Origin of the sequence: Wolbachia endosymbiont (group A) of Colletes cunicularius (assembly GCF_964264715.1) — a bacterium.
Lineage (GTDB): Bacteria > Pseudomonadota > Alphaproteobacteria > Rickettsiales > Anaplasmataceae > Wolbachia.
Map to the genome: position 1 here is coordinate 346,030 of NZ_OZ183471.1, position 56,556 is coordinate 402,585.

The window sequence follows — 56,556 nt, forward strand, 5'->3', positions numbered from 1 at the left end:
ATATAAGGTTGCTCAAAAGCCAGTAAAAATTCTGCACGCAAAGAATAAAAAAGAGCGTGATTTATTGAAATTTGTTTATAATAACTCTCAGCATAGCTTAGAGCAGAAGCTTATCGATTATAGAAATAACCTAGAAAAGCTTGAGGAGCTTAGCAAATTTTTCTTGTTACCAAGTATTCCAAAGCGTATCGAGGTTTATGATAATAGCCATATTTCTGGAAGCCAGCAAATTGGTGTGATGATTGTTGCAGGGCAGGAGGGTTTTTTAAAGAGTGAGTACAGAAAATTTACTATAAAGGAAAAATTTTCAGGCGATGACTATAAAATGATGAGGGAAGTGCTAACCAGACGTTTCTCCGGCAATATAAAAGGCATAATACCTGATTTTTTACTGATTGATGGTGGACCAGGACATGTTTCCATAGTACAGAATGTACTGGAAGTATTGAATATAAACGTTCCTTTTGCTTGTATGGCAAAAGGTCCTGATCGTAACGCAGGAAATGAAACATTTTATATGCTGGGCAGGGAAGAATTCAGTCTGGCAAATGACAGCAAAGTCATGCTTTACTTACAATTGCTGCGTAATGAAGCCCACCGTTTTGCGATAACTTCACATAGAAAAAAACGCGATAAACAGTTTATAGTTTCACAATTAAGCAAAATACCCGGCATTGGCAACAAAAGGAAAAAGGCGTTGATGTCTTATTTTGGTTCAGTGAAAAATATAAGCAAAGCTTCTCTGGCTGAAATTCAAAACGTACACGGAATTAGTAAAGGTTTAGCAGAAGTCATTCTTAAATACGTGAATTATAAGAGAGGAGTGCTCTTAACCTGACACATATGGCTTTTTGAATACTCCCAATGAACATATTTATAATAAATATTTACTCTTCTTTTTTATTGTTTTTGGGTTTTTCTTGATCAACCATTTCTCCACCGATCTCTTTTATTTTTAGTATCAACGACTCTGGTACATACATGTCAATTACTTCTTCTGCTGTCACAAATAAAGCCTGATAAGAGTGTGAATTTATTATCCAATTAGGCAATATGTCTTCTGCTTTTATTTCAGAATGTTCCTCTTTTTTGCCATATTCTTTTTTGTCATATACTGTGTAGCAATATAAGTGCACAGCAAAAAATAATACATAAGAGAGCAATATTCCTTTAAGCACTCCGAGAAAGATTCCAGTAACTCTATCGATAAACCCCAACCTTATGGGTGATAATATGTACATTAGCCAGTTGTTTATTATCATGAATATAAGATTAAGTATAATAAATACAGAGATTGTAGAAAGTATGTTTAGTATAACTTTAGAATCAAAATATTTACTATAATTTGGAGTGAAAAAATCATAGTGATTAGCTGTCAGAAAAATTGATAAAAATAGAAACATTAGTGCGCATAGCTCTTTTATAAAACCTCTAGTTACCGAGATTATTACGCATAGAACAACAATGAAGATAATTAGGCTATCGAAAAGCATATTTTATATCTATATGGTTTTCAAGATATAATAGTTGTAAATAACAAGGTTGTAAAATTAATTGTATTTATGCTGCATCAATTGATCTAAATACCTAGCGATCATGTCAATTTCTAAATTCAGATAATCATTTATTTTGTTGTACTGAAAAGTTGTATTTTCCCATGTATAGGGAATTATATTTACTATAAATTCCTGATTAATAACTGAATTCACTGTGAGGGAAACCCCATTTAGTATAACGGAGCCTTTTTTTGCAACAAATTTAATTAATTCTTGTGGGCACGATAGTTTGATTTTATGAGAATCTAAATTTCGTTCGATTGTTAAAATTTTTACTATCCCATCAACATGACCCTGAACTAGGTGGCCATCGATCTTATCACTTAATCTCATTGCTTGTTCGAGATTTATTTTTTTGCCTATCTTCCACGTATTTAAGTTAGAAACCTTCATAGTTTCTTGAGACGTTTGGACTGTAAATATATCGCTCATTATATCAACAACAGTTAAACACACACCAGAGCAAGCTATTGAATCTCCTTTGTTTATAGAGGGTAAATTTTGTGTTTTGATATGGAAAATTTGATCAGAGTTGGAGTGAGTGGTAGTATCAGTTATAGTCCCGATATCCGTGATAATTCCTTTAAACATATGGTGAAAATAAATAATTTTACCATGAAAAATTTTTTACAACAACTTACTTCTATTTTGTCATAGCTAAAGTAATTCTGGTTTACCGACGATTTAAAAAACGACAAATTCGTCATTCCGCTGCTTATTAGTGGGATCTATGTGAGATACCGTGACGGTATGACGTAGGACTGCTGTCATCCAGCTGCTTGTTAGCGCTTACTATTACCCACAAGTATAGAATGAATGAGCAAGTCTCCATCCTTCTGCTAAATCAAAGAGACGTTTCCATCCCTTCCACAAAGCTATAGGGCCTGGTTCTAAGTCATTTTTGCGAGCTAAAAACCCTCCTAACTTGGCCACCCACCTCACAATTTCTCTTAGAGCCTGTCTTCAAACTAAGTAGAAAGGAGTTAAGAAGTGTGTTATAAGATATATTTTAAATGTACCCAAGCGATATAAGTGACAAAGAATGGAAGATAATAGAGCTATATTTTGAACCTAAAAAGACCGGCAGACCAAGAAAACATAGTATTAGAACAATTATTAACGCAATCCGCTATATGATGAGAACAGGATGTCAATGGAGACAACTGCCTAAAGATTTTCCACCATGGAAAACAGTGTATAGTTGTAATTAGCGATTGAAAAAAAGTGGAATATGGCAAGAGATTCATGATTTTCTAGTTAAAAAAGTAAGAGAGATAATTGGTAAGAATGAAACTCCATCAGTGGGAATAATAGATAGCCAATCAGTAAAAACTACTCAAAAAGGGGATCCAGAGGATATGATGCTGGCAAGAAAGTAAAGGGTAGAAAGCGCCACATCGTTGTAGATACTGTAGGTCTTGTAATTGCTGCTGAAGTACAAAGTGCAAGCATTCAGGATCGTGATGGTGCACTAAATCTTTTTGTTCAAGCCAAATGCAAAGCTCCAACATTACATAAGTTTTTTGCTGATCAAGGATACACAGGTAAATTGCAAAACCGCTGCTTATTGGAAACTGGATGTTTATTGACGATTACCAAGAAAATAGTTGATACAGGATTTCAGGTTATTCCCAAACGTTGGATTGTTGAGAGAACCTTTGCTTGGCTCTCCAATTTTAGACGTATGAGTAAGGATTATGAGCATTCTCCTCTCACTTCAAAAAACAACATCTTCTTTAATATGATCACTATTATGCTTCACAAATTAGCTCATTCTTGAGTTTGAAGACAGGCTCTTAGAAAATCAAGTAACAACTTTAACGACGGAGAAAGATGAGAAAATTGCAGAGTTAGAAAATCAACTAGAAAGTTTAAAAGATGAACAGAAGAAAGTTAGCGAAGCAATTGATGGTTTATTTACTGAAGAATTAAACGAAGAAATAAAAGGTCTAATTGGATCCACAGATCAAGATTTAAAAGACAAAGTTAAGGGCTTATATGATGGAAAATTAAAGAGCACAATAGAAGATATAATAGGCAGTAATTTATCAGAAATGAAAGATGAAGATAAGGGGAAATTGCATGAAGGGTTACAAATCAAAATAGAATCTTATAATAGGGACTGATCAAAGTAAAAATGTAGATGAAATTGTGGAGTCGATTAAGGAAGAGTTAAAGAACAGTATAATAAATGCAAGTAAGTTCAGTAAGGAAGTTGCGGACTTAAAGGTAGAATTAGAAGCTAAAGAGAAGCAAATAAAAACATTAGAAGCTGAAAAGAATAAAGCTGAAGCTCAAATAACCACATTAAATACTGAAGTTGAAAACCTAAAGAAAGACTTACAAGCTCAAAATTCTCAAGTTCAGCAGTTAACGCAGAAAAATAAAGAATTAGAAGCTAAAAACAAAACAACTGAGCAACCAAAACAAAGCAATGCAGCACGGTGCACCGCTACTGTTGGTATGGGTCTTGCTGCTGGACTGATAGCATTTACTGTACTTGAACGTACAGTTAGGTTAGAGATGTTAGTAATGATTGGTATAGCAGTAACATCTGCAGCCTTAGTTGGTGGTGTTACATATACAATATTACCTAGTACTCAAGTAGGTGGAGCGAAAGCACAAGAAGTAAATGGGGATGGGAAAAGCAAGTAACAAAGGGAAATAACAAAGAGAAGTAACAAAGGCACTGGGATGACACCTTCATAAAGGAACCAGTGTCAGTTACTCGGATGACAAGAAGAGGGTGCTGGGATGACATCATTATAGAGTGAACCAGTGTCACACTACTAGGATGACACCTCACCATGTCATTTGAGTAGCGGACACTGGAATGGCTTTGTTGCATCGCTAGCTATAAAGATGGAGAATATCAGTAGCTTATTATTCTGGTGTTTATAACAAGAACGGTCAGTGAATACCTAAATTTTAACAATCTCAATTATCACACACCATAATAAAAAAGTCAACTCCATATGTTTAGGTTGTAAAATCCCAAGAAGCAGCTAGAATAGAATAAGCAAACATTTACGAATTGAATTTAGTGCAAACAAGGGTGTTGATATCAACCATACTCTGCAGAATCGCAATATGGTATGACTACATGCTCTTCACTGATTTGATTAACATAATTAGCAGAGAGTTTTGTTTTGCAAAAGATGTCTACAGTAACATACTGCAATTATTTGGAATTGTAGGGCTAGGCGCAATTGTAAGGCCACTTGGTGCATTCATATTTGGTCACATTGGTGACAGGTATGGAAGAAGGATAGCATTAATAATTACTATCTTGCTAATATCGATACCATCAAGTCTTATTGCATTTATTCCAAGTCACAATCAAGTAGGTATAATTTCTACTATATTGCTTCTTGCAATCCATATAACACAAGGAATTGCACTTGGTGGTGAACAAGGAAGTTCTGTTTATCTTATAGAGCATTTATCCAGTAGGAAAGAAAACTTAGGGATGTATTTTGGAATAATGGGCTTTGGTCGCTCCATTGGTGTCTTGCTTTCTGCGGTGATAGTAATTATCTGCAAAAAAACTACTGATTTTTGCATCTGGGGTTGGAGATTGCCATTTATTTTCTCAGCTATTTTAGGATTAATTAGCGCGTATAGCATATACACATTGGGAGAAACTCCAGCATATGAAAAAAATCGAAAACAAAGAAATTTACCTGGTTTGCCAATAATAGAGCTTATAAAGCGCCACAAGAGAGCTCTTATACTTGCTATTTTAATATCTGTACCTGTTAATGTTGCTGTCGGATTTACCATATTTCTTCGAACACTCGCAAAGGAAATAGCATCAGTGGATGTGTATGTAACGACATATATCAACGAAATTGTGCTCATTATAACCAGTGTATTAATGCCGATATCTTCAATAGCGTTTGGAATGTTGGCTGATAAAGTTGGAAAAGAGCGCACTGCAATCTTATTTATAGCAATTACAATGGCACTATGTTGTCCTGCGTTATCTATTGCATATTACTACAAAAATTACCTTATAATTATGCTTAGTGTAATGGCTCTTTCTATAATAGAAAGAGGTATAGTTCCCATAGGAATAGTCGCATCTGAACTCTTTCCTACCAATGTTAGATTTAGTGGTGTGAGCTTATCACGCAATATCTCTTATGCGTTACATGGAGGATTTACTCCTATGGTTTGTATTTGGTTGACTGTAACATTTCCTCAAACAAACCTTGCTGCTGGGCTTTATATAGTCTTCTGCTTGTTGGTCAGTGTGGTAGCAATATTGCAAATAAAACCGCAAGATAAGAAATTTGATTGGTCTTAGAGCCTGTCTTCAAACTCAAGAATGAGCTAATTTGTGAAGCATAATAGTGATCATATTAAAGAAGATGTTATTTTTTGAAGTGAGAGGAGAATGCTCATAATCCTTACTCATACGTCTAAAATTGGAGAGCCAAGCAAAGGTTCTCTCAACAATCCAACGTTTGGGAATAACCTGAAATCCTGTATCAACTATTTTCTTGGTAATCGTCAATAAACATCCAGTTTCCAATAAGCAGAGGTTTTGCAATTTACCTGTGTATCCTTGATCAGCAAAAAACTTATGTAATGTTGGAGCTTTGCATTTGGCTTGAACAAAAAGATTTAGTGCACCATCAAGATCCTGAATGCTTGCACTTTGTACTTCAGCAGCAATTACAAGACCTACAGTATCTACAACGATGTGGCGCTTTCTACCCTTTACTTTCTTGCCAGCATCATATCCTCTGGATCCCCTTTTTGAGTAGTTTTTACTGATTGGCTATCTATTATTCCCACTGATGGAGTTTCATTCTTACCAATTATCTCTCTTACTTTTTTAACTAGAAAATCATGAATCTCTTGCCATATTCCACTTTTTTTCAATCGCGAATTACAACTATACACTGTTTTCCATGGTGGAAAATCTTTAGGCAGTTGTCTCCATTGACATCCTGTTCTCATCATATAGCGGATTGCGTTAATAATTGTTCTAATACTATGTTTTCTTGGTCTACCGGTCTTTTTAGGTTCAAAATATAGCTCTATTATCTTCCATTCTTTGTCACTTATATCGCTTGGGTACATTTAAAATATATCTTATAACACACTTCTTAACTCCTTTCTACTTAGTTTGAAGACAGGCTCTTAGTTTTCTCTTAAATTTATACCGTAGCCTAAATTAGGTTCTCAGTTTCTCAAAAAAATCCTTTAACAAAAAAGAGCATTCTGTTTCTAATATCCCACCATAAACTTCAGGTATATGGCTGCAAAATTGAAATATCTTAGCACCATTTTCAATTCCTCCACCTTTTGGATTATAAGCCCCAAAGTACAATCGTTTAATTCTGGCAAAGGAAATAGCTTGAGCACACATCGGACATGGTTCTAATGTTACGTACATCTCAGCATCACAAAGCGTGGAAGTTGAAAATGCTTGTCTGATCGCTAACATCTCTGCATGTGCAGTTGGATCATTGGATATATTGTGTGCAGAAGAAACAACATTGCTTCCACTAACTATTACAGCACCTATGGGAACCTCATCATCTTTCTGAGCAAGTTTGGCTTGCTCTATGGCAAGCTCCATATATTGATACTTGAACACTTTCCTTTGCTAATCTTCTTCTTTTAAATTTTATTAACTGCTGCCTTAATAAATGATACAAAAAGAGGATGAGGAGAAAACGGCTTTGATTGAAACTCTGGATGAAACTGCACACCAATAAACCACGGATGACTCTCTAACTCCACTGCCTCTATGCACGTTCCATCTTCTGATATGCCACTGCATAGCAGTCCATTTTTTTCCAAATCATCTTTATAATCTGAATTGATTATGTATCTATGCCTGTGTCTCTCTGAAATAGTAGTGTTACTATATGCATCCATCATTTTAGAGCTTGCATTTATATTACATTTGTATGCCCCAAGTCTCATGGTTCCACCAAGATCGTCATCTTGATCGCCAGCTAACTTAACGATTGGATGTTTACAGTTATGAAATTCTTCAGAGTGTGCATCTTCAAGCTTAACAACATTACGAGCAAACTCAATAATTGCAAGCTGCATACCAAGGCAAATTCCGAAAAATGGGATATTATTTGTACGGGCATAATTTATTGCTAATATTTTACCCTCTACTCCGTCATCACCAAACCCCCCTGGGACAAGAATTGCATGAGAATTCTGTAACTTCTCCCCTATAAGCTTTTCATTTATAGGTTTTTCTTCCTTCTCTCTTGAGTTAACCCAATTTATCCTTACTTTGACTTTATTACTAACCGCACCATGATTTAATGCTTCAACTAGTGATTTATACGCATCAGGGCATTCGGTGTATTTTCCCACTATAGACACAGTAACTTCCTGTGTTGGGTGCCTTATGAAATGCACTATTTGATCCCATTCAATCAAGCTTGGTTTTGGCTCACTTAAATGAAAGTGCTCCAAAATTTGCGTATCAAGCCCACATTGGCTATACAACACCGGTAACTCATATATATGACTCACATCAGGAGCAGGTATCACATTGGACAAAGAAACATTGCAAAGCTTAGCTATTTTCTCTCTCTGATTATCGAAAATTTCTTTCTCACTGCGGCATAATATAATATCTGGTTGTAACCCCGCGGAATTTAACTCTCGAACTGAATGCTGCGTTGGTTTTGTCTTTAATTCTTGCGCTGCGGTAAGATATGGTATTAAAGTTAAGTGAATAAGGATAACTCTTTGTTTTCCTAATGTGTAGTTAACTTGGCGTATAGCCTCCAAAAATGGTTGGCTTTCAATGTCACCTACAGTTCCGCCTATTTCACATATTACAAAATCTAAACCTTCCGTACCATTAAAAATGAACGATTTGATTAAATCTGTCACATGAGGAATGACTTGCACAGTTTTGCCCAGATAATCACCACGCCTCTCTTTCTTCAACAACTCATGATATATCTTACCAGTTGTTATATTGTCATCTTTTGTTGCTTTAATTCCAGTAAAACGCTCATAATGCCCAAGATCCAAATCAGTTTCAGCACCATCCTCGGTAACAAACACCTCTCCATGCTGAGTTGGGTTCATTGTCCCAGGATCAATGTTGAGATACGGGTCAAGTTTTCTGATACGGATCTTAAAACCATAAGCTTGAAGAAGCGCACCAACGCTTGAAGCAACTAAGCCTTTACCAAGCGATGACACAACTCCACCTGTGACAAAGATAAATTTAGCTTCCTTCATTAATTTTCAAATGGAACAGAAGTAGGTGCACTTTCTTGCTTTTTTTCTAATATAATTTTCTCTGCAATCGATTTTTTATGTACGTCTTTTGAATATAATCCTGACAATAGCAATGTGTTTATAATAAACAATCCAGCAACAATAGCCGTTATTCTGCTGAGCGGGTTTTCAGAAGATTTCACCGGAATCATCGAATTGACTCCCTGTTGTACATTACTAAAACCACTTAACGAACTACTCCCAGGCGGCTGCAAGAGCACTAAAATTACTAACATAACAACCAATATTATTTGAAATATACTTAATACCACTACTGACATTATAGATAGGGCTGAAAATAAAAATCTTAGCAGTACAAAGCACCTAAGTCAAGAACATCTGTCACCCAAGTAGCTTGAAATCTAAGTATGTATTTACTGCCTACCTTATTTTGATTAACATATGCATAAGACTTTGGGCTTAATATGTATCACATTTTAAAATACAAAGATTATGAACCAAAAATAGACGAAAGTGCTTTCATCGCAGGTGGTTCGCATATCATAGGCAAGGTTGAAATAGGAAGAGATGCAAGCATCTGGTTTAATTGTGTGGTCAGAGGGGACGTTGGATCAATAAAAATAGGTAATGGAACAAATATTCAAGATGGAACGGTAATTCATGTGGATAGAAACCCAGGTGGTGACACAATTATTGGCAGCATGGTAACAGTGGGACACTTTTGTATGTTGCATGCATGCACGGTGCATGATAAAGCGTTTATTGGTATGGGCTCTACCGTGATGGACCATACAGTTGTGGAGTCTGAAGCTATGATAGCTGCTGGCTCACTAGTGACACATGGAAAAGTAATAAAAAGTGGGGAAATATGGGCTGGTAGGCCAGCAAAATTCTTCAAAAAAATGTCAAATGAAGAAATTAAACATATTACACAATCAGCACAAAATTATATTATGCTAATGAAAGAATATAAAAATTAAAGTTCGCGTGAGGCTAATTTATACTACCAACCCTATTGAGGGACTGCATAGACAGATTAGAAAATTCACTAAAACTAAGAACCTGTCTTGAAAAGAAAAAAAGGGTATGATGAGGTAAGTTAAAAATAGGAGGTAAGAATTGTATCCAAGCGATATAAGTGATAAGGAATGGGAAATTTTGGAGCCAAATGTTGCACAAGGAGCAATAGGGAGGCCAAGGAAGCACAACATCAGAGCAATTATTAATGCAATAAGGTATATAATGAGAGGTGGCTGCCAATGGCGAATGCTGCCAAAAGACTTTCCGCCGTGGAAGACTGTGTATGATCATTATTTTAGATGGCGTAATAACGGAAAATTGCAGGAAATACATGACACTTTGGTGAAAAAGGGAAGAGAAATGGTTGGTAAAAATGATACACCATCGGTTGGGATAATAGACAGCCAGTCAGTAAAAACGACTCAAAAAGGGGATCCAGAGGTTACGATGCTGGCAAGAAAATAAAAGGCCGTAAACGCCATATTATTGTAGATACATTAGGCCTAATCAATGTAGCTGACGTTCATAACGCGAATTCTGGATTAAGGAAGGAAGAAAGTATAGGAAATAGAAGGTTTTGTGGATTTGATGGAATAGGAAATGAGAGTAGAAAAGATATGAACCAAAAAATTAACAGGGGATCTATGGCGAGTGTGTTCAATTTCTAGTCTATTTTTTAGGTAACCAAAAACAGTCTCAATGATAGACCTTTTTCTCAGTAAAATCTTCTCATTTAACGAAATCAATGTATTTTTCATACCTTTTTTCACCTTGGTAACAAGTTTCAAACCTCGGTCAAACAGCTTCTGAAAAAGCTCTTTTGCAATATAACCTTTGTCACCAAACAAAAGACCGATTAATTTTTCCGTCAGATTTGGCACAGGTATCCTATCATCAACATTGCCTTTTGTTAGCGTAAGTGCATGAATTTCAACATTTTCATTGATTACCATATGTAATTTGAAACCAAAAAACCAGCCGTAAGTGCTCTTGCTTAATTTTGCAATTCCAGCAAAAACTTTGTTTTTGGATATTCTTTTTGCATGACAAACTGCAATGGGAGTTGTGTCTATATATGAAATTCCAGTGTTTTCTGACTGTCCACAAAGCCAATGCAACAACATTGCTAAATGCCACAAAACCCTAGGCTTTAGAGCAACAAACCTGGTATATGAAGGTAACTTTGGAAACTCTGATTTGTAGAGCAACGTTAGGTAATGTAGATAGAAAGTTTTACACGGAGATTGTTGATATAGCAGGATTATTGTCATGATTTCGGAGTGCTCAATTTCCGTTGTTCTTGTGGGGTTTTTACCATTTGGCAGTAGTTTATCTGCAAAATTTTTCTCTATATCTCTGCAAAAATCATCGACCAAACAAAACAGTTTTGTTATATCTTCCATGGGTAACCTCATCTATTTTTTTATCACTGCTGAGTTTACCCTGTTTTCTTGCCTTTTCTATTCTCCTTTAATCCAGAATTCACGTTCATAGTGCAAGCATTCAAGATCGTGACGGCGCTCTGAATCTTTTTTCTCAAGCTAAACAGAAAACTCCAACATTACAGAAGTTTTTTGCTGATCAAGGATATACAGGTGAGCTTCAAAATCGCTGTTTTCTGAAGACAGGATGTCTACTCACAATTGCCAAAAAAGCTAGTGATTCTGTAGGGTTTCAGGTCATTCCTAAACGATGGATTGTTGAACGCTTGGCTTTCGAATTTTAGGTGCATGAGTAAGGACTATGAACACTCGCCACTTACTTCAAAAACTAATATCTTCTTTGATATGATTACTATTATGCTTGCTAAATTACCCGTTTAAATCTTTTCAAGACATGCTCTAAACGTGAATTCTGGATTAAAGGAGAATAGAAGAGGCAAGAAAACAGGGTAAACTCAGCAGTGATAAAAAAATAGATGAGGTTACCCATGGAAGATATAACAAAACTGTTTTGTTTGGTCGATGATTTTTGCAGAGATATAGAGAAAAATTTTGCAGATAAACTACTGCCAAATGGTAAAAACCCCACAAGAACAACGGAAATTGAGCACTCCGAAATCATGACAATAATCCTGCTATATCAACAATCTCCGTGTAAAACTTTCTATCTACATTACCTAACGTTGCTCTACAAATCAGAGTTTCCAAAGTTACCTTCATATACCAGGTTTGTTGCTCTAAAGCCTAGGGTTTTGTGGCATTTAGCAATGTTGTTGCATTGGCTTTGTGGACAGTCAGAAAACACTGGAATTTCATATATAGACACAACTCCCATTGCAGTTTGTCATGCAAAAAGAATATCCAAAAACAAAGTTTTTGCTGGAATTGCAAAATTAAGCAAGAGCACTTACGGCTGGTTTTTTGGTTTCAAATTACATATGGTAATCAATGAAAATGTTGAAATTCATGCACTTACGCTAACAAAAGGCAATGTTGATGATAGGATACCTGTGCCAAATCTGACGGAAAAATTAATCGGTCTTTTGTTTGGTGACAAAGGTTATATTGCAAAAGAGCTTTTTCAGAAGCTGTTTGACCGAGGTTTGAAACTTGTTACCAAGGTGAAAAAAGGTATGAAAAATACATTGATTTCGCTAAATGAGAAGATTTTACTGAGAAAAAGGTCTATCATTGAGACTGTTTTTGGTTACCTAAAAAATAGACTAGAAATTGAACACACTCGCCATAGATCCCCTGTTAATTTTTTGGTTCATATCTTTTCTACTCTCATTTCCTATTCCATCAAATCCACAAAGCCTTCTATTTCCTATACTTTCTTCCTTCCTTAATCCAGAATTCGCGTTCTAAGGGCTCATTTACTAACTTGTACAAACAGGTATATTGTGCTATAAAAAGGGCAGAGCAAAATTGGACTATCCTAATTGGGCTTTAACTATATCTCAACTTGATATTTTCTTTCCTGGTAGATTGAAAATTGAGTTGAGTTAAAAATGCGGTTTGACACACTTTTTTGAACATTCCCTTATTGCCTGTTTTTACAATTTTGAATTGATTCCTTAGGTTATGCAAGAGGTCTATTGAGCAAATCCAACAATATCCTTGATTTCTTTTATATTATGGGTTGCAATTTCTGCTGCTTTCTTTGTACCTTTTTTTAATATTTCATGTAAATGGAATTGGTCTTTTAAAAGATCATTCATCCCCTCACGTATGGGTGACATAACACTGATAATTAAATCAGCTAACTCTTTTTTGAAGTGTTTCATGTCATGTTTGTTCACTTCTTCACACACTTTTTCCACATTTAAATTACTAAGCACTGAATAAATGTTTATCAAATTGCTTATTTCTGGTCGGCACTCTAAAGTAGCAAAATCAAAGCCTAGAATTGAATCTGTTTTTGCTTTTTCTATTTTTTTAACAATTAAGTCATCTGTATCATCAAGGTTAATGCACGAATGTTCTGAAGGGTCAGATTTACTCATCTTGCTTGTACCATCTCTTAAGCTCATTATTCTTGATGTGCAATCCAAAGTTAAGATTTCAGGTACGATGAAATAATCCAGTTTATAATGATTGTTAAAAGCTGATGCAATATCACGTGCAAGCTCCAAATGCTGTTTTTGATCATCACCAACAGGAACGTATTTAGTTTGATACAACAATATATCTGCAGCCATAAGTACTGGATAACTATATAATCCAAGAGAGGCTTTTTGTTTATCGCCGCCAGCTTTATCTTTAAATTGAGTCATGCGATTAAGCCAACCAATTGGTGTATAGCACTCAAGCAGCCAGCCCAGTTCTGCATGACCACTAACCGTGGACTGATTAAAAATAATGGACTTTTCTGGATCTATTCCACATGCAATATAAGCTGCTGCTGTTTTGAAAATATTACTTTTTAATTCACTTGCGGGAAGCTTATTTGCTGTGATTGCATGTAGGTCGACAATACAAAAAAGAGATTTGTATTTATCCTGTAAGTCTATCCACTGTTTGATTGCACCAAGATAATTACCTAAATGTAGTACGCCACTTGGCTGGATACCTGAAAAGACAATACTTGTCATTATGCATTTACCTCATGCTAATCGCTTCCACAATCAGCAGATTTCTTAGAAAGAATAACCATTGCAGGACGGAGCAACCTATTTTTGATAGTATAACCAGTTTGTAGTACTTCTACAATGGTGCCAGGCTCTTTTTCATTGTCTTCTCTTTCCACAACAGCTTGGTGTAAATTACTATCAAAAAGCTCACCAAGTGGATCTACTTCCTCTATTCCATGTTTTTTTAGATCATTTATAATTTTTTGATAAGCTACTTTAATCCCCTCATGAACAGGATCACCGTCTTTCAAAATTTCCATTACTTTTTTTAAATTGTCGCACGAGTCGATCATATCACGTGCAAATTTTGTGACTGCATAGTCACTTGCATCGCTAATTTGCTTTTGCATTATACGTTTGACGTTTTCATTATCTGCAACAGCATGGCGTAAATGATCTTCAAGCTGAGCTGCACGTTCTTTTAATGTATTGAGATCTTCATTTAAATCATCAGTTTGCTTATGGTTATCACTTTGTTGGTCGTCACCTTTCTTCCTATTTACCATATCGGCAAATTTCCTCTTCTTTTCTTTACTGCTGTCTGACATATTATTACCCTTAAGAATCTAATAAATATATAGCAATTAATTCGAAAATATCAAGCGCCAGCTACATTCGTCTTTCTATGCTCGCATTTAAAAAGTCAATTAAAGTAGTTTTATAAAAAGAATCAGAAAAAGTACTAATATCATTTTGTGCCATATTAATGTAGTGTCTAGCTTTTTCCATAGAAAGCTGAATGGCATTATGGTGATTAATATAGTGTAATGCTTGGTCAAAATTGTGTCTAGCTGAAGAAAAGCATTTTTCCCAGAATTTTTGCTCTGCTGGACTGCCCTTTTCGTATGCTATAATAGCAGGTAAGGTGACTTTACCTTCGAAAAAGTCTTTTCCGACTTGTTTTCCAGAAGTGCCTTGATTAGCAGTATAATCGAGCATATCATCAACTATTTGAAATGCCATACCAAAATTAAAACCAAAATTCTTTAGCCTCTCTGTTTCGTCATTTGTTGCACCAGATACTGTAGATGCAGCTTCACAGCATGCAGAAAATAAAGATGCTGTCTTTTCTCCAATGATATCAAAATAATTTCCCCTGACTGTGTGGGGGTCAAAACGTGTTGTCATCTGCTTTATTTCACCCTTCACAAGTAAATGCGATGCTTTAGATAAAATAGAGAGAATATTTAAATTTCCACACTCTATAAGCCATCTAAATGCTAGAGTCAACAATAGATCACCAACTAAAATGCTTGATTTATTTCCCCAAATCTTATTCGCTGCTTTAACTCCATGTCGTGCCTCACTTTCATCGAGCACATCATCATGAAGTAAAGTAGCATTGTGTATAAACTCTACCGATGCAGCAACGTTGATCCTATCCTCCCCAGAATAGTTTAGCATTTTACATATAATAAAAACTAGTTTAGGCCTTATTTTTTTTCCACCTGAACTAACAAGATGAGATATAATATCAGTAGCAAGCTTAGCACCTTCATCATTGACATTTTTGAAGATAAAGTCCTTCATAGCTGATAAATCAGAAGATACGACATCGTCTAATTTACCATTATTTGTTAAATCAGTATTTAGCATTTTAAAGAGACTTATGCTTCTTGTCCCTGTGCTTTCTCGTTCTCTACTTTCTTCTTTTCTGTTTTCTTTGGTTCTGTTTCTAAAGTTACTATGCCTTTTTTAATGAACCATAGTACTCTTTCAGTTGCTTGCGCGCCTACGCTTAGCCAATGTTTTAATCTATCAGCCTTCACCACAACACGATTTTTATTGTCTTTTGGTAACATTGGATCATATTGTCCTATTTTCTCAATAAAACGCCCATCTCTTGGTGCTCGTGAATCAGCTACAACTATCCTATAAAAAGGGCGTTTCTTTGCGCCAAACCTTGCCAACCTTATTTTAACTGCCATGTTAACCTTTATTCATATATTAGTCACAATTTTATACAATGAGCCGTTTTAAGTCAAATGAATTATACAACTTTTGCACCTTATAATGTAATTACCAATAATGTAGGGTGTCATTCCAGCACCGGGCACTGGAATCTAGTTTGCATCATGCAGCCACTTAGTAAGTTTCTGGGTCCAAGTTCGGAGCACTGGATGCGTTTGAGGTAAAACAGGTTCTTATAAGGATTTAATTCTTATCTGGCTATATATCATCAAGTATAGCGTGATTAACTTCGACTTTATACTTTGATTCCAGATAGCTAATTAATTGCTCTTTTAGCGATATCATCACACGTTTTCCGGTGTCAAGCGTGTTTAATTTACCATTTGATGAATGCATTTCTTTTAGAACACCTATTATAATTTCATTATTGTATTGAATAGGGTCTGTCACTGAACCAGTTGTCTTCATATTGAAAATCTCTTCTACAAAAGAAAAGGGGTAGTTTTGTTGATCCACTTCATTGCGGTGCATCTGCTGACCTTTAACTAATTCCACACCTTGAATTTCTTCCAAATCTGTTTTTTCTCTTAGTTGAACTGCAACCTCTTGCCCAATTTTAAACATTCTTTCTTTTATAAACTCACTACACCAAAGCTCTACCGCTAATGCCCTGCCTTCTTCAAAACTTTGCAATTTGGGTGGAACGATATCAATGATTTTTACACTAACAACAGCGTCCCCAACGCCCTTGAAATAACCTTTCTGATCCTTTTCTCGCGAAAAAATGAAAGAAATCAAATCACTAGAATCTCCTACGTTATTACCGCTTTGATCTTTTCCACTCGCATCTACTGGACCAATAGTTTGTATAGGTAAATTATATTCACTCAATATTTCTTCAATTTCTGAACCATTGTATATCTTATAGTTCACTTGGTTTATGAAATCATTGACTCTTTCAAAAGACTTTTGGTTAGTTAGAGCTGACTTTATGTCTTTTTTTAAATCAACTAAGTCTTCATCAGAGATTTGATGCGCACTTTCCACTTTTATTATATGCCAACCAAAACTGCTTGCTAAAACTTCACTTACTTCACCTGCTTTGAGAGCAAATACCTTTTCCCTTACGTCTTCTGGTAAAAAATCCTTAGTTATATTATTTACTCTAGTCTCCTCAAGTTTTGCTTTGCCAAACTCTCCTACTATCTGTTCAAAGCTTGTTTTACCCTCCTCAAATGCTCTTCTTGCTGTCTCAGCTTCTTCTTTGGTAGAAAATATTACATTGAATACATCTCTTTGATCTTTTAGTTCCTGTTGTTCTATTATACCATCAACTTCTTCATCTGAGATCTTGATTTGATCTTCAAAATACTTTTGGCCTAGGGAAATATATTGCGCAGTTCGATACTCAGGATAATAAAAATGGGATTTATTTCTTTCGTACAAATCAAGTAAGGCTTGATCATCTGGTTCAGGAATGTTTGTAACTGCATCTTCAGTTATTTTAACAATATCAACCACTCTAGTTTGGTAGCGACTTTTGTATATCTGCTCATCAACTCTCTCGCCAAAAGTTACCGGATAATTATCTTTAAATAACGAAGTCATGAACATCATTGCAGGCAGAACTTTCTCTAGCTTTGCTATATACTCTTTCTCTGTCATATGCAGGTCATTTAGCGTTTCATGGAATTTATTTTTGTCAAATTCGCCTTTATCATTTTGAAAGTATTTGGTGTTTTTAATATGGTTTTTTATAGACTCTTCTCCAACTGTCAACCCCAGCTCACTAATTAGGTTAAACAATAGTTTTTGCTTTATAAGTGCGTTAAGCAAATCATATTTCAGCTTTTTTACTTGTTCTCTACTCGCATCAGATCCAGAAATTTGCTTTTCATAATTTTGATATAGTGATTTATACTCATCTGACGTTATAACTTCTTTTCCAACCCTAGCTACCTCTTCTTTTTCATCATCACCTGATAAAAGGTTGCCAATTCCCATGAAGACTAATAAGCAAGCTAAAAGGACAACAGTTACTTTAGTGAAAAAATTTTTAACATTCATTTTAAACTCAGTTAATTAATGGTTAATTATAGAATAGTGATAATTTAATCCTTGTAAACCTGTTGCTTTATTAGTCAATATATATAATATTACAATATATTAACTTAAAATTTAACTCTTTTCTTAAATAGAAAAATATGTTTGACTGAGTTATACTATACCTTAAGAAGGGAAAATATTTTTTTGAATCGTTTGAAATATGCTTAAACGTAAGCGCATTTAATTAACTTAAGAGGTGGAAAGTGACAAACAAAAAGTCATTGAATGACAAAATTAATGCTTTTTTAGTTTTAATAGCTTATATTTTAGCTCTGTATAACAGTAAGGGATACTTTAAATGGGAGATGCTTTTTTGATGTCAATGGAATCTTCTAAGGGCAATAACGATAGAAATAAACAGTTTCTAATGCAAATAGCTGCTTGGTTAGTAGACAACACTGGTTTAACTTTTAATCAAATAGCACAATGCTGTAGGTTGGCCCTTGAAGAAGTACAAGACATAGCTGATGAGGAAATAGAAGTTGAAAAATATAACCCTATTATTTCTGGGATAATTACTGAAAAAGAAATCGATGATTGCAAAAAAAATTCAAACCGTGTACCAAATTTGATTATAAAAAATATAAAAAAAAGGAGTAAAGCGATTGGTAGCATTCTTGGCTTTGCCTCTACGGCAAGGCGTAGAGATAAACCTGATGCGATTTATTATTTAGTAAAAAAATTTCCTATCTTGGATAATAACGTTATAGCTAAATTAATTAGTACAACAAATTACACAGTTGAGCAGGTAAGAGATGGATCTCATCATAACATGCAAAATATAAAACCCCAAGATCCTGTACTACTTGGCTTATGTAGTCAAGAAAATTTAGAAGCAGAAGTGGAAAAAGCAAAAGTAGAAGAAGAGAAGCAAGAAAGGTTAAAAAATATAAAGAATAGCTATTGAAAATCCTCAAATTTTTGTGCTTTGTTAACATTAAATTAACTTGACTTGCTAGTGTTTATTAGTACAATGTAAGTAAAGTACGGGGTTTAATAATAATTAAGCTTAATACGCACTAAAACTAGCTCAGCCTAATTTATTATCTTATAGTCACATTTTAGGTTAGTAAGCATCAATTAAAATTTTTGGAGGATTATGACAACAATCAATGAAGATGTTTTGGCAAAAGGAAAGGTTACAGCTCAACCTGAAAAAAGTGAGCAAATTCACAATAACGATACAGTAAAACAGATGGTCAATGAAGGTACTGAGAAAAACAGAAAAACATTAGATCTGAGCGAATTAAAAGAGAAAACAGCAGAAGAATTGTTAGAGTTAGCTGAAGAAAGAAAAGTTTCAACTAACGGTAAAAGCAATGGTAGAATGCTAAAGCAGGAAATGATATTCAACTTAATGAAGAAAATGAGCGAAGAAGGAGGCATAACCACAGGGAGTGGAATAGTGGAAATATTGCCTGATGGTTTTGGTTTCTTACGTTCAGCAAGTGCAAATTATGCTCCAAGTACCGATGATGTTTATATTTCTAACGGGCAAATAAAGAAGTTTAATTTACGTACAGGAGATATGGCATGTGGAGAAATAAGGCCACCTGGTGATAAAGAAAGATATTTTACTTTAACTAAGGTTCAAAGTATAAACTCTACTGAAGTCAGTGAATTAAGAAAGTACGTCCATTTTGATAATTTGCTTCCTCTTTATCCTGAGGAAAGCATAGTACTTGAGTGTAATAGTGGTGATGATAAAAAAGGCTTAAGCATGCGTGCTATAGATATAGTAGCTCCTCTTGGAAAAGGGCAAAGAGCGTTAGTAGTTGCTCCACCTCGCACAGGAAAAACTGTATTGCTTCAGCAAATGGCTAACTCTATAGCTATAAATCACCCTGAAATAGAATTAATAGTGTTACTTATAGATGAAAGGCCTGAAGAAGTAACAGATATGATACGTTCTGTAAAAGGTGAGGTAGTAAGTTCTACGTTTGATGAACCTGCTTACCGTCACGTACAGCTTGCTGAAATAGTAATAGAGAAAGCTAAAAGAATGGTTGAGCATAAAAAAGATGTGGTAATTCTACTTGACAATATTACTAGACTTGCACGTGCTTATAATGCTGTTATTCCTTCGTCTGGAAAAGTTCTAACTGGTGGTGTAGATTCAAACGCACTGCAGAGACCAAAACGTTTTTTTGGAGCAGCTCGTAATATTGAGAATGGGGGTTCTTTAACTATAATCGCCACAGCTCTTATAGAGACTGGCTCAAAAATGGATGAAGTTATTTTTGAAGAGTTTAAAGGTACAGGAAATGCTGAGATCATACTTGATAGAAAACTTTCTGATAAACGTATATTTCCAGCTATTGATATTACAAAATCCGGAACAAGGAAGGAAGAGCTATTAGTTGATAAGGCTATACTAAATAAAATATGGGTGTTGCGTAGAATACTCAATCCTATGGGACCTGTTGAAGCAATGGAATTTTTACGTGACAAGCTACTTTTAACAAAGAGCAATGCTGACTTTTTTAACTCCATGAATCACTAAAAGTAAGCCATTTATGATGGATATGCTGAGCAAAAAGTAAAAGATTTTATCGCTTTTATAGTTAAAATAATTGTATCCGTTCAGGTAATGGCGAACTTAGGGAGCGTTAAATAAACTATACGCGTCAAGTTAAGAAGCAAAGGTAAGAAAATTCAATGAACTTAAGGTGGATACTCTAGTCTTTCTATATCTGTCTTTCACAGAAAATTGTGACCAGTTTGTGGTAAGTTTTTTCAGGAAAATTCTCAAATTATTAATTTTGCTGCTTAACGCTAAAAACAAGTAACCGTCCACGGATTGTGAGAATGAATAAAGAACTAAGCAGTCGTAACTTTTGGAAGGGATTTTGGCCATCAAGACGTGATGTCAAAAATATCGACAACATTCTTCCACGAACCTTTCCCCACGTTCCAACCAGGTGAAAAAGCTGTTTTTACGATAGCCGTCTAATTTGCCGTTCTGCAAGGTTGTTGATTGACTTCAGGCTTTCGTAAAAACTTCCATACCATATCCTCGGCCTTAACATCTTAATGGCCATTCTCAAACCATTTACAAGCCTCGTCATTTCATGAAAAAACCCTTCTTTCGCATTAGTTGTGTAGCATCTTTTAATATTAACAAGGCCTATAATAGTGCAGCACTGCCTTACGTATTGCCAATCCAAATTCTACTTGCTGTAAAATAACACAATCTGCTACATCGCTGCTAATCTCAATCCCTCTATTTATTGGCCCTGGGTGCATAACAATCGCATCTGGTTTTGCGTATGATAGCTTTTGTGAATCAAGTCCATACAAATGAAAATATTCTTTCTCTGAAGGAACAAAACAACTATTATTCATGCGCTCTTTCTGCAGTCTTAAAAGCATGATTACATCAGCATCCTTTATACCTTTAATTAATGAATAATGGACTGAATCTACTTCAGGAAAATGCTTACAAATCAAAGTTGGTGGTGCGACCAAGCTTATCTCTGCTCCAAACATTTTTAGCAACCTTATATTTGACCTTGCAACTCTGCTGTGCAGAATATCTCCACATATCACAACTTTGAGATCCTTTATTTGCTTTTTATGACTGCTGATTACAAGATAATCTGTAAGAGCTTGAGTTGGGTGTTCACTGCTTCCATCGCCTGCGTTGATTAGCGAGCAGCTAACATTCTTAGCCAGCATATTAACAATACCGCTATTTTTTTGCCTGATTATTATATAGTCAAGATTCATTGCATTTAATGTTTTGATCATGTCTTTTAGATCTTCTCCCTTGTTAATAGAAGAAGATCTTATTGGCAAAGTTACAACATTTGCTCCAAGGCTTTTTGCTGCTATTTCAAAAGACGCAAGTGTACGCGTTGAATCTTCAAAGAATAAATTTATTACTGTCTTATTTTCCAAGATATGACTATTTGCAGCTTCTTTTTTAAGGTACTGGTTAGCCAACTTAGTTATATTTTCTACATCATCGACTGTAAAGTCTGAGATGTTTAACAAATTCCTTCTCTTGTGCATAGTTTCCTTTTCAACTACTTGAACCTATTCTACTTTCTTATTATTGTTTTTCAATAGACCTCTTGTGCAGCAATTGTTTTGGTGAAAGAACAGAAAAAGATAGTAAAGTCAAAATTCAGTTAGAAGGAAGAAAAAGTTCAGCGAGTCAAGAGTAAGGTACATTAGCATAAATCTTTCATCCCAGTGTTCAGTGGCACTGGGGATTACTTCCACTTACACTCATCCGCTATCATAACAGCCTCAAAAAGATGCTTCTCAAGTTCACTTAGAGGTAAATCACTTTGTGGATAATTTCCCCAAGACTTTAGTATATCGGAAGTTTCAACGCCTTCAATAATAGGGTATTCTTGGTTTTTTTTAGCGTATAGCTCTTGAGCCTGTTTGCTTACTAAAAATTCCAGCAAAGCTATAGCATTTTCTCTGTTTTTTGTGTTTTTTGTTACTGCTGCACCACTGATGTTTACCATTACGCCGTGATCATTGCGATTAGGAAAAAAAGCCCCTAGCTTGTCTATAAAATTCTTTTTATTTTCTGATGAAAGAATTCTTGCAAAGTAATAACTATTTACTATTGCAACATCTCCTTCACCAGCAGCTACAGCATAAATTTGGTCAGTATCACCACCACTTGGTTTTCTTGCCATATTGCCCACAATTCCGCTTACCCATTCTTTCGTCTTTTCAAAACCATTATTTGCAATCATAAAAGCAATTAACGATCGGTTATATGGACTTGTGGAAGAACGCACTAATATTTTTCCTTTCCATTTTTCATTTGCTAAATCTTCATAAGTACTTAAGTTTTTAGGATTTACTGACTCTTTATTATAAACCAATATTCTGGTTCTTTTTGTAAGGCCAAACCAATAATCTTCACTATCTCTAAATTTTGCAGGTATAACACTTTTTAAAATCTCTGAATCCACTTGAGATAAAAGCCCTCTTTTTTTTGCCAAAATCAGGTTCACTGCATCTGCAGTTAAAAGTAAGTCAGCTTCACCGCCATTTTCCATGCGTGAAAGTAGCTGAGAATAATCATCAATGATGTAACGTACTTTAATTCCTGTATTTTTTGTAAATTCATCAAATAAAGTACGTACTAATTCTTCTTTGCGCGATGAATAGACATTCACTACTTGTGAATTGTCAGTTCCGCTGTTTTTATACAAAAAAGTAATGACTATTAATACAACTGCTATTAAGGATGTGAATATAAAGGCTTTTTTCATATTGGATAAAAAATAACTTCTTTCAGTTAAAGATACTCAAATAGCGCAATCTTAGCAAGTGTAAAATTCGTTAGATGTAGCTAATATAATTTGGATTTACCGAAGTCAATGTATGAAATAATCGAAATTGTCATTCCAGCGCGTGACGCTAGGCCATAAAACCTACTTGACAAACTTCGCCAGCCCCCTTATCACGAAACTGAAGGTATTCAGTTATCTTCATCTGTGCAGATTAAACAGCAAAAAAACAACGTAGTTGGCGTCTTATTTTTTTGCACTATGTGCACCTTATGTCTTCACAACATTTCTGGGTTTTTACCTATATAAGCTGAAGCGCGCTTATAAGTCGTTTGACAGTATAGTACGCCAATTTGCAGGATTAGAGAGTGACAACTAGCTAACACGGGTTTCTTTTGCCTTTTTTTCTGCTTAGTAGGAGAGTAGACCAGCGGACCTTCCCCGCCAGCCTCTCGCAGAACCTTACTATTACCCATAAATCTAAAAGGAGAAAAAGCTGCTATCTTACTAATTCAACTTTCTATTATAAATAGATCTATGGTCTAAAAATGGAATATATGATGAAAAGAACTATAAACGTGAATTCTGAATTAAAGGAGAATAGAAAAGGCAAGAAAACAGGGTAAACTCAGCAGTGATAAAAAAATAGATGAGGTTACCCATGGAAGATATAACAAAACTGTTTTGTTTGGTCGATGATTTTTGCAGAGATATAGAGAAAAATTTTGCAGATAAACTACTGCCAAATGGTAAAAACCCCACAAGAACAACGGAAATTGAGCACTCCGAAATCATGACAATAATCCTGCTATATCAACAATCTCCGTGTAAAACTTTCTATCTACATTACCTAACGTTGCTCTACAAATCAGAGTTTCCAAAGTTACCTTCATATACCAGGTTTGTTGCTCTAAAGCCTAGGGTTTTGTGGCATTTAGCAATGTTGTTGCATTGGCTTTGTGGACAGTCAGAAAACACTGGAATTTCATATATAGACACAACTCCCATTGCAGTTTGTCATGCAAAAAGAATATCCAAAAACAAAGTTTTTGCTGGAATTGCAAAATTAAGCAAGAGCACTTACGGCTGGTTTTTTGGTTTCAAATTACATATGGTAATCAATGAAAATGTTGAAATTCATGCACTTACGCTAACAAAAGGCAATGTTGATGATAGGATACCTGTGCCAAATCTGACGGAAAAATTAATCGGTCTTTTGTTTGGTGACAAAGGTTATATTGCAAAAGAGCTTTTTCAGAAGCTGTTTGACCGAGGTTTGAAACTTGTTACCAAGGTGAAAAAAGGTATGAAAAATACATTGATTTCGCTAAATGAGAAGATTTTACTGAGAAAAAGGTCTATCATTGAGACTGTTTTTGGTTACCTAAAAAATAGACTAGAAATTGAACACACTCGCCATAGATCCCCTGTTAATTTTTTGGTTCATATCTTTTCTACTCTCATTTCCTATTCCATCAAATCCACAAAGCCTTCTATTTCCTATACTTTCTTCCTTCCTTAATCCAGAATTCGCGTCAGTAGGGCCATTGCTAAAAGATCCTCCTTGATAAAAAAGGTCATCAAACTTTACGCTTTTTGCAAAGGATAAGTTATTTAAAATTCCAATGATTGCGCCATTATCGGATAAACTATCACCCAGAACATAAAAATTTCTATACTTTGAATTAGAATTGTCATTTTTATTTGTCATAATATTTACCGTAGATTAGCATGTTGTTTCATTAGATTCATAAAAAAAATAGCGGTGCAACTTTTTTACAACCCCCATTTTAAACTTTATTGTGCATTTCCTTCATATCATACCTTTTTGAAAAAACGTTTTATTTTAAAAACGCTCTGACTTTTTTTCCACTTTTTCTGGGAATGTTCAAAAAAGCATACGCGTCAAGTTAAGGCCCAATATAGCACCATTTAAAGTGGGTATCTTGTTTGTTACATTTATTTTTTGGGAAATTTTGATCTAAAATAAGATAATTCTTTTAGAAGAGTCTATAAATTACTAGCTTTATTACTTAATATCTAAAATAATCTTTACCACTTTTCTTTTTCCTTATGCTACTTTCCCTTAACTTGACGCGTATGGTTCAAAAAAGTGTGTCAAACCGAAAAAAAAGTAATAAATTGATATAAAAAAATGGAGGTTTGACAATGAGTCAGAAAGTAGTAAACAGAACTAACGGATTGGTAGATTATAAAGAGTTGGAAACAAATATCCTGTCGTCTATACGAGAAGGAAGACCGTTGACAGGAAGGGAGGGAGCATTAACACCATTTATAAAAAAGCTGCTGGAGGCAAGTTTGGAAGGTGAAATAGAAAACCACTTATTAGCTGAAAGTGAAGAGAATAATCGAAGAAATGGGAGAAATGGAAAGACTTTACGGACAAGTGCCGGTTCATTTGAACTTTTGACGCCAAGGGATAGAGAAGGAAGTTTTGAGCCGCAAATAGTCAAAAAAAGGCAAACAAGCTTACATCCAGAGCTTGAAACGAAGATTTTGAGCACATTTGCCAGTGGTATGAGCTATAGAGATATAGCGTCACACGTTGAGGAAATTTATGATCACAAAATATCGGCGGCAGAGATATAAAGTATTACCGACAAATTACTGCCTATAATCAATGAATGGCGTAGTCGTCCACTGCAATCAGTATACCCGATAGTATTTATGGATGGGATGTTCTTTAAGGTCAAAGAGAATGGACATTGCGTAAGTAAATGTATGTACAATATATTGGGCATAGACCAAAATGGCAGAAAAGAAGTCCTGGGCTTTTATTTGGCTGAAAGTGAAGGAGCTAACTTTTGGTTGGGAGTGCTAAATGACCTCAAAGAAAGAGGAGTAGAAGATATTCTGATTGCATGTGTAGATGGGCTAAAAAGCTTTCCTGCAGCTATAAATAGTGCGTTTCCTAAAGCAGAAGTACAGCTATGTATAGTGCATCAGATAAGAAATTCACTAAAATATGTATCCAGCAAAGATGTGAAAGTTTTCATGAATGATTTGAAAAAAATATATCGTGCTACAAGTAAAGAAATTGCTGAAAATTACTTACTTGAGCTGGAAGAAAAATGGGGAGAAAAGTATCCTTTAGTTATAAAATCGTGGCAGAACAATTGGGAAAATTTATCTGGTTATTTCAAGTATTCTAGCCCAGTTAGAAGGCTAATTTACACCACAAATCCAATTGAGGGGCTGCACAGACAGATCAGAAAATTCACTAAAACCAAGGGCTCATTTACCAGCACAAATGCCTTGTATAAACAGGTATATTGTGCTATAAAGAAGGTAGAGCAAAAATGGACTATGGCTCTGCCTAATTGGGCTTTAACTATGTCTCAACTTGATATTTTCTTTCCAGATAGATTGAAAATTGAGTTGAACTAAAAATGCGGTTTGACACACTTTTTTGAACATTCCCCTTTTTCTGGGCAAAATCAGCTTCTTCTTAACTTGACACGTATACTTAAAAAAACCCTCTAAGTTTTCTAGCGCGGCTTGGATGTTTCAACTTGCGCAGTGCTTTTGCCTCTATTTGCCTAATTCTCTCACGTGTTACATTAAAAATTTTTCCTACTTCTTCTAAGGTATGCTCCTTCCCATCTTTACCAAGGCCAAAACGCATTCTTAGAATTCTTTCTTCCTTTGGTGTTAAAGTTGCAAGAACATTGGTTGTAATGCCACGCAAGTCAGCAAGTATTGCAGCATCCTCTGGTCTGGAGACTCGCTTATCTTCTATACAATCACCGAAGGTACTACTATCATCCTTTCCTGTTGGAGCTTCAAGACTTACTGGGTCCCTTGCTATTTTCATAACTTTGCGTATTCTTTCCAGTGGCATTGTCAGTTCTACACTTAATTCCTCTAACGTCGGCTCTCTTCCCATCTCATGAGTCATTTTTCTTAATGCTCTGTTGATTTTACTGATAATTTCTACCATATGAACTGGTATTCTAACTACTTTAGACTGCTCAGGTATTGCCCTAGTGATTGATTGTCTTACCCACCAAGTGCCATAAGTTGAAAATTTATATCCACGTTTGTAATCAAACTTATCCACGGCCTTCATAAGACCAATATTGCCTTCTTGTATCAAATCAAGCAGATCAAGGCCTCTTTTTGAATACTTCTTAGCAATGGAAACTACTAGCCTTAAGTTAGCCTTAATCATCTCTTGCTTTGCTTCAGAGACTTCTCGTTCGTGTTTTTGTATTCTCCTGATTAGCTCCTTAAATTCTTGTACGTTATCTTCCTGTATATGCTGCTTAATACCGTTCAAAGTACTAGCTATATTTTCAGAGTTACCGTCTATAAACCTTAAAAATTTGTTTTTTAATTCACCCGTAAAAGAGGACTGATTTTCATTGATCTTTAAAAGACTTATCTTTTTCAATTCGTGCTTTAAAAGCACGTCATCATAAACTTTATAGAAACTTTCTCTATCGATATCGTATTTTCTAGCCTCAGCAATAAGATTAGCCTCTTCAAGCGTGATGGATCTATTTATCTTATAAAGTTCTTGTGTAATTCTGGCAACAGCAGCATCACTTAACTTAATTTGTAATGCTATAGACCATATTTGACTATATAAATTCTCTAGTTCATCGGAGGAATCTTTAGAATTTTTTCTTAATACCAATGCTTCATTTGTTAAAGTAATTATCTCATCCAATGCAACTATGACCTTTGGCAATAAGTCACTTTCCATTTCAAGAATAGAAACATTTAAATTCGCTGAATTTATATCTTCATTATCACCGTCTTTCTCATCATCACTTTTTTTACTATCTTTCTCATCATCACTACAGTACTCAGCATCTTCAGAAACATCCTCAGAATCCTCAACATCTTCAGCACTTTCTTCACTCTCTTCTTTGGGTACCACATTAAAGTCAGAGTTATAAATTGCATCCAGATCTATAATTTCTCTCAGTAAGAGAGCTCCACTACTTAAATCATCACGCCATACTTTTATCACCTTTAATGTTACTGATGTTTCAATTATTGCACGTAACATGTTATGCTTTTCAGATTCAATTTTTTTTGCTATCTCGATTTCATCTGCCCTTGACAAAAGCTTTACAGAGCTCATGTCTTGTAAATAAATCCTCACTGGATCATCATTTTGTACTAAAGTTGCAGTAACATTTGGCGATGTGTCATCATCATCAAGTTTACTATCATCACTGTTGGAAGGAATATCTTCTTCATCTTCGCTACTTTCAAGCACATTAATTCCGGAATCCTGCAATAAAGATATAGCATCATCTATAAAATCAGACGAAAAATTTTCATCTGATAATTTATCATTTATATCATCAAAGGTGACAAAACCACCTTTTTTTATACTTTTAGTTACAAGATCTCTGATAATTTTTTTCTTATCTTCTGCATCATTAATAGTTGACATCATTACCTTTATAGTTTATAGTTTTATTTCTTATTAACAAATAAACTTACAACGAGCAAGTCTATAATTTTACTTTTAACTTGTGGCTATTTGTTACTTCATATAGTTTAAGATACTGTTAATTTATGTACACTTGTCTTGATCAATTGTTCCATACTTTTCTTCCATTTTTACTGCTATGGACAATCCAACTGAAAATGTTGCAATTCCAACCACTATAGCAGTAAGCATTAAAACATGAGGTATAGGATTGCTATATGAATAAAAATTTGAAACCAATATAGGAGGCAAAGAACTTTTTATATATCCTAGAGATATGTAAAACAACAAAACAGATGCTTGGAAGACGCTTACCCCTATCATTTTCTTGATTAAATTTTTATCGTTTACAATAATATATAAACCTAGCACCATTAATACAATAATAATCGTATAATTATATAAAGTCATTGTTTTTTCCTACGAGCAAAATTCATATATATAATTAACATAGAGGAGCAGACAGTAAATGCTACACCTAATTCCACCAAAAAAATACCCAATTTTTGACCGGTTCTATTATTGGCTGACAAGATATCATAAGATAAAAAATTTTGGCCAAGTAAAGTTGTTGCAACGCCCGTTCCTCCATAAATTAAAATACCTAACACGTTAGTCAATCTAATCACAGAATAAGGTATTGCTTTTAGAGTTGTAGATACACCAAATAGCATTGAATATAATATTATCCCGGAGGCAATAATTATTCCTGCTTGAAAACCTCCACCCGGAGTGTAATCACCGTGAAATTGTATGTATAAACCAAATAAAATGATAAAAGGTATCATCAAAAATGTTACTGCATTTAATATCGGATCTTTAATCATTTTCTTTTTCTTCTTTTAATATCAACGTTATACAAAGCGCAGCAGTAAAAACTACTATAGTTTCTCCAAACGTGTCATAACCACGAAAGCTTGCCAAAACAGCTGTCACTATATTAGGAATACCGGTAGCTTTTTCGGTATTTTCCACATAATAAGGAGCAACATGCAAGTGGATCGGAGCATTGTGGCTGCCAAAATCTGGCAATTGAATCATAAAATATGACAAACATACAGCCAGAAATAACATAAAAAAAAGCGTTATAGGGTTATGAGATAGATTTACTTTATGATTCTTTATCAAGGAGAGTGCTGCAAACGTAAAAATCGTACTGAGCCCCGCACCAACAGAAGCTTCAGTAATTGCAACATCAGGTGCATTCATAATTAAGTATATAAGCGCAATAAGTGAACTAAATACACACATTAGAACAGCACTTACGACTAAATGTCGCGAGAAGACTATAAAAACCGTAACTGTTAGTAACAACAAAAGTAGCACTACATTTAATATTTCTAACACCTTAACCTTCTTTAACAGTTTTTTTCTTAACTTTATAATAAGTGCGCGCTAAAATATAGCCATTAGTTGAGCTAGCTACCCATATTATAAGAATTAATAATATTATTTTAACAGTATTGATTGAAAATCCATTCTGCAAAGCAAAACCAATTAACAATAGCGTTGCACCGCTAGAATCTGTAATACCTGCTGCATGTAACCTAGTATAGAAATCAGGAAATCTAATTACTCCCACACTTGAAATGATTACTGAACAAATGCCTAAAAATATAAGAACGGATCCTATCATAAATTATTAAAACAACATTAATCTCATTAGTGCTATAGTTGATATAAAGCTAACGCTAGCATACAACAATGCTATATCAATTAAAAAAAAATTATTCAGAATGATTGATATTGCTGTTATGAGTACAACTACTTGCGTTGAGAAATTATTGAACGCTAAAACCTTATTGTACACATCACTTGACTTAGACACTATGCGGCACAACATTACACTCATACAGAACAACAGTGTATAGATAGCAATGTGAAGCATTTAAAGACTATGTAACTTCAGTAGATTTCTAAACGGATACTTCTTCATCGCCATCTTGATCATTTATTTCATCATTTATTTCACCATCCACTTCATAATCTTGGCTTTCTTGACTTGCATCAAGATCTGTGTTAAATTGACCATCAGAAAAATTTAATAAATTCGCTAGCTTACTTGTATTACTGCTGTAAACATTATTCATATTTCCTTTCATGTACTCCTTGCATCTACCTACCAAAAGGTTAAATAGCTCATGAGTATCCACCTGTTTTTCTGCTATTTCATATAAGGAAACTATGGTGTTTTTATGGTCTTTAAACCGAACTGTTTGAACTGGATTACTTGCTCCTGTATTTAAATCATGTGTTCTTTGACTTGCCAATAGAACCAATTTGAAACGGTTACTTACCTGTTCTGTACACTTTTCTACAATAGACTCAGCCATAAGATACTACCTTAATAAGTTTTATACTATATCACAAAAAACAAGTTGTCAACTTTGTATCTATTGCGATTCAACTTCATGTTTTACTTTTTCTGCCTCAGAGCCTGTCTTCAAACTCAAGAATGAGCTAATTTGTGAAGCATAATAGTGATCATATTAAAGAAGATGTTGTTTTTTGAAGTGAGAGGAGAATGCTCATAATCCTTACTCATACGTCTAAAATTGGAGAGCCAAGCAAAGGTTCTCTCAACAATCCAACGTTTGGGAATAACCTGAAATCCTGTATCAACTATTTTCTTGGTAATCGTCAATAAACATCCAGTTTCCAATAAGCAGAGGTTTTGCAATTTACCTGTGTATCCTTGATCAGCAAAAAACTTATGTAATGTTGGAGCTTTGCATTTGGCTTGAACAAAAAGATTTAGTGCACCATCAAGATCCTGAATGCTTGCACTTTGTACTTCAGCAGCAATTACAAGACCTACAGTATCTACAACGATGTGGCGCTTTCTACCCTTTACTTTCTTGCCAGCATCATATCCTCTGGATCCCCTTTTTGAGTAGTTTTTACTGATTGGCTATCTATTATTCCCACTGATGGAGTTTCATTCTTACCAATTATCTCTCTTACTTTTTTAACTAGAAAATCATGAATCTCTTGCCATATTCCACTTTTTTTCAATCGCTAATTACAACTATACACTGTTTTCCATGGTGGAAAATCTTTAGGCAGTTGTCTCCATTGACATCCTGTTCTCATCATATAGCGGATTGCGTTAATAATTGTTCTAATACTATGTTTTCTTGGTCTGCCGGTCTTTTTAGGTTCAAAATATAGCTCTATTATCTTCCATTCTTTGTCACTTATATCGCTTGGGTACATTTAAAATATATCTTATAACACACTTCTTAACTCCTTTCTACTTAGTTTGAAGACAGGCTCTAAAATATTGACAAAAAATAAATAAAATGTTATACTTAATAAGGAATAAATAATAGTTATCATGATTTTTGCTTTCCCTGGTCAGGGCTCTCAGTTTGTAGAAATGGGAAAGAGCTTATATAGTGAGTTTTCCGTTGCAAGACAAGTATTTAATGAAGTGGATAGCATATTGGGTAGAAAGCTGTCTTATTTAATCTTCAACGGTCCTATTGAAGAATTAACCATTACAGAAAACGCTCAGCCAGCTATAATGGCAGTGTCAATCGCGACGCTACGCGTTATCGAGCATGTGTTTGGTGAATCTCTTTTTTCTAATTATGGAATTAAATATGTTTGTGGACATTCAGTCGGTGAATATACAGCGCTATGTGCTGCAGGGGCATTGACTCTTGAGTCTGCAATCAAGCTGCTGAAAGTTCGCAGCGAAGCAATGCATGAAGCTTCTTTGAAATGTGAAGGGGGAATGGTTGCGTTGCTTGGAGCAGAGATAAATGAAGTGGAAGATATATTGAAATCAGTTCAAATTGACGGAATTTGTGAAATTGCAAACGATAACGGTGGCGGACAAGTGGTTATAAGTGGTACTAGAGAGGGTCTTGAAATATTACCCGATTTGCTCAAGAACTTGAACATCAAGAGATTAGTTAAGTTACAGGTTAGTGGACCTTTTCACTCATCTCTTATGAAACCTGCTGATGAAAAAGTTTTGGAATTTTTGGAGGGTATTAAAATAACCCGTCCTATAGTTCCTTTGATATCAAATGTTACAGCTAAAGAGGAGAGTGATCCCAAAGTTATAAAAGCTTTACTTGCTAAACAAGTCATAAGCAGAGTGAAATGGAGAGAAATGGTTTTGTATATGGCAAGCCGTGGCATTAACAAATTTGTTGAAATTGGACCTAATAAAGTTTCATCTAATCTAGTTAAAAGAATTGACCAATCTATCAGTACAAAAAGTATAGGTAATATTGGTGATATAGACAGCTTCTTTAATGAATCATTAGTACTAACAGCGAAAAATTTAAAAGTTGGGTTAAGTTAAAACACATCTATTTGCCAGCGCATGACGCTGCCTAGCTGGAATGACAGAGGGTAATGCAAGAAATCAACGAACTACCTGTCATTTCGTTTGGTTTCTTAATTCCAAGTAGCTGTAAAATAGTGGGAGCGATATCAGATAATCTTCCGTCTCTTAGTTTTAGATTATCGCAAGACACAATAAATGGCACTTTATTTAGAGTGTGCGCTGTATGAGGTGTATTATTTTCTTCATCGAACATACATTCCACATTACCATGGTCTGCAGTAACAATTAATGCAGTGTTGCTTGACTTTTTAACAGCATTCAGCACTCTTGCAAGACAATCATCTACAGCTAGCACAGCTTTCTCGGCTGCTTTTATATTACTTGTATGCCCTACCATATCAGGATTAGCGTAATTTACAACTATCAGTGCAAATTCTTGGGAGTGAATTTTTTCTACAAGCTTTTCTGTGAGCTCAAAGGCTGACATTTCGGGCTGCAAATCGTAAGTTTGAACTTTCGGTGAGGGAATGAGTATTCTTTCTTCACCAGAGAAAGGTTCTTCTTTTCCACAATTGAAAAAGAAAGTCACATGGGCATATTTTTCGGTTTCGGCGATGCGTAATTGTTGCAATTTATTGTCTGCTATTACCTGTCCTAAAGTGTTAGCAAAAGATATAGGAGGAAAAATATAAGGAATTTTAAGATCTTCTTTATACTTCATCATACTTAGAATTGAAGAGAGTTTTGCTATTTCAGTATGGTTTGTTTTACTAAGCAAAATACTTGCTAATTGTATCATTCGATCAGCACGAAAGTTAGCCAACAGCACTCCATCTTCTGGTTTTATACCTTGATAATCACCTATTACTGCGGGCTTGACAAACTCATCAGTTATGTTATTTTGATAATTTTCATCAATCAACGATACTGCATTATCATGACGAGGTGCCTTTGCAAATGCGATAGCCTCATAAGCTTCAATTGTTCTCTCCCACCTGTTATCACGGTCCATAGCATAGTAACGCCCAGAAACAGTAGCAATTCTTATGTCATTTCCCTTTATACTCTTTATAAATTCTTGAATGCATTTTTTTCCTGAATTTGGTAATGTGTCTCTGCCATCTAAAAATGCATGCATCACCACTTTGATTCCGCGCTGTGATATTTTATTTGCTAAAATCGAAATATGCTTTTGATGCGAATGAACACCGCCATCTGACACTAATCCCACCAGATGGCATACTCCGTTCTTACTTTTTAGATTACTAATAAAGCTTTGTAGATTTGCATTGTTTTCTATTGTTCCAATCTCTTGATTAATGCGCTGAAGGCTTTGCATTACTACTCTACCACTGCCAATATTCATATGACCAACTTCTGAATTACCTATTTGACCATCAGGTAACCCCACATCAGCACCACAAGCAGATAAGCTGCATTTTGGATAATTAGAGTTAATATATTGCCAGCAAGGTGGACTTGCATTGCTAATAGCATTGTATTTACTGCTTTCTATTCCATTTCCCCAACCATCTAGTATACATAAGACAACTGATTTAATGCCCATATAAGATTAACACTAGAATTTCACAGAGAAGAGCTCCCCGGGCCGGATTCGAACCAGCGACCAATTGGTTAACAGCCAACTGCTCTACCACTGAGCTACCGAGGAATAAACCGTCTTTAATTTATCACGTTGAACGTTGATTGTAAACGTTTTTTGTATACTTTGTAAGAGCCTGTTCATAATCTTTTCAGAAGCAAAGCAGTGAAAGCCAGAACGACCATTTGTAGGCTAGTATTGAGTTTTCGCTCACAATTTTTCCACAATCTTCTACATTTTTCTAACCAAGCAAAAGATTTCTCAACAACCCATCTTTTTGGCAATACAGCAAAGGAATGCAATTCACTTCGCTTTATTACTTCAACAGTTGCACCAATAATATCTTTTATTTGAGTTGCAAAATTCTCTCCTGTATGGCCCGCATCAACCAGTATATTTTTAACTCCAGAAAGGTTTTCTTTTGCATTGTTGACCATTCTCACAGCACTGCTGCAGTCAGTTGTTCCTGCAGTTGTTACATAAATTGCATGTGGTAAACCTTGAGTATCAACTGCGATATGGCCCTGAGATTTTTTTACCAGCGTCATAGCCTTTTTCTTCAGCAGTACCTGCGTTCTTTACACTCTGAGCATCAATTATGTACAGGTTCTTAGCTATATTTCTAGCTGTAACTATAAATGTATGGATTTTTTATCGTGCCATGTTATAATTAATGTCTTGCTAAAAATTAAATATTGATGAATGAACTAAAAAAGTTAAGTATTACACAAATGCATGACGGGCTCAAAAAAAGGAGTTTTTCCGCTGTTGAACTCGTGGAGGCGCACATCAGTGCGGTTGAAAATGAGAAATTAAATGCATTTATAACAAAAACCCCAGAGATAGCAATGAAAGCTGCTAAAGCTGCAGATGAACATTTCTCTAGGCAAAAGGATGATTTAATCTCGCCGCTCATGGGTATACCAGTTGGCATCAAAGATCTATTCTGTACAAAAGGAATAAAAACAACAGCATGCTCAAAAATGCTGGAAAATTTCGTTCCGACTTACGAATCTACGGTGTCTGACTTGCTTTTAAAAAGTGGAGCAGCCATGCTCGGTAAGCTTAATATGGATGAATTTGCTATGGGTTCTGCGAACACAAACAGCTATTTTGGCCCTGTTGAAAATGTGTGGATTAGAAAAAGTGATGGGGAAAAAGTTGTTCCTGGTGGATCATCTGGTGGATCTGCAGCATCGGTTGCTGGATTTTTATGCGCTGGAGCGTTAGGAAGCGACACCGGTGGATCTGTACGCCAACCAGCAGCTTATTGTGGAGTAGTTGGAATAAAGCCAACTTATGGAAGATGCTCGCGTTTTGGTATGATTGCATTTGCGAGTTCTCTGGATCAAGCAGGAGTCATTACTCGTTCTGTCTCTGATTCAGCATTAATGCTGGAAGCAATCTGTGGCTATGATAAAAAAGATTCAACATCGAGCGAAAAGCCAGCTCCTAAATTTTCCAGCTTTATAAATGGTGATGTCAAGGGTAAGTGTATTGGTATACCAAAAGAATATAGGATGGATGGAATTTCAGAGGAAATAGTTCATAATTGGGAAAGAGTTGCTTCCTATTTAAAAGAAAATGGCGCTGAAGTTGTTGACATTACTCTGCCACATACTGAATATGCAATACCGGTCTATTATTTAATCTGTTCTGCTGAAACTTCATCCAATCTTGCTTGTTACGATGGTGTGCGTTATGGATTAAGGGTTGATGCTGATACCCTTGAAGAAATGTATTCACTAACAAGAGCAGAAGGTTTTGGTAAAGAGGTGAAAAGAAGAATTTTAATTGGCGCTTATGCGCTTTCTTCAGGTCATTATAATGAATATTACGAAAAAGCGCAGTGCATTAGAGCATTAATCAGAAATGATTTTATAAAAGCGTTTGAAAAAATAGATTACATACTTGTGCCATCTGCTCCAACAGAAGCTTTTGGCTTAAATGAAAAGCCAGATCCGCTAATTATGTGCATCAATGATGTGTTTACCGTGCCAGCAAGTCTTGCAGGATTGCCTGCTATTTCTGTTCCTGTTGGGCTTTCCAATGAGGGTTTACCACTTGCCTTGCAAGTGATTGGAAATTATTATGACGAAGCTGGAATATTAAATGTGGCAAGTGTGATAGAGCAAAATTGCGGCAGAATAATTAGACCTCTTGCATAATCTATTTTCTGATAGTAATTTTTGCATTAAAATTTGCTTATGCTCATCAACGTACTCTATGGTTCCATTTTTAGATGAATAGCAAAAACAGGGCATATTAATCTGTTTACAAAATTTTCGTGTAACAGTTCACACCTAATTAAACAGACTAAATTCTGTAATTTTGGGATGTTGAAAAATTTACCTTACGTTGTCATTCCAGCGCATAACGCTGAAATCTGGATTTATAGAAACGGCTTAAACGAAAAAACTTGCTTGACATCCTTCGCCAGCCCCCTTATTGTGACAGTAAGGGTATTTATGACTCAAAACTTGTTTTTGACCTGCAGGCTCAATGACAAAATTCAGTAAAAAACTCAGGGTATTTATTGGCGGATTACATAAAATTATAGCGGCTGCATGTCTTTTTTATTTTTTCTACATTCAGCCAAATCGCGCTTATTTTAAGCGTTAGCACATTATTACAGCGCCACTTACAGTAATATAGAGTCAAAACTCGCACCACGGGGCTTCTTTTGCCTTTTTTTCGTTTGGTAAATTTCTTAATGTTTGTAGCTAAAGCAATTTAAGAGACCGAAAATGGTGTCATTCCAGCACGTGACGCTGGAATCTAGTCTTTATTATGCAGCCACTTATTTAAAGTTAAGTTTTCTGGATCCAAGTAGTCAAGCTACTCGGATGACACCCTCTTGGATGGAAACCAGTGTCAGCTACTTTCATGACACCATGACAACCGTCATTCCGCTGCTTGTTAGCGCCGCGGCAGTATGACGGTCTGCGACGATATGACGGTTCGCGGTGGCATGACGATAACTTCGTCATCCCGCTGCTTGTTAGCGCTTACTATTACCCATAAATCTAAAAGGAGAAAAAGCTGCTATCTTACTAATTCAACTTTCTATTATAAATAGATCTATGGTCTAAAAATGGAATATATGATGAAAAGAACTATAAATACCTCAACTGGCGAATGGGCAGAAAGTGAATTTGGAATTGTTAATTTTGGTGATATAAGATTAAGTAAAAGGCTTCTAAAAATAGTTAATAGTTTTGCTGAATCGCCTGAGTGTTCAATAAATCAAGCTTGTGAAGATTGGCATCAAAGTAAAGCAGCTTATAGATTTTTCCAAAAAGATGCCATTTCTGAAAGAAAGATATTAGACAGTCATATAATTAAAAATGTTGAAAGAGCTAAAGAATACTCAACTATCTTAGCTATCCAGGACACGAGTTATATTTCATATAAAAATCATAAAAAGACCGAAGGATTAGGGATTATAGCAGCAAGATTAACATCTAAAACAACTAATTTTAAAACCCATGGATTAGTGATGCATACAACGTTTGCAGTTACAACAGAAGGACTGCCTATAGGATTATTGGATCAAAAAATTAGTACTAGACCTTCCTTAGCTGAAGACCTAAGAGCCTGTCTTCAAACTAAGTAGAAAGGAGTTAAGAAGTGTGTTATAAGATATATTTTAAATGTACCCAAGCGATATAAGTGACAAAGAATGGAAGATAATAGAGCTATATTTTGAACCTAAAAAGACCGGTAGACCAAGAAAACATAGTATTAGAACAATTATTAACGCAATCCGCTATATGATGAGAACAGGATGTCAATGGAGACAACTGCCTAAAGATTTTCCACCATGGAAAACAGTGTATAGTTGTAATTAGCGATTGAAAAAAAGTGGAATATGGCAAGAGATTCATGATTTTCTAGTTAAAAAAGTAAGAGAGATAATTGGTAAGAATGAAACTCCATCAGTGGGAATAATAGATAGCCAATCAGTAAAAACTACTCAAAAAGGGGATCCAGAGGATATGATGCTGGCAAGAAAGTAAAGGGTAGAAAGCGCCACATCGTTGTAGATACTGTAGGTCTTGTAATTGCTGCTGAAGTACAAAGTGCAAGCATTCAGGATCTTGATGGTGCACTAAATCTTTTTGTTCAAGCCAAATGCAAAGCTCCAACATTACATAAGTTTTTTGCTGATCAAGGATACACAGGTAAATTGCAAAACCTCTGCTTATTGGAAACTGGATGTTTATTGACGATTACCAAGAAAATAGTTGATACAGGATTTCAGGTTATTCCCAAACGTTGGATTGTTGAGAGAACCTTTGCTTGGCTCTCCAATTTTAGACGTATGAGTAAGGATTATGAGCATTCTCCTCTCACTTCAAAAAATAACATCTTCTTTAATATGATCACTATTATGCTTCACAAATTAGCTCATTCTTGAGTTTGAAGACAGGCTCTAAAAAATAGACTAGAAATTGAACACACTCGCCATAGATCCCCTGTTAATTTTTTGGTTCATATCTTTTCTACTCTCATTTCCTATTCCATCAAATCCATAAAGCCTTCTATTTCCTATACTTTCTTCCTCCCTTAATCCAGAATTCGCGTTATAAATACCTCAACTGGCGAATGGGCAGAAAGTGAATTTGGAATTGTTAATTTTGGTGATATAAGATTAAGTAAAAGGCTTCTAAAAATAGTTAATAGTTTTGCTGAATCGCCTGAGTGTTCAATAAATCAAGCTTGTGAAGATTGGCATCAAAGTAAAGCAGCTTATAGATTTTTCCAAAAAGATGCCATTTCTGAAAGAAAGATATTAGACAGTCATATAATTAAAAATATTGAAAGAGCTAAAGAATACTCAACTATCTTAGCTATCCAGGACACGAGTTATATTTCATATAAAAATCATAAAAAGACCGAAGGATTAGGGATTATAGCAGCAAGATTAACATCTAAAACAACTAATTTTAAAACCCATGGATTAGTGATGCATACAACGTTTGCAGTTACAACAGAAGGACTACCTATAGGATTATTGGATCAAAAAATTAGTACTAGACCTCCCTTAGCTGAAGACCTAAAGGAGTTGAAAAGAAGAAGCCATAATACTGCTCTTCCCATAGAAGAGAAAGAAAGCATACGGTGGATAGCATCACTTAAAGACTCTACTAAACATCCTGGATTAAAGGATGTTAAGGTAGTTACCGTTTGTGATAGAGAAGCAGATATTTATGATTTATTTGAAGTTGCTTCCACTAATCAATCTCTTTTTGTAGTAAGAGGAAATCAAAACAGAACAGTAAACAAGAAGTCGACTTATTCTGAAAAAGGTGGTGAAAGATTGTGGGATTTGATGAATCGCATGTCTTGCCAAGGAGAAATACAAGTGAGTATTCCTGCTTGCGATAACAAACCTCAAAGAACAACAGTTTTAGAAGTAAAGTTTAGTAACTTTGTGATGAATGCATCAAAAAACAACGCTAGACGTAAAACGCAAAAACTTCCTAATTTAAATTTAAATGCTGTCTATGTTATAGAAAAATATCCCCCATTTGGCGAAGAGCCCATGAACTGGATTTTGTTAACAAATATAAATATTAATAATTTTGAAGAAGCAGTAGAAAAAATACAATGGTATTGCTTAAGATGGAGAATAGAGGTTTTTCATAAAATTTTGAAATCCGGTCTTAAAGTTGAAGAATGTAGGCTCCAAACAGCAGATAGATTGATCCGCTTTCTTACAATTATGAGTATAATTGCATGGAGAATATTTTTTATCACATTGGTAGCTAGAACAAATCCGAATCTTTCTTGCACTGTCATACTGACTGATGACGAATGGAAGGTTTTATATACCAAAATGCTTAAGACAAAAAACTATCCTGAGACTCCACCACCTATAAGAGAAATTGTGAGGTGGGTGGCCAAGTTAGGAGGGTTTTTAGCTCGCAAAAATGACTTAGAACCAGGCCCTATAGCTTTGTGGAAGGGATGGAAACGTCTCTTTGATTTAGCAGAAGGATGGAGACTTGCTCATTCATTCTATACTTGTGGGTAATAGTAAGCATGATAAGGGGGCTGGCGGAGTTTGTCAAGCAAGTTTTTTCGTTTCTGCGGGCTACTTGAATAACGGCTACAATGTTTGTACAATTGTGCGTAACGCGCTGCCGAACACTGGTTTTTATATGGCTATATAAGAAAAATTAAGGCTTAAAAGGAAACTTAAGCAGCTAATAGGGCCTAAGCCTTTTTAATAAAACATAAAAAGCCCCTTTACCACCATGTTTTTTCGTAGCTTGCTGGTAGTATAGAACCATATGCTGGATTTTAGTATCATTTAACCACTTATTTAAGTTATTCTTTATAGTGTCTGTTTTATTTGTTGCACTGCCGTATCCCGTAATTACCAATAAACATCTATTTCCTGCTCGATAATTTTTGATAATAAAATCTATCAATTTACAGTAAGCATCCTCTATACTATAGCCGTGCAAATCGAGCTTATCGCTTATAAAATATTTACCCCTATCAACTTTTAATTTTGTGTTTTGGTCAAGACAAAATGATGAGTTACCATTATTGGTATTAAGAAAATTCCTTTGTAAGTCGGAGGTACCTTTATCAACCATAGACTTTATATTTACTTTATGATCAACTTTCAAAGTAACTTTTCCACATTCTATTGGCTTAACATTTTTTTGCCAATCCAACTCATCGTCTGACATAAACGCATTAATCGAATTGTATAATTTTACAACAATATCCAAACATAGTAAAATGTTGCTTATTCTATAAAAACCCGATTTTCGATAATACGATGAAATCGTCAAAAACTAATGAGAATTTTTGGCTGTATGGAAAGCACACCTGCATGTCAGCACTGAAGAATAAAAATAGGCGGTGTATAGAACTGTTAGTAACAGAAAATTTCTATAGAGAACATGAAAAAGAAATTAGGCAATGTGTAAATAGTAAGGGCATTAAAGTTCGATTAGTAGAAAACAAAATACTTAATGACGTTTTATCTAAAGGTGCTAACCATCAAGGAATTGCTTTAAATGTTGCCCCTATTCTTTATAACTTAAGCATCGAAGAAGTAGCTGAAAGCTCAAACGACAGCTCTACTATAGTCATTTTAGATCAAGTCACTGACACGCACAATATTGGATCAATTTTAAGAACTTCAGCTTGTTTTAATGTCAACGCATTGGTTTTACCACATAATCATTCACCTGGCGAAAATGCATCTATTGCAAAAGCAGCAAGTGGAGCATTGGATATTGTTCCGCTAATGTACGTTACAAATATAGTAAAAACTATGCAGTATTTAAAAAAGGTCGGCTACTGGTGTTACGGGTTTAATTGCAATGCTAAAGAAAATATAGATGAAATAAAGAGCTTTGAGAAAAAAAGAGTAATTATTTTTGGTTCTGAAGAGAAAGGAATGCGGAGGTTAGTTAAAGAAAATTGTGATTATCTTTTAAAAATACCAATGTCAAATGCAATTAACAGTTTAAATGTTTCAAATGCAGCAGCAATAGGCCTATATTCTATTTATATTAAAACAAATGCCAGCGCATAGCTGTTTATAATAAAAATACTTGATAAAAATGTGGTTTTATATTATAATGCGTTAAATAATGGACAAAAGGAGTTATATTTATGTCTTACATGAGAAATGAACAGGATATCCGCTCTCAGGGCGTTTATTATAGCGCTGGACTCAGAAGTTACCTAACTAAAGTATATAACTACATGGCTTTAGCTTTAGGCGTTACAGGGCTTGTTGCGTTTCTAACGGTATTTTCTGGTCTTTTTCAGGTAATTCATTCTAATCCTGTTCTGTCGCTTGTGATAATATTCTCTCCAGCTGCATTGGTGATCTATATGCGGTATAGAATTCAACACCTAAGTGCTCAGTCTGCCGTTACTATATTTTCCTCGTTCTCAGTGTTAATGGGGCTTTCCTTATCTTATATTTTTATAGTTTATACTGCAGAAAATATAGCAAGAGCGTTTTTCATTACATCAATTATGTTTGGCTCTATGGCTTTATATGGTAATACCACAAAAAGAGATCTTACAAGTATGGGCTCTTTCTTGATTATGGGAGTCTTGGGGATAATTATAGCATCCATAGTAAATTTATTCCTTGGAAGTAGTCCTCTCTACTTTGCAATATCGTTCATATCAGTAATAGTCTTTACCTTAATGACTGCGTATGATGCTCAAAGAATCAAGGACGTTTATTATAAATATAACGACGGATCAGAAGTCGCTACTACTAAATTGGCAATACTGGGTGCAACTGATCTTTATTTTAACTTTATTAACATATTTCTCAATCTACTCAGGTTACTTAATAACAGGGACTAAATGTTCTCCTTTTTAAGGAAGAATAACAAGAATTCTATAGTTTTCTTTTTAGTATCTTTAGTTGTGTCGATGATATGTCTTACATATGCATCTGTGCCACTATACAGTATTTTTTGTAAAGCTACCGGATATGGTGGCACAACAAGAAAAGTAACTAATGCAACAATAAGTGCAACTGGCCAAAAAATCAGGGTCCACTTCAATGCTGATATAATGTCCGATCTACCTTGGGAATTTAAATCAGAAACTAACTACGTTGACGTAAACATAGGAGAACAAAGTTTAGCATTTTATTACGCAAAAAATCTATCTGATCATCCTTCATTTGGTATGGCAGTATATAACGTTACGCCTTTCAAAGCAGGTAAGTATTTTAATAAAGTTGCATGCTTTTGTTTTGAAGAACAAATGTTGCTACCAAAACAAAAAGCAGCTATGCCCGTATCTTTCTATATAGATCCTGAGATAATGCTTGATAGTAATACAAAAGATTTAAGTGAAATAACGCTATCATACACGTTTTTTAAGCTTAAGTAACAGAATGTTTGCAAACCATACGCGTCAAGTTAAGGCCCAATATAGCACCATTTAAAGTGGGTATCTTGTTTGTTACATTTATTTTTTGGGAAATTTTGATCTAAAATAAGATAATTCTTTTAGAAGAGTCTATAAATTACTAGCTTTATTACTTAATATCTAAAATAATCTTTACCACTTTTCTTTTTCCTTATGCTACTTTCCCTTAACTTGACGCGTATGGTTTGCAAACCATGTCATTTCAAGTAATCAATAGGGTGTCATCCGAGTAGCTGACACTGGGATCCAGAAAAAATGTATAGCTCATACAGATAAGGTTGACTTTTTGCCATCTTATGACTTGATTATATAAAAAAATCTGGATTCCAGCGTCACGCGCTGGAATGACAGGAGGTAATGCAAGAAGTCTATTGATTGTGAAAACAATAACTTTGCAAAATATTAATTGTTAGATAACATAATTAAAGTTTTTATCTCACATTCATCATGGTTAGAGCTATACAAATAAAAAAAACTGGGGGACCAGAAGTATTAGAATTTGTAGATAAGAATATAGGTGAGCCAAAAGGCGAGGAAGTCTTAATACGTCATACAACTATCGGCTTAAATCGTTATGATTTAGAGCACAGAAAAGGTACACGCAAAATTAAAAATTTACCATCGGTGCTTGGAGTGGAAGCAGTTGGGGTTATTGAAAAACTTGGTAAAAAAATCAGTGATGGATTCAAAGTTGGAGACAGAGTTGGATATTGCACAGCTCCTCCAGGGGCATGTTGTGAAAAGCGCATTATACACCAGAAATATCTGATAAAAATTCCAGATGACATATCTGACGAAGTTGCTGCTGCAGTGCTGTTTAAAGGTATGACAGCTCACTATTTAGTTAATCAATCTTATAAAGTTAGGCCTGGTGCTTTCGTGCTAGTTCATGGGGCTAATGGTGGTTTAGGACAAATAATATGCCAATGGGCAAAGGATAAAAAAGGTGTAGTGATAGGTTCTGTAAGCTCTGATGAAAAAATGAAGATAGCTTTACAAAGTGGCTGCACATACGCAATAAACTACAATGATAAAGACTTCGTTTCTAAAGTTATGGAGATTACGCAAAACAGAGGAGTAGGTGCAGTGTATGACCCTATAGGTTACGCTACAAGCAAGCTTTCTTTTGAATCTTTAGGCAGGTTCGGCATACACGTTTCCTATGGGCAGATATCAGGTAACGCTCCTATTAGTTTTTCTTTACTTAGTTCACGTTCGTTATTTGCAACTGGAACCTCAATATACCATTATAAGCATGATAGATTCACATTAGTGCTTACCACAATGGAAATCTTCGAGATGATAAGAAAAAAACTTTTAACTGTACGGATCAATAAAAAATATAAATTTGATGAAATAATTCAAGCTCATCGCGATATGGAAAATAGAAAAGCGAGTGGGTTAAATATTATCAAAATCTCTTAGAGCCTGTCTTCAAACTCAAGAATGAGCTAATTTGTGAAGCATAATAGTGATCATATTAAAGAAGATGTTATTTTTTGAAGTGAGAGGAGAATGCTCATAATCCTTACTCATACGTCTAAAATTGGAGAGCCAAGCAAAGGTTCTCTCAACAATCCAACGTTTGGGAATAACCTGAAATCCTGTATCAACTATTTTCTTGGTAATCGTCAATAAACATCCAGTTTCCAATAAGCAGAGGTTTTGCAATTTACCTGTGTATCCTTGATCAGCAAAAAACTTATGTAATGTTGGAGCTTTGCATTTGGCTTGAACAAAAAGATTTAGTGCACCATCAAGATCCTGAATGCTTGCACTTTGTACTTCAGCAGCAATTACAAGACCTACAGTATCTACAACGATGTGGCGCTTTCTACCCTTTACTTTCTTGCCAGCATCATATCCTCTGGATCCCCTTTTTGAGTAGTTTTTACTGATTGGCTATCTATTATTCCCACTGATGGAGTTTCATTCTTACCAATTATCTCTCTTACTTTTTTAACTAGAAAATCATGAATCTCTTGCCATATTCCACTTTTTTTCAATCGCTAATTACAACTATACACTGTTTTCCATGGTGGAAAATCTTTAGGCAGTTGTCTCCATTGACATCCTGTTCTCATCATATAGCGGATTGCGTTAATAATTGTTCTAATACTATGTTTTCTTGGTCTACCGGTCTTTTTAGGTTCAAAATATAGCTCTATTATCTTCCATTCTTTGTCACTTATATCGCTTGGGTACATTTAAAATATATCTTATAACACACTTCTTAACTCCTTTCTACTTAGTTTGAAGACAGGCTCTAAGCAAGCTAAGCTGTAAAATGACAGTTGGACATCAGCTCATAACGCGAATTCTGGATTAAGGAAGGAAGAAAGTATAGGAAATAGAAGGTTTTGTGGATTTGATGGAATAGGAAATGAGAGTAGAAAAGATATGAACCAAAAAATTAACAGGGGATCTATGGCGAGTGTGTTCAATTTCTAGTCTATTTTTTAGGTAACCAAAAACAGTCTCAATGATAGACCTTTTTCTCAGTAAAATCTTCTCATTTAACGAAATCAATGTATTTTTCATACCTTTTTTCACCTTGGTAACAAGTTTCAAACCTCGGTCAAACAGCTTCTGAAAAAGCTCTTTTGCAATATAACCTTTGTCACCAAACAAAAGACCGATTAATTTTTCCGTCAGATTTGGCACAGGTATCCTATCATCAACATTGCCTTTTGTTAGCGTAAGTGCATGAATTTCAACATTTTCATTGATTACCATATGTAATTTGAAACCAAAAAACCAGCCGTAAGTGCTCTTGCTTAATTTTGCAATTCCAGCAAAAACTTTGTTTTTGGATATTCTTTTTGCATGACAAACTGCAATGGGAGTTGTGTCTATATATGAAATTCCAGTGTTTTCTGACTGTCCACAAAGCCAATGCAACAACATTGCTAAATGCCACAAAACCCTAGGCTTTAGAGCAACAAACCTGGTATATGAAGGTAACTTTGGAAACTCTGATTTGTAGAGCAACGTTAGGTAATGTAGATAGAAAGTTTTACACGGAGATTGTTGATATAGCAGGATTATTGTCATGATTTCGGAGTGCTCAATTTCCGTTGTTCTTGTGGGGTTTTTACCATTTGGCAGTAGTTTATCTGCAAAATTTTTCTCTATATCTCTGCAAAAATCATCGACCAAACAAAACAGTTTTGTTATATCTTCCATGGGTAACCTCATCTATTTTTTTATCACTGCTGAGTTTACCCTGTTTTCTTGCCTTTTCTATTCTCCTTTAATCCAGAATTCACGTTTTTAGATTTATGGGTAATAGTAAGTTGTTAGCGGGATCTAAAGATACCGCGGCGGTATGACGTGTTAGCTGTACTTTTATACTCATCAACTCAGTATCCAATCTGGATCCCAGTATCAAGTACTGGGATGACACCTACGCACGCTCACTTTGTCATTCCAGCGTGTGACCAGAAAAAACATAGACCCCAAGTGTCAGCTACTTGAACAACATCACTTTGCTTAAAAATTGCAACGTTTGTACACGGTATGACGTTAGCTATTGTGCTACACCTTTCCCCTTTCCCCTGAAACTAAAATCTATATACTTAACTTTAGAAACTTCAAAATACGATGCGATCTAATATTAGAGAGTTATTTTGCTATATAAAGCCTAATCTATCTTATTTCATCATAGCTTTTATTGCAGTTTTATTTTCAGCCTTAACGATCCTCCTCTTTGGCAGAGGCTTAAGCAACATAATTGATTCTGGCACAGAGCACGATTTTACTACCAGACTATTAGTTGCAATACTTATAGTTTTAGCCATTTCTCTCACTGCATTTACTCGGTTATATTTCATTGGCATTGGCAGCGAGAAAGTTATTGCAAGAATCAGATATGACTTATATAGCAGTATCACTGACTTGCAACCAAGTTTCTTTGAGAACACAGGCGTACAAGATGTTATCTCAGCACTCATTACTGATACCTCTGCGCTGCAATCAATAATAAATAGCAGCCTCCTCACCATATTGCGAAATTTTGTAATATTAATTGGCAGTGTTGCCATGTTATTATATACAAATCTGCACCTAACTGCGTATGCAGCCGCAATAGTACCTATACTACTCATTATTATGACCTCATTTGGAAAAAAAGTGCGTAGCTATGCACGCTTTGTCCAGGATAAATTAAGTGAGCTTGCATCACTTAGTGAGGAAAATTTTCGATCTATAGTGACTATCAAATCGTTTGTACTCGAAGAAAATGAAAAAACCCGTTTTAAGGAGTATTTAAACTCAGTATCAAAATCATACGTAAAATTAGTACTCTTGCGTGCTATTCTAGTAACTCTAGTTATCACGTGTGTGATAGGTTCACTAGTTGTTTTGCTCTTTTTTGGTATTAAAGAAGTCTTAAGCAATAATATAACTATTGGAGAACTCTCCTCATTTGTGTTTTATTCAGCGCTCGCAGCAGGAGCTATAAATAATTTGAGCTATAATATCAGTGATTTACAACGAGGTCTTGGAATAGTAGAGCGTTTATTTGAATTTAAAAATATGAAAAGCTCTATAGCAGATGCCAATGATCCTATAAAAATTTGTAGTGTTCGAAAAGGAATTTCGTTTAATGGCGTAACATTTTTTTATGAATCTCAGTCTGATAAGCCAGCGTTAAATAACGTATCATTTTCTATAGAGGCTGGTCAATCTGTCTCAATTGTTGGACCATCTGGCAGTGGTAAAAGCACCATTTTAAAGCTTCTGCTCCGTTTTCATGATCCAAGCAGAGGCAGCATTACTATCGATGGGCACAATATTAAGTCAATTGCGCTAAATGACCTCAGATCGTTGTTTGGCTTAGTGCCACAAGATCACATGATATTTTCTTGCTCAATAATGGAAAATATACTATATGGCAAACCTGGTGCTGAATATGAAGAAGTGAAGCAAGCAGCTATCAGCGCTTATGCGATGGAATTTATTGATAAGCTGCCTGATAAATTTGATACATTTGTAGGAAAAAGAGGATTAAAACTTTCTGAAGGGCAAAAACAACGTATTATAATAGCAAGAGCCATACTCAAAAACCCTCAGGTTTTAATACTGGATGAAGCAACCTCTGCCCTTGATTATAAAAGTGAGAACCTCGTGCAAAAAGCATTAAGCAAGTTAATGCAAAACAGAACAACGATCGTAATTACACACAGACTATCAACTGCACTTAAAACTGACAAGATTATAGTAATTAATCACGGAAAAGTAGAAGAAGTAGGGACTCATGACTCCCTAATAAGTAAAGACGGGTTGTATGCAAAACTGGCGAAGATACAGTGGAATTGAAAGAAAATTTAAATCATATCGTTAGTTGATATGCTAGATTCATAATCAAAGTTATTAAATTTTTAATCATTTTAATTTATAATAATCTCATAACGTGAATTCTGGATTAAAGGAGAATAGAAAAGGCAAGAAAACAGGGTAAACTCAGCAGTGATAAAAAAATAGATGAGGTTACCCATGGAAGATATAACAAAACTGTTTTGTTTGGTCGATGATTTTTGCAGAGATATAGAGAAAAATTTTGCAGATAAACTACTGCCAAATGGTAAAAACCCCACAAGAACAACGGAAATTGAGCACTCCGAAATCATGACAATAATCCTGCTATATCAACAATCTCCGTGTAAAACTTTCTATCTACATTACCTAACGTTGCTCTACAAATCAGAGTTTCCAAAGTTACCTTCATATACCAGGTTTGTTGCTCTAAAGCCTAGGGTTTTGTGGCATTTAGCAATGTTGTTGCATTGGCTTTGTGGACAGTCAGAAAACACTGGAATTTCATATATAGACACAACTCCCATTGCAGTTTGTCATGCAAAAAGAATATCCAAAAACAAAGTTTTTGCTGGAATTGCAAAATTAAGCAAGAGCACTTACGGCTGGTTTTTTGGTTTCAAATTACATATGGTAATCAATGAAAATGTTGAAATTCATGCACTTACGCTAACAAAAGGCAATGTTGATGATAGGATACCTGTGCCAAATCTGACGGAAAAATTAATCGGTCTTTTGTTTGGTGACAAAGGTTATATTGCAAAAGAGCTTTTTCAGAAGCTGTTTGACCGAGGTTTGAAACTTGTTACCAAGGTGAAAAAAGGTATGAAAAATACATTGATTTCGTTAAATGAGAAGATTTTACTGAGAAAAAGGTCTATCATTGAGACTGTTTTTGGTTACCTAAAAAATAGACTAGAAATTGAACACACTCGCCATAGATCCCCTGTTAATTTTTTGGTTCATATCTTTTCTACTCTCATTTCCTATTCCATCAAATCCACAAAGCCTTCTATTTCCTATACTTTCTTCCTTCCTTAATCCAGAATTCGCGTTAATACTATGTTTTCTTGGTCTGCCGGTCTTTTTAGGTTCAAAATATAGCTCTATTATCTTCCATTCTTTGTCACTTATATCGCTTGGGTACATTTAAAATATATCTTATAACACACTTCTTAACTCCTTTCTACTTAGTTTGAAGACAGGCTCTTAGAAGTAAAGTTTAGTAACTTTGTGATGAATGCATCAAAAAACAACGCTAGACGTAAAACGCAAAAACTTCCTAATTTAAATTTAAATGCTGTCTATGTTATAGAAAAATATCCCCCATTTGGCGAAGAGCCCATGAACTGGATTTTGTTAACAAATATAAATATTAATAATTTTGAAGAAGCAGTAGAAAAAATACAATGGTATTGCTTAAGATGGAGAATAGAGGTTTTTCATAAAATTTTGAAATCCGGTCTTAAAGTTGAAGAATGTAGGCTCCAAACAGCAGATAGATTGATCCGCTTTCTTACAATTATGAGTATAATTGCATGGAGAATATTTTTTATCACATTGGTAGCTAGAACAAATCCGAATCTTTCTTGCACTGTCATACTGACTGATGACGAATGGAAGGTTTTATATACCAAAATGCTTAAGACAAAAAACTATCCTGAGACTCCACCACCTATAAGAGAAATTGTGAGGTGGGTGGCCAAGTTAGGAGGGTTTTTAGCTCGCAAAAATGACTTAGAACCAGGCCCTATAGCTTTGTGGAAGGGATGGAAACGTCTCTTTGATTTAGCAGAAGGATGGAGACTTGCTCATTCATTCTATACTTGTGGGTAATAGTAAGGTTCTGCGAGCGGCTGGCGGGGAAGGTCCGCCGGTCTACTCTCCCTATACAATGCTAATAAGTGGCGAATCGTTGGTAAAACTAAGTTACTTTAGCTATAGAATGACAGAAAGGGTTTGCATTAGCCAAATTTTTAGTTGAGATAGCATAAGAGGTTAAAGGAAAAGCTTTGTGTTAATGGATTCATTTCAGGTATAATACAGATAATACCACAATACTTATAAAATGGATCATGTTGTTAATGCGTACAATAGACTTGACACTCCTATAGTTAGGGGAGAAGGGGCATATCTTTTTGACAAAGATGGTAAAAAATATTTAGATTTTGCTGCAGGTATTTCTACAGCTTCTTTAGGGCATTGTCATCCATACATTACAGACAAACTGAAAGAGCAATTGAGCTCACTATGGCACTGCTCTAACATTTTCACTATTCCCGAGCAAGAAAGGCTTGCTGACCGTTTAACAACCCTTACTTTTGCAGATAAAGTTTTTTTCTGCTCAAGTGGGCTTGAAGCAACAGAAGCTGCAATTAAGTTTATTCGTCGTTACTTTTATTCAAAAGGGCAAGCAAAACGTAATCGTATTGTTACAATTGAAGGAGGGTTTCATGGCCGCAGTATTGCTGCAATTTCTGCTGGAGGCAGTGAAAAATCACGCGAAGGTTTTGCTCCGCTTCTTTCTGGTTTTGATAAAGTGCCAAGAAATGACATTAAAGCTTTGGAGAAAAAAATCAGCGATGAAACAGCTGCTGTGTTTTTAGAGCCCATACAAAGCGAAGGCGGAGTATATCCACTAGACGTAGAATATCTTCAAAAAGTAAGGAAAATAACAAAAGCTCAAGGGATAATTTTGTGCTTTGATGAAGTGCAATGCGGATATGGACGCATCGGTTCTTTATTTTATTATCAAAATGTCGGCATTGAACCTGATATGCTAACCTGTGCAAAAGCTATGGGTAACGGTTTTCCTCTAGCTGCATGTTTAGTAAAAGATTACATAGCAGAAGCAATCACTCCAGGAACTCATGGATCAACCTATGGTGGCAATCCACTTGCCATGACTGTTGGTAATGCAGTGCTCGATATAATGCTAAAAGAAGGCTTTTTTGATCATGTTAAGAGAATTAGTAAATATTTAAAAGAAAAGCTGTTGCCTTTAGCTAAAGAATTTCCTGAGATAATTTCAGAAGTTCGTGGAGAAGGGTTACTAATGGGAATAGAACTAGCAACTCCTGTAGCTGATAAAGTTATTAGTCGATCTCTTGATAAAGGTTTAATAATAACTAGGGTTTCAAACAACAAAGTAGTAAGGATAACCACACCACTTATCATTGAGGATGAGCATGTGAATGCGGCGTGTAATATGCTTTATGATTTATTTTTTAAGATTAAAGATATATAAAATTCGGCAATATAAATTCAGGCTTGCAAATGCCTTTCATAACATGTAAAATTAATTTTGTTTTTTATCACAATAACATCGTACTTTAATGGATTGGTTATTGGTCTTAGTATCATCAGCAATTTTTATTTTGTTAATTTTATCGTTTTTGTTCTCAGGAGCAGAGATAGGCTTAACCTCAATTAGCCGTTCTCGAGTTAATAAGCTAAAGCTAGACGGTAACAAAAGAGCCAGGATAATAGACCGCTTATTAAATAAGAAAGAATTGACAATAGGAACGGTATTGCTCGGCAATACAATTATTAATATTACTTGCTCTGCTTTATTTACAGCAATATTTATCAATCTTTTTGGAAATGAGGGCATTCTCCTATCAACAATTATAATGACATTTTGTATTTTATTATTCTGCGAAGTTCTACCAAAAACTTATGCTATTCAAAATCCTGAAAAATTTGCATCATTTTCTGCTTATTTTGTATTGTTTTTTGTAAAGATTTTTTCTCCATTGACGCTAGGTATTCAATTTATTGTTAACCTCATCCTGAAATTATGTGGGCTGCATAAAGATAAGGAAGTAATATCTGCAGCGGATGCAATGCGTAATATGATTACTCTTCACCGCAGTGAAGGAACTATGTTACAACAGGATTTAGATATGCTAAGCAGCATACTTGATTTGGCTGAGACAGAAATATCACAAATTATGACCCATAGGAGAAATTTGTTTTCTCTTGATATAGATCGGAATAAAGAAGAGTTAATAAGAGGGATTTTAACCAGTAGTCACAGTAGAGTACCTTTATGGCAGAAGGAACCAGATAACATTGTCGGGGTGATTCACGTGAAAGATCTAATAAACGCCTTGCGTGAAAAAGATAGTAAAATAGAGATTGCCCAAGTTATGTCAAGGCCTTGGTTTATACCAGAAAGTACACCGCTCAGCGTGCAACTTCATAACTTCCGTAAGAACAGGAAACACCTTGCATTTGTTATTGATGAGTATGGAGCACTGCAGGGAATTGTAACTCTTGAGGACATACTGGAAGAAATAGTTGGAGAAATTTCGGATGAACATGATTTGATCACGGAGAATTTCATAAAGAAAATATCTGACAATATGTATCACATAGAAGGAAAATCTACTATTAGGGACATTAACAGGCAGTTACACTGGAATCTCCCTGATGAAGAAGCTACAACTCTAGCAGGTATGATTGTGAATGAAATAGAGCGCATTCCTGACGAAGGCGAGGAGTTTTCCATGTATGGTTTTCGCTTTAAGATTTTAAAAAAAGATAAGAATATTATTACTGTTGTTGAAGTGCAAGTAAAAACTGGTAATACTAGTAGGAGCAATTAATGAGTGGAGTTTCATGGAAGATACAGTAAAAATAACGACTGAAGAGTTAAAGGGTTACATAGAGAGAATCGAAAAACTTGAACAAGAAAAGAGGGATGTGCAAGATCACATTCGTGATGTATATGCAAAAGCCGCAGATGAAGGTTGGGATACAAAAGTGATGAAACAAATTATTAGGCTGAGGAAGATGGATGATGATGACAGAGAGGAACAGGAAATATTGCTTGATACCTATAAACGTGCATTGGGAATGAACTACGAAGAAGAGTTAAGTGAATAGCAGAATTGTAATTGGAATAAGTGGAGCATCTGGTTCTATTTACGGTGTACGTATTTTAGAGGCGTTAAGGAATATTAATAGATCTCTTGTCCAAGTAGCTGACACTGGGATCCAGGGAAAAAGAAATATAGATTCCAGCGTCACGCACTGCAAATTTGGTTATGAAACTCATTTAGTGATAAGTCGTGCTGGAAAAATAACTCTAGCTCATGAGATTAAAGAAAAACTTGAAGATATTACATCACTTGCAGATTTTTACTATTCTGAAGAAAAAATAGGAGAAAAAATAGCAAGTGGCTCATTTAAAACCTCAGGAATGATTGTAGCACCATGCTCTATGAAGACAATGTCTGAAATTGCATCAGGTGTTACTTCCAATCTATTGACAAGGGCTGCAGATGTAACGCTAAAAGAAAGAAGAAAATTAATTCTTATGGTGCGAGAGTCACCACTACATCTTGGGCATTTACAAAATATGTTAAAATTAACGGAGATGGGAGCAATAATTGCTCCACCAGTGCCTGCTTTCTATATTAAACCAAAATCGTTGGATGATATTATTAATCATTCTGTTGGCAAAGTATTGGATTTATTTGATATCAAATTACCTGACTTTAAGGAGTGGCAAGGAAGTGACAATTATTATTGATGGTAAAAAAATAGCAAACGACCTATGTGAGAGGCTATCACAAAAAATTGATATTTTAAAGAGAGAGTATAACGTTTTTCCTTGCCTGAAAGTAATTCTCGTGGGCAGCAATCCAGCAAGTCAGGTTTATGTTCGCAACAAACAGAAAAAAGCAGAATCAATAGGCATAAGTTCTGAGACCATTGTTTTGCCTAATAATATTTCAGAAGATGAATTGATTGAAAAAATCAATGAGTTAAATGAAGATCGATCTGTGCATGGCATTTTAGTACAGTTGCCTTTACCAAATCATATTAGTGCAAGCAGAGTAATTAACGCAGTAAGTATTGAAAAAGATGTAGATGGCTTCCACGATGAAAACGTTGGTAGATTAGTTAAAGGTGAAAAAAACTGCCTTATACCTTGCACTCCTAAAGGTTCTTTGCATTTAATTAAATCAATTGAAGAGAACCTTTCCGGTAAAAACGCAGTGGTGATTGGTAGGTCAAATATCGTGGGCAAGCCAATGTTTCACCTATTGCTGCAGGAAAATTGCACTGCTACCATCTTGCACTCACAGAGTAAAGATTTAGCTGAATATTGCTCTAAAGCGGATATAGTAGTTGCAGCAGTCGGAAAGCCAAATTTTGTTCAAGCAGACTGGATAAAGAAAGGTGCAATAGTGATCGATGTTGGCATAAATAGTGTTAATGTAGGAGAGCTTGTAGGTGATGTTGACTTTGAGGGAATAAAAGGGAAAGCCAAAGCTATTACCCCAGTACCCGGAGGTGTTGGCCCAATGACAATTGCATTTCTAATGATGAACACTGTTATTGCTGCTTGCTTGCAGAAGGGAGTTGATGCTTCTAATCTCATTAGTTGAGGTATGAAGAGGAAAGCTATATGAAGATAGAATGTACCACATCTCACAATTAATAAAAAATTAAGATTTTTGAAATTCATCAGTAGTCAAATTTATTAAATATTTAGGATCATCATCTATTCTTTTTTCTCTACAAACGTGAATTCTGGATAAAGGAGAATAGAAAAGGCAAGAAAACAGGGTAAACTCAGCAGTGATAAAAAAATAGATGAGGTTACCCATGGAAGATATAACAAAACTGTTTTGTTTGGTCGATGATTTTTGCAGAGATATAGAGAAAAATTTTGCAGATAAACTACTGCCAAATGGTAAAAACCCCACAAGAACAACGGAAATTGAGCACTCCGAAATCATGACAATAATCCTGCTATATCAACAATCTCCGTGTAAAACTTTCTATCTACATTACCTAACGTTGCTCTACAAATCAGAGTTTCCAAAGTTACCTTCATATACCAGGTTTGTTGCTCTAAAGCCTAGGGTTTTGTGGCATTTAGCAATGTTGTTGCATTGGCTTTGTGGACAGTCAGAAAACACTGGAATTTCATATATAGACACAACTCCCATTGCAGTTTGTCATGCAAAAAGAATATCCAAAAACAAAGTTTTTGCTGGAATTGCAAAATTAAGCAAGAGCACTTACGGCTGGTTTTTTGGTTTCAAATTACATATGGTAATCAATGAAAATGTTGAAATTCATGCACTTACGCTAACAAAAGGCAATGTTGATGATAGGATACCTGTGCCAAATCTGACGGAAAAATTAATCGGTCTTTTGTTTGGTGACAAAGGTTATATTGCAAAAGAGCTTTTTCAGAAGCTGTTTGACCGAGGTTTGAAACTTGTTACCAAGGTGAAAAAAGGTATGAAAAATACATTGATTTCGCTAAATGAGAAGATTTTACTGAGAAAAAGGTCTATCATTGAGACTGTTTTTGGTTACCTAAAAAATAGACTAGAAATTGAACACACTCGCCATAGATCCCCTGTTAATTTTTTGGTTCATATCTTTTCTACTCTCATTTCCTATTCCATCAAATCCACAAAGCCTTCTATTTCCTATACTTTCTTCCTTCCTTAATCCAGAATTCGCGTTAAAAGCGTTGAACAGAGTGGACAAAAAAAGACTACTGAAGCTTCTGTGCAAACAGATACACAGCCATCAAAGCACGATTCACAAATCGTTAGTCCCTCAGTGAGCAAGAGTTCTGTAAAAGAGAAGCCCAACACTGAGCCGGACAAAAAAGATAACACACCTCAACCACAAGAAAATCAAAAAGAAGAAGGGTTTTTGAGTTTTCTGAGAGCCTGTCTTCAAACTAAGTAGAAAGGAGTTAAGAAGTGTGTTATAAGATATATTT

Annotated in this window: 61 protein-coding genes, 1 tRNA gene and 8 pseudogenes (1 of these 70 only partly in view); 35 read left to right on the plus strand and 35 right to left on the minus strand. The window is 35.1% G+C overall.

The window, feature by feature from the left end:
- A protein-coding gene (gene uvrC / locus ACFELZ_RS01920) for an excinuclease ABC subunit UvrC (RefSeq protein WP_375316390.1) crosses the window boundary here: on the plus strand, positions 1 to 838 show its 3' portion. Its footprint begins 998 nt before the window's first position; 838 of the gene's 1,836 nt are visible here — the last part of the coding sequence; its start codon lies beyond the left edge, outside the window; its stop codon occupies positions 836 to 838.
- A 49-nt stretch (positions 839 to 887) separates the two neighbouring features.
- On the opposite strand, the gene ACFELZ_RS01925 is transcribed toward uvrC, so the two are convergent.
- From ACFELZ_RS01925 to ACFELZ_RS01935, 3 genes and pseudogenes are all read right to left on the minus strand, one after another.
- Complete coding sequence (locus ACFELZ_RS01925) at positions 888 to 1,493, minus strand: CvpA family protein (protein ID WP_253307316.1); 606 nt, start codon at positions 1,491 to 1,493, stop codon at positions 888 to 890.
- Positions 1,494 to 1,550: 57 nt separating this feature from the next.
- Positions 1,551 to 2,147: a riboflavin synthase gene (locus ACFELZ_RS01930; RefSeq protein WP_375316391.1), complete on the minus strand. Its 597-nt coding sequence runs from the start codon at positions 2,145 to 2,147 to the stop codon at positions 1,551 to 1,553.
- Positions 2,148 to 2,351: 204 nt separating this feature from the next.
- Positions 2,352 to 2,510, minus strand: a pseudogene (locus ACFELZ_RS01935) (IS4 family transposase); the annotation flags it as partial.
- A 59-nt stretch (positions 2,511 to 2,569) separates the two neighbouring features.
- Between ACFELZ_RS01935 and ACFELZ_RS01940 the strand changes: the two are divergent.
- The 5 genes from ACFELZ_RS01940 to ACFELZ_RS01960 all read left to right on the plus strand — a co-directional run bounded on the left by ACFELZ_RS01940 (position 2,570) and on the right by ACFELZ_RS01960 (position 5,865).
- Positions 2,570 to 2,767: a transposase gene (locus ACFELZ_RS01940; RefSeq protein WP_375315805.1), complete on the plus strand. Its 198-nt coding sequence runs from the start codon at positions 2,570 to 2,572 to the stop codon at positions 2,765 to 2,767.
- 3 nt (positions 2,768 to 2,770) lie between these two features.
- Positions 2,771 to 2,935, plus strand: coding sequence for a hypothetical protein (locus ACFELZ_RS01945; RefSeq protein ID WP_375315781.1), 165 nt, complete (start codon positions 2,771 to 2,773; stop codon positions 2,933 to 2,935).
- A gap of 17 nt (positions 2,936 to 2,952) precedes the next feature.
- On the plus strand, positions 2,953 to 3,336 hold the full coding sequence (locus ACFELZ_RS01950; protein ID WP_375316625.1) for a transposase: 384 nt from the start codon (positions 2,953 to 2,955) through the stop codon (positions 3,334 to 3,336).
- Between the two features lie 371 nt (positions 3,337 to 3,707).
- On the plus strand, positions 3,708 to 4,211 hold the full coding sequence (locus ACFELZ_RS01955; protein WP_375316392.1) for a hypothetical protein: 504 nt from the start codon (positions 3,708 to 3,710) through the stop codon (positions 4,209 to 4,211).
- A 448-nt stretch (positions 4,212 to 4,659) separates the two neighbouring features.
- Positions 4,660 to 5,865, plus strand: coding sequence for an MFS transporter (locus ACFELZ_RS01960; RefSeq protein ID WP_375316626.1), 1,206 nt, complete (start codon positions 4,660 to 4,662; stop codon positions 5,863 to 5,865).
- A gap of 15 nt (positions 5,866 to 5,880) precedes the next feature.
- On the opposite strand, the gene ACFELZ_RS01965 is transcribed toward ACFELZ_RS01960, so the two are convergent.
- From ACFELZ_RS01965 to secG, 5 genes are all read right to left on the minus strand, one after another.
- Entirely contained in the window at positions 5,881 to 6,339 is a 459-nt protein-coding gene (locus tag ACFELZ_RS01965) for a transposase (protein ID WP_375316627.1), read from the minus strand.
- Positions 6,282 to 6,647 (minus strand): transposase, encoded by a 366-nt coding sequence (locus ACFELZ_RS01970; protein ID WP_375315821.1) that lies wholly within the window; start codon positions 6,645 to 6,647, stop codon positions 6,282 to 6,284. The genes ACFELZ_RS01965 and ACFELZ_RS01970 overlap by 58 nt, the downstream gene beginning before the upstream one ends.
- A 94-nt stretch (positions 6,648 to 6,741) precedes the next feature.
- Positions 6,742 to 7,149 (minus strand): nucleoside deaminase, encoded by a 408-nt coding sequence (locus tag ACFELZ_RS01975; protein ID WP_265033760.1) that lies wholly within the window; start codon positions 7,147 to 7,149, stop codon positions 6,742 to 6,744.
- 41 nt (positions 7,150 to 7,190) lie between these two features.
- A complete protein-coding gene (locus ACFELZ_RS01980) occupies positions 7,191 to 8,795 on the minus strand; it encodes a CTP synthase (protein WP_375316393.1) in 1,605 nt (534 codons plus the stop codon).
- Positions 8,795 to 9,115, minus strand: a complete 321-nt coding sequence (secG, locus tag ACFELZ_RS01985; protein WP_375316394.1) for a preprotein translocase subunit SecG — start codon at positions 9,113 to 9,115, stop codon at positions 8,795 to 8,797. The genes ACFELZ_RS01980 and secG overlap by 1 nt, the downstream gene beginning before the upstream one ends.
- Before the next feature lie 144 nt (positions 9,116 to 9,259).
- Here secG and ACFELZ_RS01990 point away from each other — a divergent pair, with 144 nt between their 5' ends.
- A complete protein-coding gene (locus ACFELZ_RS01990) occupies positions 9,260 to 9,775 on the plus strand; it encodes a gamma carbonic anhydrase family protein (protein WP_375316395.1) in 516 nt (171 codons plus the stop codon).
- Positions 9,776 to 9,914: 139 nt separating this feature from the next.
- Complete coding sequence (locus ACFELZ_RS01995; protein WP_375316396.1) at positions 9,915 to 10,280, plus strand: transposase; 366 nt, start codon at positions 9,915 to 9,917, stop codon at positions 10,278 to 10,280.
- Between the two features lie 77 nt (positions 10,281 to 10,357).
- On the opposite strand, the gene ACFELZ_RS02000 is transcribed toward ACFELZ_RS01995, so the two are convergent.
- Positions 10,358 to 11,218, minus strand: coding sequence for an IS982 family transposase (locus tag ACFELZ_RS02000; protein ID WP_375315786.1), 861 nt, complete (start codon positions 11,216 to 11,218; stop codon positions 10,358 to 10,360).
- Between the two features lie 527 nt (positions 11,219 to 11,745).
- Between ACFELZ_RS02000 and ACFELZ_RS02005 the strand changes: the two genes are divergently transcribed.
- Complete coding sequence (locus ACFELZ_RS02005; protein ID WP_375315786.1) at positions 11,746 to 12,606, plus strand: IS982 family transposase; 861 nt, start codon at positions 11,746 to 11,748, stop codon at positions 12,604 to 12,606.
- An 8-nt stretch (positions 12,607 to 12,614) separates the two neighbouring features.
- Positions 12,615 to 12,766, plus strand: a pseudogene (locus tag ACFELZ_RS02010) (IS256 family transposase); the annotation flags it as partial.
- Between the two features lie 86 nt (positions 12,767 to 12,852).
- On the opposite strand, the gene trpS reads toward ACFELZ_RS02010, so the two are convergent.
- From trpS to ACFELZ_RS02035, 5 genes are all read right to left on the minus strand, one after another.
- Positions 12,853 to 13,851: a tryptophan--tRNA ligase gene (gene trpS, locus ACFELZ_RS02015; protein ID WP_375316397.1), complete on the minus strand. Its 999-nt coding sequence runs from the start codon at positions 13,849 to 13,851 to the stop codon at positions 12,853 to 12,855.
- Between the two features lie 17 nt (positions 13,852 to 13,868).
- Positions 13,869 to 14,438: a nucleotide exchange factor GrpE gene (locus tag ACFELZ_RS02020; protein ID WP_375316398.1), complete on the minus strand. Its 570-nt coding sequence runs from the start codon at positions 14,436 to 14,438 to the stop codon at positions 13,869 to 13,871.
- Between the two features lie 61 nt (positions 14,439 to 14,499).
- Positions 14,500 to 15,486, minus strand: a complete 987-nt coding sequence (locus ACFELZ_RS02025) for a polyprenyl synthetase family protein (protein WP_375316399.1) — start codon at positions 15,484 to 15,486, stop codon at positions 14,500 to 14,502.
- 11 nt (positions 15,487 to 15,497) lie between these two features.
- A complete protein-coding gene (gene rpsP, locus ACFELZ_RS02030; RefSeq protein ID WP_006279266.1) occupies positions 15,498 to 15,818 on the minus strand; it encodes a 30S ribosomal protein S16 in 321 nt (106 codons plus the stop codon).
- Positions 15,819 to 16,059: 241 nt separating this feature from the next.
- The gene (locus tag ACFELZ_RS02035; RefSeq protein WP_375316400.1) at positions 16,060 to 17,868 is read right to left on the minus strand and encodes a peptidylprolyl isomerase; all 1,809 of its coding nucleotides are present in this window, start codon (positions 17,866 to 17,868) and stop codon (positions 16,060 to 16,062) included.
- 337 nt (positions 17,869 to 18,205) lie between these two features.
- Between ACFELZ_RS02035 and ACFELZ_RS02040 the strand changes: the two genes are divergently transcribed.
- Entirely contained in the window at positions 18,206 to 18,814 is a 609-nt protein-coding gene (locus tag ACFELZ_RS02040; protein ID WP_375316401.1) for a cell cycle transcriptional regulator TrcR, read from the plus strand.
- Between the two features lie 192 nt (positions 18,815 to 19,006).
- The gene (gene rho, locus ACFELZ_RS02045) at positions 19,007 to 20,410 is read left to right on the plus strand and encodes a transcription termination factor Rho (RefSeq protein ID WP_375316402.1); all 1,404 of its coding nucleotides are present in this window, start codon (positions 19,007 to 19,009) and stop codon (positions 20,408 to 20,410) included.
- 129 nt (positions 20,411 to 20,539) lie between these two features.
- On the opposite strand, the pseudogene ACFELZ_RS02050 reads toward rho, so the two are convergent.
- The 3 genes and pseudogenes from ACFELZ_RS02050 to ACFELZ_RS02060 all read right to left on the minus strand — a co-directional run.
- Positions 20,540 to 20,692 (minus strand): annotated as a pseudogene (locus ACFELZ_RS02050) (IS4 family transposase); the annotation flags it as partial.
- 332 nt (positions 20,693 to 21,024) lie between these two features.
- On the minus strand, positions 21,025 to 21,921 hold the full coding sequence (locus ACFELZ_RS02055; RefSeq protein WP_375316403.1) for an aspartate carbamoyltransferase catalytic subunit: 897 nt from the start codon (positions 21,919 to 21,921) through the stop codon (positions 21,025 to 21,027).
- A gap of 203 nt (positions 21,922 to 22,124) precedes the next feature.
- Positions 22,125 to 23,150, minus strand: coding sequence for an extracellular solute-binding protein (locus ACFELZ_RS02060; protein ID WP_375316404.1), 1,026 nt, complete (start codon positions 23,148 to 23,150; stop codon positions 22,125 to 22,127).
- Between the two features lie 679 nt (positions 23,151 to 23,829).
- Between ACFELZ_RS02060 and ACFELZ_RS02065 the strand changes: the two genes are divergently transcribed.
- On the plus strand, positions 23,830 to 24,690 hold the full coding sequence (locus ACFELZ_RS02065) for an IS982 family transposase (RefSeq protein WP_375315786.1): 861 nt from the start codon (positions 23,830 to 23,832) through the stop codon (positions 24,688 to 24,690).
- Between the two features lie 647 nt (positions 24,691 to 25,337).
- A pseudogene (locus tag ACFELZ_RS02070) lies at positions 25,338 to 26,576 on the plus strand (IS256 family transposase).
- A gap of 79 nt (positions 26,577 to 26,655) precedes the next feature.
- Here ACFELZ_RS02070 and rpoD read toward each other — a convergent pair.
- The 10 genes from rpoD to ACFELZ_RS02120 form a co-directional block, all read right to left on the minus strand.
- Positions 26,656 to 28,599: an RNA polymerase sigma factor RpoD gene (gene rpoD / locus ACFELZ_RS02075; protein WP_375316405.1), complete on the minus strand. Its 1,944-nt coding sequence runs from the start codon at positions 28,597 to 28,599 to the stop codon at positions 26,656 to 26,658.
- A gap of 123 nt (positions 28,600 to 28,722) precedes the next feature.
- On the minus strand, positions 28,723 to 29,049 hold the full coding sequence (locus tag ACFELZ_RS02080; protein ID WP_064124916.1) for a cation:proton antiporter subunit C: 327 nt from the start codon (positions 29,047 to 29,049) through the stop codon (positions 28,723 to 28,725).
- Entirely contained in the window at positions 29,046 to 29,465 is a 420-nt protein-coding gene (locus ACFELZ_RS02085; protein WP_164224942.1) for a Na(+)/H(+) antiporter subunit B, read from the minus strand. The genes ACFELZ_RS02080 and ACFELZ_RS02085 overlap by 4 nt, the downstream gene beginning before the upstream one ends.
- Complete coding sequence (locus ACFELZ_RS02090; protein ID WP_264328929.1) at positions 29,458 to 29,985, minus strand: DUF4040 domain-containing protein; 528 nt, start codon at positions 29,983 to 29,985, stop codon at positions 29,458 to 29,460. The genes ACFELZ_RS02085 and ACFELZ_RS02090 overlap by 8 nt, the downstream gene beginning before the upstream one ends.
- Before the next feature lies 1 nt (position 29,986).
- Positions 29,987 to 30,274 (minus strand): monovalent cation/H(+) antiporter subunit G, encoded by a 288-nt coding sequence (gene mnhG, locus ACFELZ_RS02095; RefSeq protein WP_096617042.1) that lies wholly within the window; start codon positions 30,272 to 30,274, stop codon positions 29,987 to 29,989.
- A 6-nt stretch (positions 30,275 to 30,280) separates the two neighbouring features.
- On the minus strand, positions 30,281 to 30,526 hold the full coding sequence (locus ACFELZ_RS02100; RefSeq protein WP_164224944.1) for a monovalent cation/H+ antiporter complex subunit F: 246 nt from the start codon (positions 30,524 to 30,526) through the stop codon (positions 30,281 to 30,283).
- A gap of 28 nt (positions 30,527 to 30,554) precedes the next feature.
- Complete coding sequence (gene rpoZ, locus ACFELZ_RS02105) at positions 30,555 to 30,971, minus strand: DNA-directed RNA polymerase subunit omega (RefSeq protein ID WP_375316406.1); 417 nt, start codon at positions 30,969 to 30,971, stop codon at positions 30,555 to 30,557.
- Between the two features lie 116 nt (positions 30,972 to 31,087).
- The gene (locus ACFELZ_RS02110; RefSeq protein ID WP_375316627.1) at positions 31,088 to 31,546 is read right to left on the minus strand and encodes a transposase; all 459 of its coding nucleotides are present in this window, start codon (positions 31,544 to 31,546) and stop codon (positions 31,088 to 31,090) included.
- On the minus strand, positions 31,489 to 31,653 hold the full coding sequence (locus ACFELZ_RS02115; RefSeq protein WP_375315781.1) for a hypothetical protein: 165 nt from the start codon (positions 31,651 to 31,653) through the stop codon (positions 31,489 to 31,491). The genes ACFELZ_RS02110 and ACFELZ_RS02115 overlap by 58 nt, the downstream gene beginning before the upstream one ends.
- 3 nt (positions 31,654 to 31,656) lie before the next feature.
- Entirely contained in the window at positions 31,657 to 31,854 is a 198-nt protein-coding gene (locus ACFELZ_RS02120) for a transposase (RefSeq protein WP_375315805.1), read from the minus strand.
- 121 nt (positions 31,855 to 31,975) lie between these two features.
- Here ACFELZ_RS02120 and fabD point away from each other — a divergent pair, with 121 nt between their 5' ends.
- Positions 31,976 to 32,956: an ACP S-malonyltransferase gene (fabD, locus tag ACFELZ_RS02125; RefSeq protein ID WP_375316407.1), complete on the plus strand. Its 981-nt coding sequence runs from the start codon at positions 31,976 to 31,978 to the stop codon at positions 32,954 to 32,956.
- A 31-nt stretch (positions 32,957 to 32,987) separates the two neighbouring features.
- Here the strand turns inward: fabD and gpmI are convergent, their stop codons facing one another.
- From gpmI to ACFELZ_RS02140, 3 genes and pseudogenes are all read right to left on the minus strand, one after another.
- A complete protein-coding gene (gene gpmI / locus ACFELZ_RS02130) occupies positions 32,988 to 34,508 on the minus strand; it encodes a 2,3-bisphosphoglycerate-independent phosphoglycerate mutase (RefSeq protein ID WP_375316408.1) in 1,521 nt (506 codons plus the stop codon).
- Positions 34,509 to 34,541: 33 nt separating this feature from the next.
- Positions 34,542 to 34,613, minus strand: a tRNA-Asn gene (locus ACFELZ_RS02135).
- Between the two features lie 71 nt (positions 34,614 to 34,684).
- A pseudogene (locus ACFELZ_RS02140) lies at positions 34,685 to 35,168 on the minus strand (IS5 family transposase); the annotation flags it as partial.
- 74 nt (positions 35,169 to 35,242) lie between these two features.
- On the opposite strand from ACFELZ_RS02140, the gene gatA reads away from it, so the two are divergent.
- The 7 genes and pseudogenes from gatA (at position 35,243) to ACFELZ_RS02175 (ending at position 40,584) form a co-directional block, all read left to right on the plus strand.
- Entirely contained in the window at positions 35,243 to 36,712 is a 1,470-nt protein-coding gene (gene gatA, locus ACFELZ_RS02145) for an Asp-tRNA(Asn)/Glu-tRNA(Gln) amidotransferase subunit GatA (RefSeq protein WP_375316628.1), read from the plus strand.
- 935 nt (positions 36,713 to 37,647) lie between these two features.
- Positions 37,648 to 38,139, plus strand: a pseudogene (locus tag ACFELZ_RS02150) (transposase DNA-binding-containing protein); the annotation flags it as partial.
- A 58-nt stretch (positions 38,140 to 38,197) separates the two neighbouring features.
- Entirely contained in the window at positions 38,198 to 38,395 is a 198-nt protein-coding gene (locus ACFELZ_RS02155; RefSeq protein ID WP_375315805.1) for a transposase, read from the plus strand.
- Positions 38,396 to 38,398: 3 nt separating this feature from the next.
- On the plus strand, positions 38,399 to 38,563 hold the full coding sequence (locus tag ACFELZ_RS02160) for a hypothetical protein (RefSeq protein ID WP_375315781.1): 165 nt from the start codon (positions 38,399 to 38,401) through the stop codon (positions 38,561 to 38,563).
- A 17-nt stretch (positions 38,564 to 38,580) separates the two neighbouring features.
- Positions 38,581 to 38,964 carry a transposase gene (locus tag ACFELZ_RS02165; RefSeq protein WP_375316621.1) on the plus strand — a complete coding sequence of 128 codons (384 nt, stop codon included), beginning with the start codon at positions 38,581 to 38,583 and terminating at the stop codon, positions 38,962 to 38,964.
- Positions 38,965 to 38,976: 12 nt separating this feature from the next.
- Positions 38,977 to 39,117: pseudogene (locus ACFELZ_RS02170) on the plus strand (IS982 family transposase); the annotation flags it as partial.
- 6 nt (positions 39,118 to 39,123) lie between these two features.
- Positions 39,124 to 40,584: an IS4 family transposase gene (locus ACFELZ_RS02175; RefSeq protein ID WP_375316629.1), complete on the plus strand. Its 1,461-nt coding sequence runs from the start codon at positions 39,124 to 39,126 to the stop codon at positions 40,582 to 40,584.
- Positions 40,585 to 40,756: 172 nt separating this feature from the next.
- On the opposite strand, the gene ACFELZ_RS02180 is transcribed toward ACFELZ_RS02175, so the two are convergent.
- The gene (locus tag ACFELZ_RS02180; protein ID WP_375316630.1) at positions 40,757 to 41,251 is read right to left on the minus strand and encodes a Smr/MutS family protein; all 495 of its coding nucleotides are present in this window, start codon (positions 41,249 to 41,251) and stop codon (positions 40,757 to 40,759) included.
- A 92-nt stretch (positions 41,252 to 41,343) separates the two neighbouring features.
- On the opposite strand from ACFELZ_RS02180, the gene rlmB reads away from it, so the two are divergent.
- The 4 genes from rlmB to ACFELZ_RS02200 all read left to right on the plus strand — a co-directional run bounded on the left by rlmB (position 41,344) and on the right by ACFELZ_RS02200 (position 44,903).
- On the plus strand, positions 41,344 to 42,108 hold the full coding sequence (gene rlmB / locus ACFELZ_RS02185) for a 23S rRNA (guanosine(2251)-2'-O)-methyltransferase RlmB (protein ID WP_375316409.1): 765 nt from the start codon (positions 41,344 to 41,346) through the stop codon (positions 42,106 to 42,108).
- Between the two features lie 80 nt (positions 42,109 to 42,188).
- A complete protein-coding gene (locus ACFELZ_RS02190; RefSeq protein WP_375316410.1) occupies positions 42,189 to 42,902 on the plus strand; it encodes a Bax inhibitor-1/YccA family protein in 714 nt (237 codons plus the stop codon).
- Entirely contained in the window at positions 42,903 to 43,439 is a 537-nt protein-coding gene (locus tag ACFELZ_RS02195; RefSeq protein ID WP_375316411.1) for a cytochrome c oxidase assembly protein, read from the plus strand.
- Positions 43,440 to 43,925: 486 nt separating this feature from the next.
- A complete protein-coding gene (locus tag ACFELZ_RS02200) occupies positions 43,926 to 44,903 on the plus strand; it encodes a quinone oxidoreductase family protein (protein WP_375316412.1) in 978 nt (325 codons plus the stop codon).
- A gap of 15 nt (positions 44,904 to 44,918) precedes the next feature.
- Here ACFELZ_RS02200 and ACFELZ_RS02205 read toward each other — a convergent pair whose 3' ends face one another.
- The 4 genes from ACFELZ_RS02205 to ACFELZ_RS02220 form a co-directional block, all read right to left on the minus strand.
- A complete protein-coding gene (locus ACFELZ_RS02205) occupies positions 44,919 to 45,377 on the minus strand; it encodes a transposase (protein ID WP_375316627.1) in 459 nt (152 codons plus the stop codon).
- Positions 45,320 to 45,484: a hypothetical protein gene (locus tag ACFELZ_RS02210; RefSeq protein ID WP_375315781.1), complete on the minus strand. Its 165-nt coding sequence runs from the start codon at positions 45,482 to 45,484 to the stop codon at positions 45,320 to 45,322. The genes ACFELZ_RS02205 and ACFELZ_RS02210 overlap by 58 nt, the downstream gene beginning before the upstream one ends.
- A 3-nt stretch (positions 45,485 to 45,487) precedes the next feature.
- Entirely contained in the window at positions 45,488 to 45,685 is a 198-nt protein-coding gene (locus tag ACFELZ_RS02215) for a transposase (RefSeq protein WP_375315805.1), read from the minus strand.
- Positions 45,686 to 45,803: 118 nt separating this feature from the next.
- On the minus strand, positions 45,804 to 46,664 hold the full coding sequence (locus ACFELZ_RS02220; RefSeq protein WP_375315786.1) for an IS982 family transposase: 861 nt from the start codon (positions 46,662 to 46,664) through the stop codon (positions 45,804 to 45,806).
- A 417-nt stretch (positions 46,665 to 47,081) separates the two neighbouring features.
- Between ACFELZ_RS02220 and ACFELZ_RS02225 the strand changes: the two genes are divergently transcribed.
- From ACFELZ_RS02225 to ACFELZ_RS02265, 9 genes and pseudogenes are all read left to right on the plus strand, one after another.
- Positions 47,082 to 48,797, plus strand: coding sequence for an ABC transporter ATP-binding protein (locus ACFELZ_RS02225; protein WP_375316413.1), 1,716 nt, complete (start codon positions 47,082 to 47,084; stop codon positions 48,795 to 48,797).
- 177 nt (positions 48,798 to 48,974) lie between these two features.
- A complete protein-coding gene (locus ACFELZ_RS02230) occupies positions 48,975 to 49,835 on the plus strand; it encodes an IS982 family transposase (protein WP_375315786.1) in 861 nt (286 codons plus the stop codon).
- 168 nt (positions 49,836 to 50,003) lie between these two features.
- Positions 50,004 to 50,630 (plus strand): annotated as a pseudogene (locus ACFELZ_RS02235) (IS4 family transposase); the annotation flags it as partial.
- A gap of 232 nt (positions 50,631 to 50,862) precedes the next feature.
- Entirely contained in the window at positions 50,863 to 52,041 is a 1,179-nt protein-coding gene (locus tag ACFELZ_RS02240) for an aspartate aminotransferase family protein (RefSeq protein WP_375316414.1), read from the plus strand.
- Between the two features lie 88 nt (positions 52,042 to 52,129).
- A complete protein-coding gene (locus tag ACFELZ_RS02245) occupies positions 52,130 to 53,404 on the plus strand; it encodes an HlyC/CorC family transporter (protein WP_375316415.1) in 1,275 nt (424 codons plus the stop codon).
- 13 nt (positions 53,405 to 53,417) lie between these two features.
- Entirely contained in the window at positions 53,418 to 53,684 is a 267-nt protein-coding gene (locus tag ACFELZ_RS02250; RefSeq protein ID WP_375316416.1) for a DUF2312 domain-containing protein, read from the plus strand.
- Positions 53,677 to 54,333, plus strand: coding sequence for a UbiX family flavin prenyltransferase (locus ACFELZ_RS02255; protein ID WP_375316417.1), 657 nt, complete (start codon positions 53,677 to 53,679; stop codon positions 54,331 to 54,333). The genes ACFELZ_RS02250 and ACFELZ_RS02255 overlap by 8 nt, the downstream gene beginning before the upstream one ends.
- A complete protein-coding gene (gene folD / locus ACFELZ_RS02260; RefSeq protein WP_375316418.1) occupies positions 54,317 to 55,195 on the plus strand; it encodes a bifunctional methylenetetrahydrofolate dehydrogenase/methenyltetrahydrofolate cyclohydrolase FolD in 879 nt (292 codons plus the stop codon). The genes ACFELZ_RS02255 and folD overlap by 17 nt, the downstream gene beginning before the upstream one ends.
- Positions 55,196 to 55,415: 220 nt before the next feature.
- Entirely contained in the window at positions 55,416 to 56,276 is an 861-nt protein-coding gene (locus ACFELZ_RS02265) for an IS982 family transposase (RefSeq protein WP_375315786.1), read from the plus strand.
- Positions 56,277 to 56,556: the final 280 nt, after the last annotated feature.

Coding starts and splice junctions, on each gene's coding strand:
- ACFELZ_RS02195 (WP_375316411.1), top strand. CDS start 42,903: ATGTTCTCCTTTTTAAGGAAGAATAACAAGAATTCTATAGTTTTCTTT.
- ACFELZ_RS02225 (WP_375316413.1), top strand. CDS start 47,082: ATGCGATCTAATATTAGAGAGTTATTTTGCTATATAAAGCCTAATCTA.
- ACFELZ_RS02035 (WP_375316400.1), bottom strand. CDS start 17,868: ATGAATGTTAAAAATTTTTTCACTAAAGTAACTGTTGTCCTTTTAGCT.
- ACFELZ_RS02215 (WP_375315805.1), bottom strand. CDS start 45,685: ATGTACCCAAGCGATATAAGTGACAAAGAATGGAAGATAATAGAGCTA.
- rpsP (WP_006279266.1), bottom strand. CDS start 15,818: ATGGCAGTTAAAATAAGGTTGGCAAGGTTTGGCGCAAAGAAACGCCCT.
- ACFELZ_RS02180 (WP_375316630.1), bottom strand. CDS start 41,251: ATGTCAGACGATGAGTTGGATTGGCAAAAAAATGTTAAGCCAATAGAA.
- ACFELZ_RS01925 (WP_253307316.1), bottom strand. CDS start 1,493: ATGCTTTTCGATAGCCTAATTATCTTCATTGTTGTTCTATGCGTAATA.
- trpS (WP_375316397.1), bottom strand. CDS start 13,851: ATGACAAGTATTGTCTTTTCAGGTATCCAGCCAAGTGGCGTACTACAT.
- ACFELZ_RS02240 (WP_375316414.1), top strand. CDS start 50,863: ATGGATCATGTTGTTAATGCGTACAATAGACTTGACACTCCTATAGTT.
- ACFELZ_RS02265 (WP_375315786.1), top strand. CDS start 55,416: ATGGAAGATATAACAAAACTGTTTTGTTTGGTCGATGATTTTTGCAGA.
- rlmB (WP_375316409.1), top strand. CDS start 41,344: ATGAAATCGTCAAAAACTAATGAGAATTTTTGGCTGTATGGAAAGCAC.
- secG (WP_375316394.1), bottom strand. CDS start 9,115: ATGTCAGTAGTGGTATTAAGTATATTTCAAATAATATTGGTTGTTATG.
- ACFELZ_RS01970 (WP_375315821.1), bottom strand. CDS start 6,647: ATGTACCCAAGCGATATAAGTGACAAAGAATGGAAGATAATAGAGCTA.
- ACFELZ_RS02220 (WP_375315786.1), bottom strand. CDS start 46,664: ATGGAAGATATAACAAAACTGTTTTGTTTGGTCGATGATTTTTGCAGA.
- ACFELZ_RS02245 (WP_375316415.1), top strand. CDS start 52,130: ATGGATTGGTTATTGGTCTTAGTATCATCAGCAATTTTTATTTTGTTA.
- ACFELZ_RS02055 (WP_375316403.1), bottom strand. CDS start 21,921: ATGCACAAGAGAAGGAATTTGTTAAACATCTCAGACTTTACAGTCGAT.
- ACFELZ_RS02200 (WP_375316412.1), top strand. CDS start 43,926: ATGGTTAGAGCTATACAAATAAAAAAAACTGGGGGACCAGAAGTATTA.
- ACFELZ_RS02020 (WP_375316398.1), bottom strand. CDS start 14,438: ATGTCAGACAGCAGTAAAGAAAAGAAGAGGAAATTTGCCGATATGGTA.
- ACFELZ_RS01980 (WP_375316393.1), bottom strand. CDS start 8,795: ATGAAGGAAGCTAAATTTATCTTTGTCACAGGTGGAGTTGTGTCATCG.
- ACFELZ_RS02000 (WP_375315786.1), bottom strand. CDS start 11,218: ATGGAAGATATAACAAAACTGTTTTGTTTGGTCGATGATTTTTGCAGA.
- ACFELZ_RS02250 (WP_375316416.1), top strand. CDS start 53,418: ATGGAAGATACAGTAAAAATAACGACTGAAGAGTTAAAGGGTTACATA.
- ACFELZ_RS02005 (WP_375315786.1), top strand. CDS start 11,746: ATGGAAGATATAACAAAACTGTTTTGTTTGGTCGATGATTTTTGCAGA.
- ACFELZ_RS02085 (WP_164224942.1), bottom strand. CDS start 29,465: ATGATTAAAGATCCGATATTAAATGCAGTAACATTTTTGATGATACCT.
- ACFELZ_RS01960 (WP_375316626.1), top strand. CDS start 4,660: ATGCTCTTCACTGATTTGATTAACATAATTAGCAGAGAGTTTTGTTTT.
- ACFELZ_RS02025 (WP_375316399.1), bottom strand. CDS start 15,486: ATGCTAAATACTGATTTAACAAATAATGGTAAATTAGACGATGTCGTA.
- ACFELZ_RS02080 (WP_064124916.1), bottom strand. CDS start 29,049: ATGACTTTATATAATTATACGATTATTATTGTATTAATGGTGCTAGGT.
- rho (WP_375316402.1), top strand. CDS start 19,007: ATGACAACAATCAATGAAGATGTTTTGGCAAAAGGAAAGGTTACAGCT.
- gpmI (WP_375316408.1), bottom strand. CDS start 34,508: ATGGGCATTAAATCAGTTGTCTTATGTATACTAGATGGTTGGGGAAAT.
- ACFELZ_RS02190 (WP_375316410.1), top strand. CDS start 42,189: ATGTCTTACATGAGAAATGAACAGGATATCCGCTCTCAGGGCGTTTAT.
- ACFELZ_RS02040 (WP_375316401.1), top strand. CDS start 18,206: ATGGGAGATGCTTTTTTGATGTCAATGGAATCTTCTAAGGGCAATAAC.
- ACFELZ_RS02100 (WP_164224944.1), bottom strand. CDS start 30,526: ATGCTTCACATTGCTATCTATACACTGTTGTTCTGTATGAGTGTAATG.
- ACFELZ_RS01940 (WP_375315805.1), top strand. CDS start 2,570: ATGTACCCAAGCGATATAAGTGACAAAGAATGGAAGATAATAGAGCTA.
- rpoD (WP_375316405.1), bottom strand. CDS start 28,599: ATGTCAACTATTAATGATGCAGAAGATAAGAAAAAAATTATCAGAGAT.
- fabD (WP_375316407.1), top strand. CDS start 31,976: ATGATTTTTGCTTTCCCTGGTCAGGGCTCTCAGTTTGTAGAAATGGGA.
- ACFELZ_RS01975 (WP_265033760.1), bottom strand. CDS start 7,149: ATGGAGCTTGCCATAGAGCAAGCCAAACTTGCTCAGAAAGATGATGAG.
- rpoZ (WP_375316406.1), bottom strand. CDS start 30,971: ATGGCTGAGTCTATTGTAGAAAAGTGTACAGAACAGGTAAGTAACCGT.
- ACFELZ_RS02230 (WP_375315786.1), top strand. CDS start 48,975: ATGGAAGATATAACAAAACTGTTTTGTTTGGTCGATGATTTTTGCAGA.
- ACFELZ_RS02120 (WP_375315805.1), bottom strand. CDS start 31,854: ATGTACCCAAGCGATATAAGTGACAAAGAATGGAAGATAATAGAGCTA.
- ACFELZ_RS02155 (WP_375315805.1), top strand. CDS start 38,198: ATGTACCCAAGCGATATAAGTGACAAAGAATGGAAGATAATAGAGCTA.
- mnhG (WP_096617042.1), bottom strand. CDS start 30,274: ATGATAGGATCCGTTCTTATATTTTTAGGCATTTGTTCAGTAATCATT.
- ACFELZ_RS02060 (WP_375316404.1), bottom strand. CDS start 23,150: ATGAAAAAAGCCTTTATATTCACATCCTTAATAGCAGTTGTATTAATA.
- ACFELZ_RS02065 (WP_375315786.1), top strand. CDS start 23,830: ATGGAAGATATAACAAAACTGTTTTGTTTGGTCGATGATTTTTGCAGA.
- ACFELZ_RS01990 (WP_375316395.1), top strand. CDS start 9,260: ATGTATCACATTTTAAAATACAAAGATTATGAACCAAAAATAGACGAA.
- ACFELZ_RS01930 (WP_375316391.1), bottom strand. CDS start 2,147: ATGTTTAAAGGAATTATCACGGATATCGGGACTATAACTGATACTACC.
- gatA (WP_375316628.1), top strand. CDS start 35,243: ATGAATGAACTAAAAAAGTTAAGTATTACACAAATGCATGACGGGCTC.